This window comes from Streptomyces sp. NBC_01549, assembly GCF_026339955.1.
Classification (GTDB): domain Bacteria; phylum Actinomycetota; class Actinomycetes; order Streptomycetales; family Streptomycetaceae; genus Streptomyces.
The window spans coordinates 454,217-510,385 of record NZ_JAPEPW010000004.1 but is presented as its reverse complement, the minus strand read 5'-3'; the positions used below and the strand labels follow the sequence as shown (position 1 = coordinate 510,385).

The window sequence follows — 56,169 nt, the reverse complement described above, 5'->3', positions numbered from 1 at the left end:
AGCAGTCCGGGTTGTTCACCGGCATTCGCGGCAAGCAGCTCGCCGGCCGCTGCGTCCTCATCCGCACGGGCCCCTTCCCTCTCAACACCGAGTGGCGGTCCCTGATCGCCTCCATGGAGTACACCCTCCGCCTCCACCGGCACGAGCCCAACACCCTGGTGAAGATGGTGAAATACCTGCACCAGCGCACGGGCGGCATGATCGGAAGTCTCTCCCACCTTGTCCGGGCTGCGGCGATCTCCGCGATCCTGGACGGGACCGAACGCATCACCCGGACCACGATCAAGAACATCCGCATCGACCACAGCAGCGAATCCTCCGGCCACAGCCGTCCCTCATCCCTGCCCCACACGGGATGAACGTGTTCCGTCCGGCCCTGATCCGTCCTCTGCCCATCCCGCTGCCGCCGTTTCCCGGCGAGTGCGAGTCGTCCTACTGGTCCCGACTGGCCCTGGCCAACCATGTCCCTCTGGCCCGACTGCGAGCACCGTCACGCTGGCTGGAATCTCACCTGACCAGCGTCGATGTCCTCTGCATCCTCAGCGGCCAGACTCGACAACACCTGGTCCGCACACTCCCTGACCTTCAGACCGACGAGCGCCCTGCAGATCCGCCCGCCATCCCGGATAACCACGTCCTTCGCTGGGCCTGCCGCCGTTGCGTCGTCGCGCGCACAGGCGCGACACTTCCCGCCCAGATCTGGGCACCCATCCACGACAACGTCTGCATCCGCCACAGACTATGGGTCGGTCAGCACGTCCACGCGCCCGAGGAGCAGCTCGATCTGTCCCGCACCCCCGATGTCGTTCGAGCACAGCAGAAGTACTGGCGCCTTCGCCGACATCACGGCACAGCCCTCATCGACCTCTGCGAGGAACTCACCGCAGGGCTCTGGGCCGGGCTCGCCCACCGCCACTACCGGCTCGTCCACCGAGCCGAGACCCTTCACGACCTGGTCCGAGTCAAAGGGCCCGAAGTCGAGCCGGACAGGAAGGCACCCTGGCTGACAGCAGCCGGATTCCCCGAACGCGTCGCGCTGATCCACATGTTCACGTCTCCCCACTGGAGGAAACTGGCGATGAGCGACGACTTCTACGTCTCTCTCAGCAGCATCGTCCAGTTCCATCAGCGCTTCCCCACCGAGAGCCCGATTCGCGGGACCAGCCGCATCTGGCTCACGAAGACTGTGAAGTCGTCAGCCGCGGAGATCGAGTATCGGCTCGGCAACCCCGAAGGCGTCCCCACACTCATCGCCAACTGAGCCAGCTCAGCCGCGACGGAACTATGCACAACGAGCTCAGCGTCCATCCCGACATACAAGATCACGGATGGCAACGGAGACCCGGGACATGACAGACACAGCCACTCGATACCTCTACCTCGCCCGGCACGGTGAAGCGTCAGCAGACGAGACAACCCTGACGGAAAGCGGCCGGCGCCAAGCCGTTCTGCTCGGAGAACGACTCCAGAGCACCCCACTTTCGGCGATATATCACGGGCCGCTGCCTCGGGCGCAGCAGACGGCCCAGCTGATCAGCGCACAACTTGACGCCGTCCCACTGCACCAGTCGGAACTGGCCGGCGACTACATCCCCTACCTGCCTGCGAAGGAGGAGCTTCCGCCGGATTCGGCCGAAGCCATGCTCAACTTCCTCGCTCAGGTTCCCGAAGAAGAGCGCAACCGCGGTCCTGCAATGGCCCGGGAGGCACTCGCAGAATTCACAGGCCCGGTCGACGGCGATCGCCCCCGCCATGAACTGGTTGTCACGCACAACTTCCTCATCGGCTGGCTCATCCGGGCTGCCCTCGACGCGCCCGAGTGGCGCTGGATGGGCCTCAACCACGGCAACGCAGCACTGACGGCCATCCGATACGCACCCGGCAGGCCGTCCTCCGTGCTGTTCCACAACGACATGCGGCACCTGCCCGCAGAACTGCGCTGGACCGGCTTCCCGCCCGAACTCCACATCTGACCAAGAAGGCCGTTTGCCCGGACTTGAGCGAGACGACCTTACGAAATGCGTCTCAGAAGCTGTTGTCTTTCCGGATGTGATCGCCGCGTTTGCGCTGGTCGGGCGTATGAGTGGTGGTTCCGTGGGAGTTGTGGCCTGTCGAGTCATCGCTCCCCGGGAGGTCGCGAATGCCGTCAGTCGTCGGACTGCTGGAACAGCACGAACTCGCCGCTCGCCGTCGAGTCGACGGGCTGCGGGAGGAGGCCGACCGCATCCAGGCCGAACTGGCCGCGGCCGAGCAGGAATGGCAGGAGTGGGCGATCGCCCGCAAGCGGGTCGACACGGTGCTGGCTGCAGACGGCGGCAGCACCGCCGACACGGAGGTCACCGAGGATCCGAGGGATGCAGACGCGCAGTCGGCGCCCCGGGATGCGGCGAAGCCGAAGTCGCAGGTGCCGGTATGGCGAGAGGGGCTGGCCTGGCCGGCACTGTCGGTGGACTACCAGCGCATCCTGCAGTTGGGGGCGGACCGGGTCCGGCTCGGGCAGGGGCCGGTAACCTGCCAGGAGATGGCCGCAGCGTTCGGCATGGACGTGGTGCCGGCACGGGTGGAGGCACTGCGGTCGAAGGCGAAACGTCTGGTCGCGCGTGGCTGGCTGGCTGAACCGGCGCCGGGCCGGTTCACGCCCGCCCGCGGTGTGGCCCAGCCAGACGGCGGCTCATGACCATGGTCATCGACCACAGGATCATCGCCTCGGCACTGGCGGTGCGCCGCTCGTAGTCGCGTGCCAGGCGGCGGCTGCGCATCAGGTGGGCGAAGAGACGCTCGACGATCCATCGTTTGGGCAGGACTACGAACCCCTTGACGTCGTCGCTGCGCTTGACGATCGCCAGCACCAGCGCGAACGCGGCCAGGCAGTGCTCGACGAGGCTGCCGGTATAGCCGCCGTCAGCCCAGACGAGGGCGAGGCGGTGGTGCGCGTTGGCCACCCGGGCGAGCAGGACCTGCGCGGCCGAACGGTCGCCGACATCCGCAGCGGTGACCATCACGCCCAGCAGCAGGCCGAGGGTGTCGACCACGACATGCCGCTTGCGCCCGTTGATCTGTTTGCCGCCGTCGTAGCCGCGGCTGTCTGAGCCCACCACGGCGTCCGCCTTGACCGACTGTGAGTCGATCACACCGGCCGTGGGCTCTGTGTCCTTGCCCAGCATCCCGCGGACCCGCTCACGCAGCCGGTCGTGGAACTCCCTGACCAGGTCATGGTCGCGCCAGCGGCGGAAGAACGCGTACACCCGGTCCCACGGCGGGAAGTCCACCGGCATGGCGCGCCACTTGATTCCGTTGTCAACGAGGTAGCGGATCGCGTCCAATATCGCCCGGTGGCAGTACGCCTCCGGCTGCCCGCCGCGACCGCGCATCCAGCCCGGCACCGGCAGCAGCGGCCGGACCTTGGCCCACTCCCCGTCGGTCATGTCGGTCGGGTAACGGCGCTCGCGCATCCCGTTGTCGGTGGCGTTTCCGAACCGGTGAGCCAGACAGTCACACGCGAGGGTGACCGGGGTGGACTCCGTCTCGGCGGTCGCGTAGAACTGCGACAACAGGGCCTCCTGGATCGCTCGTTGGCATAGACACCCTCTGAGCTACCAAGAGGCCCTGCTCTCATGCCCGGCGCCGACCGCAATCACCCGATCGAGACTCCCGTTCGAAGCGCATCTCTCAAGATCGAAAAGACAACAGCTTCTCACTCAAGTCCGGGCACCGCAGGTCAGGGGCTCGCCTCGCCCGGACTTATCTGAGACCGGACAGGGGGCCTCAGCTCCCGGTCGGACCCGCGGCCGCCTTGCGCAGCGGCGGCACGAACGCCAGGGCCAGCAGCGACAGGAGCAGGTTGAGGACCAGCGTCACGGTGAACGCGTGGGTGTATGCGTGCGGGGACGAGGCGGCGTCGAGCGTGCTGAAGTAGAGCAGGCCCACCAGCGCGATCCCGAGGGACATGCCGAACTGCGTCGGCGATGACCACCAGGCCCAACGGCACGTTGACCAGGAAGATGGGACGCCGGCCCCATCCGAACAGATCCGCCCGGACCAGGACACCGCCGATCAACTGGCCGGTGATGGCGGCCAGTCCGATGGTGACGCCGAAGAGCGCGAGGGCGCGCTCGCGCCGTGCCCCCTCGAAGGTGGTCTGGATGACGGAGAGGATCTGCGGGAAGAACAGGGCGGCGGAGAGGCCCTGGACACATCGGAAGGCGATCAGCGATCCCATGCCGGGTGCGCTGCCGCAGGCGAGCGAGGCGGCGGTGAACAGTCCCAGACCGGCCAGGAACATCCGTTTGTGGCCGACGATGTCGCCGAGCCGGCTGCCGGTCACCAGGAAGAGCCTGTACACCGGGATGTAGCCGCCGACGGTCATCTCCACCCCGCATGCTCGGCGACTTCGCCGCGGAGCGCACCGCCGCGGGGCGAGCCGTCCCCGAGGACCTCAGCCACGTACTCGCCCTGACCGCCAAGGAAGTCTGATGCGCATCTTCGACCCGCGCATCCACATGACCTCGCGCACCACCGACGACTACGAGGCGATGTACACGGCCGGGGTGCGCGCACTGGTCGAGCCCGCCTTCTGGCTCGGCCAGCCGCGCACCTCGCCGCAGAGCTTCCTGGACTACTTCGACGCGCTCCTCGGCTGGGAGCCGTTCCGGGCCGCGCAGAACGGGATCGCACACCACTGCACGATCGCCCTCAACCCGAAGGAGGCGAACGACCCGCGCTGCACCCCGGTCCTGGACGAACTGTCGCGCTATCTGGTCAAGGACGGCGTCGTCGCCGTCGGCGAGATCGGCTACGACTCGATGACGCCCGCCGAGGACACGGCGCTCGCCGCGCAGCTCGAACTCGCCGCGGAGCACGGGCTGCCCGCGCTGGTGCACACCCCGCACCGCGACAAGCTGGTGGGTCTGCGCCGCACCCTCGACGTGGTGGCCGAGTCGAAGCTGCCGGTCGATCAGGTCCTGGTCGACCACCTCAACGAGACCACGGTCAAGGAGGCCAGAGCGGCCGGCGCCTGGCTCGGCTTCTCCGTCTACCCGGACACGAAGACGGACGAGCACCGCATGGTCGCCGTCCTGAAGGAGTACGGGCCCGAGCGGGTCCTGGTCAACTCGGCCGCGGACTGGGGCAGGAGCGATCCGCTCAAGACCCGCAAGGTCGGCGAGGCGATGCTCGCCGCCGGCTTCGACGAGGACGATGTGGACCGGGTGCTGTGGCGCAACCCCGTGGCGTTCTACGGACTCAGCGGCCGGCTCGCCCTGGAGCTCGCGAAGCCCGCGTCGCTGCACGAGGGCAACTCCATACTGCGCGGGGGCGAATGAGCCGTGCGCCTGACCCACCCCGACGGCACGACCGTGCACCTCGCGTACTGCACCAACGTCCATCCGGCCGAGACCCTCGACGGTGTCGTCGCCCAGCTCGCCGAGTACTGCGAACCGGTCCGCCGGCGCCTGGGCACCGACCGTCTGGGCGTCGGACTGTGGCTGGCCCGTGACGCGGTGCGCGCCCTGAACGCCGACCCCGCCGCGCCGCGCCGCCTGCGCACCGAGCTGGACCGGCGCGGCCTCGAGGTCGTCACGCTCAACGGCTTTCCCTACGAGGGTTTCGGCGCCGAAGTGGTCAAGTACCGGGTGCACCGGCCCGACTGGACCGATCCGGAGCGTCTGGAGTACACCAGCGACCTGGCCCGTCTGCTGCCACCGGATATCACCGAGGGCACCGTCTCCACCCTGCCGCTGGCCTGGCGCACCGGCTTCGACGAGGCGGTCGCCGACGCGGCGCACCGGGCTCTGAGCGAACTGGCCCGCCGCCTGGACCACGTGGAGCAGGGACGCTCGATCCGGATCGCCCTGGAGCCGGAGCCCGGTTGCGCGGTGGAGACCACCGCCGACGCGCTCGCCCCGCTCGCCGCCCTGCCCGGCCACCGCATCGGCCTGTGCCTGGACACCTGCCATCTCGCGACCGCCTTCGAGGATCCCGCGCGGGCGCTCGCCGCCCTCGATCGGGCGGGCATCCCCGTACCCAAGGTGCAGTTGTCGGCGGCCCTGCATGCCGGCAACCCGAAAGACCCCGCGGTCCGTTCGGCGCTCGCCGCCTTCGACGAACCGCGCTTCCTGCACCAGACCCGGGCCCGCGCGGGCGGGGTCCTGCACGGCACCGACGATCTCGGTCAGGCGCTGGCGGGCGACGCCTTGCCGGACACCGTGCCCTGGCGCGCCCACTTCCACGTCCCCCTGCACGCCCCGCCCGCCCCGCCGCTGAGCTCCACCCTCGACGTGCTGCGCGAGGAGCTCACCGTGCTGGTCGGCGGGCCGACGGCACGCAGCACCCACTTCGAGGTCGAGACCTACACGTGGCAGGCCCTGCCGCCCTCGGCACGTCCGGCCACCAGCGCCGAGCTCGCCGACGGCATCGCCGTCGAACTCCGGCTCGCCCGCGACCTGTTGACCGACCTCGGACTCAAGGAGCAGCAGTGACCACGGCCCCGCCTCCCCTGCTCGTCCTCGACGTGGTGGGCCTGACCCCCGCGCTCCTGGAACACATGCCGCGCCTGCGGGAGCTCGGCGGCGCCGGCTCGCGCGCCGGGCTCGGTACGGTGCTGCCGGCCGTCACCTGCGCCGCCCAGTCGACGTTCCTGACCGGCACCCTGCCCGCCGAGCACGGCATCGTCGGCAACGGCTGGTACTTCCGCGAACTCGGCGAGGTGCTGCTGTGGCGCCAGCACAACGGGCTCGTCGAGGGCGACCGGCTCTGGGACGCGGCCCGCCGCCTGCACCCCGGCTACGCCGTCGCCAACGTCTGCTGGTGGTACGCGATGGGCGCGGACACCGACTTCACGGTGACCTCCCGCCCGGTCTACTACGCCGACGGCCGCAAGGAGCCCGACTGCTACACGCGGCCGCCCGAGCTGCACGACGAACTCCACGCCGCACTCGGCACGTTCCCGCTGTTCCACTTCTGGGGCCCGGGCGCCGACCTCGTCTCCAGCCAGTGGATCATCGACGCGACCCGGCACCTCAACCGCACCCGGCATCCCGACCTGACGCTGTGCTACGTACCACATCTCGACTACGACCTGCAGCGCTTCGGCCCCAAGGACCCGCGCTCGCTCAGGGCCGCCGCCGACCTCGACGCGGCGCTCGCCCCGCTGCTCGAGGACGCCGAGGCCGAGGGACGCACCGTGGTCGCCTTGTCCGAGTACGGCATCACCGACGTCAGCAGGCCCGTCGACCTCAACCGGGCACTGCGCCGCGCCGGTTACCTCGAGGTGCACACCCAGGACGGCATGGAGTATCTGGACCCCATGGCCTCCCGCGCCTTCGCGGTCGCCGACCACCAGCTCGCGCACGTGTACGTACGGCGGCCCGAGGACGTCGCCGGCGTGCGGGAGGCGCTGGAGGGGGTCGCCGGGGTCGCCGAACTCCTGGGTGAGACGGGCAAGAAGGAGCACGGCCTGGACCACCCGCGCTCCGGTGAGCTGGTGGCGCTCGCCGAGCCGGACTCCTGGTTCACGTACTACTACGGGCTCGACGACGCCCGCGCCCCCGACTTCGCGCAGCTCGTCGAGATCCACCGCAAGCCCGGGTACGACCCCGCCGAGCTGTTCATGGATCCGCTCGACCCGTACGTGAAGGTCAGGGCGGCGGGTGCGGTGGCCCGCAAGAAGCTGGGCATGCGCTACCGGATGGCCGTGGTCCCGCTGGATCCGGCCCCGGTGCGCGGCAGCCACGGCAGGCTGCCCGAGCGGCCCGAGGACGGGCCGGTGCTGCTGTGCTCGCGCCCCGGCGAGGTGAGCGGGACGCTCGCCGCCACGGAGGTCAAGTCGCTGCTGCTGCGGCTCGCCGGGCTGACGTGAGGTTGTCGAGAGCGCTGCGGAGCGTGTCGATGCGCCAGATCCCGTCCGTCTCACGGCGCAGGTGGAAGCGGTAGGCCCCGGAGATGGCCAGCGAGGAGGCGGCGTCCTGGATGCGCAGCTGGATCATGTAGGCGTGCGCCGTGGCCTCGTCGCCGGACAGGTCGATCACGTGGTTGGTGAACATGTGGCGCCGCTGGTCGCCCTGTTGGGGCCAGAGCGCGGCCTCCGCCGCCGCGATGGTCTCCGCGCCCCGGTGCAGCGGAGTCTCGATCTCCCCCATGACCGTGGCACGCCAGGTGGCGTCGGCGGTGAAGCACTCGGCGAGGGCGGCCTGGTCGCGCTCGTCGTAGGCCCAGCCGTACCGGGCGATGCGCTCGGCGATCAGCAGACGGTCCAGGGCCGGACCGCCGTGCTCACCGCCCGGGGAGCGCGGCGGGGTGAGGGCGACCAGTCCCGCGGCGGTGGCCCAGCCGGGGGCGGGGCGGGCGGTGGTGGCGGTCTCGGTGATGGTGTCCATGACTCTCCCAGTCTCTCCGGTCTGTGAGGTCCTGCTGGGCATTTCCTGTCCCGTAAAAGGACCGGTCCGGGCGGTCTGCACCGCCCGGACCACTCGGGACGCCTGCCGAAGCGCCCCGAGAACCCCCGGCTACCTGGCCAGTTGAGCCAGTTCGTCCAGGCGCGTCAGCTTGTGCGGGTTGCGCACCACATAGATCCGCGTGACCCGGCCGTCCTCGACCTCGAGGCTCACCGCGGCCGGCTCGCCGTCGAACTCGATACGGCCCGCGGGAGCGCCGTTGAGCCACACGGTCCTCGTCTCGAGCGCCTCGACCACCCGCTTCGCCCGGGCGAGCACCGGCGCCACCTCGGCGGCACCATGGATCGGCACCAGGGCGGCGGACACGACCCCGCCCCCATCGGCGATCATGACCACGTCGGGGGCCATGACCTCCATCAGGTCCTGCAGCTTCCCGGTGCGCAGCGCGGTCAGGAACCGCTCCACCACGACCTGTTGTTCCGAGCGGCTCACCTGCATCCGCGGCCGGCGGGCCGCCACGTGCTCGCGGGCACGCCGCGCGATCTGCCGCACCGCGGCCGCCGACTTGCCGACGGCCTCGGTGATCTCCCCGTACGGCATGTCGAAGACCTCACGGAGCACGAACACGGCCCGCTCGGTGGGTGCGAGCGTCTCGAGCACGGTCAGCATCGCGATCGAGACGCTCTCCGCGAGTTCGACGTCCTCGGCCACGTCGGGACTGGTCAGCAGCGGCTCCGGGAGCCACTCCCCCACGTAGTCCTCGCGGCTGCGCGATAATGTCCGCAGCCGGTTGAGGGACTGGCGGGTGACGGCCCGCACGAGATACGCCCGTGGCTCGCGCACCTGGGAGCGGTCGACGTCGGCCCAGCGCAGCCAGGTCTCCTGCAGCACGTCCTCGGCGTCGGCCGCGGAGCCGAGCATCTCGTACGCGACGGTGAACAGCAGGTTGCGGTGGACGAGGAACGGATCATCGGTCATGGCGTCATGAGTCACACCGATCATGTTGTCAGGCAGCACCCGACGTCTGAGGGCGCTTGGCCAACGGGATCTGGCACGCCTCGGAGTAACCCTGCGACGTGATCCCGTGCGCGGTGTTGACCCGGGTCGACAGGTTGGCGAAGCCGACGAACACGGTGAGCTCGACCAGGCCCGCCGGGCCGAGCTGCTTGAGCAGGCTCGCCGACAGCTCGTCGGTGACGGTCGGCGGGGTGTTCGTCATGGCCTCGGAGTACTCCATCACCTCGCGCTCCAGCGGGGTGAACGCGTCGGAGTCACGCCAGTTGGGCACCTGGCTGGCCTTCTCCAGGTCGAGGTTCTGGTTCAGTGCGGCGAAGTAGTTGATGTCCAGGCACCAGCTGCAGCCGACCTGGGCCGCCACGGCCATGTGCGCGAACGTCTTGAGGCCCTCGTCGACGGCGTCCCACGCAGCGGCCTTCGCCGAGAACTCCAGGTTGGAGGTGGCGACGGCGGGGTTGTTGAAAACCACCTCGACGGGCTCGGGTACGGAGCCGAGCTGCTTGACCAGAGCCTCCTTCATCTCGGCGGGAAGCTCGGCCTTGGGGATACGCGGTGCCATGGTGTTCTCCTCTTTCAGGGGCCTTGCGGCCTGTTTGGCATGAAGACACCGCCGGGCGCACGAGTGTGACAACCATCCGTGCGCCGACGGACGCCCGCCTGACCGGCGGCGGGCGTGGCGTGCTTCGTGGCTGGTGAACCCGGTCAGGTGGCCGGGAACTTCAGCAGCTCGCCGTCGGTGGTGCTCAGCGTGTTGCTGGTGACGTAGATGTCACCCTTCGCGTTGACGGCCAGGCCCGTGGGCTCCGTCAGCGGGGTGTCGGTCGCGATCGGCCAGCCGGGTTCTCCCGGCCGGGCACTGTGCTGTCGCGCTGGGGTCCGCCCGCGGTCCTACTTCTTGGCCAGGGCGTCGGCGGGTTCGGCCGGCGCCTTGGGGGCCACGGGCTTGCGGGGGTCGGCGTTGATGAAGACCGCCACCAGCAGCGCGGTGCCCAGCATGATGCCCAACGCCCAGGTCGCGGCGACGGAGTAGCCGTGGACGGTGGCGTCGCGCAGGGTGCTGCCGCCGTGGTGGTCGGCCAGGTAGGTGGCGCTGGCCGCGATCGTGTTGAGCAGCGCGGTGCCGATCGAAGCGCCCACCTGCTGGGCGGTGTTGACGGTCGCGGAGGCGACGCCGCCGTCCTGCGGGTCGACTCCGCTGGTGGCCACCGCCACGGTCGGCACGAACAGGGTGCCGATGGCGAGCCCGAGCAGCATCTCGGCCGGCAGGATCACCGCGGCGTAGGAGCTGTCGGGGGTGAGCTGGGTGAGGATGGCGAGCGAGGCGGCCGCCGCGAGCAGTCCGGGCACGATCAGCAGCCGGGGTGGCAGCTTGGGCAGCAGCCGGCTGGAGATCTGGGTCGCGCCGGTCCGCCAGGTTGTCGATCTTGCGGTCGTCAGGGACGACCCGCTCGAACGGAATCAGCCGCATGCGCCGCCAGAACGCGGAGCCGCCGGTGCCGACTTCGGGCCGGTGGTTGCCCAGCAGCCAGAGTTTGTGGGTGGGTTCGAAGCTGAAGAAGTCCTGACGCATACGGCGCGCCTTGATCCGGTCGCCGCCGGTCAGCAGCTTCACGCGGGCCTCGTCGAAACAGTCCCCCGGCTTGACCTCGCTGCACACGATGACGCGTCGGCCGTGCAGTTCGGCCAGGTCGGTCGGATGTCCCTCATAGGGACGGGCCATCAGGAAGCCGGGCGGCGCGGCATCGGCATAGTCTCCCACCAGCTTCATCAGGACATCCAGCAGCACCGACTTGCCGTTTCGGCCGGAGCCGAACAGGAACGGCATGACCTGTGCGCCTACGTCGCCGGTGATGGAGTACCCCAGCAGCAGATGCAGGAAGTCGATCATCTCCTCGCCCTTGGGCCCGTCGCCGAAGGTGTCGGCGAGGAACCGGTCCCAGCGCGGGGTGGGCATCGACCGGGGGGCCGCGGTGGTGGAGCGGGAGTGGAAGTCCTTGGTCGGGTCGGGCGTGCGGATCAGTCCGGTGCGCAGGTCGACGATGCCGGCCGGCGTGCACAGCGCGTACGGATCGGCGTCCAGACGTGCCGCGTGGAGCACCATGCCGGGAGCGGATCTGGCCTGGGCGAGCATCGCGTTCATGCCACTGGTGCTGAGCGCGCGGCGGCGGTGCTGCTGCAGCGCGGCGGGCGTGAACACGCCACGCGGGTCGGTGCTCGCCAGAGACTCCGCCAGGTCTCCGGCAGCCCACATCACGGTGTCGTCCTCGTCGACCTGCCAGCGGGTGCTGTCCCAGCGGAACCAGCCGAGCCCGGGCACGTGCCGGTAGTCGTTGGAGTAGAGCTTGACGAACAGTTTGGCGTTGCCCCGGTCGCTGAGGGTGTCGGGCAACAGCCCGTCGGCGGTGGCCTCCCCCGCGTTGGACGCGCTCTGGTCCTGGCGGGGGCGCGGCACGGACTGGGCGAGGATCTGCGCGGCGACGGCCTGGGCGTCGAAGAGGGTGCCGTCGTGTCCGAAGGTCATATTCGACCTCCCGGGGACAGCGGACGCAGTCGGCCGGCGCCCAGGCCACTGCGGATGATGGCCCCGTAGCGCTGCTCCTGCCCGGGGCGGGCGTGCTCGGCCGCCTCCGTCAGGACCCGTTCCGCCTCGTCCGCCGACAGGTGCCCGGCGGCCACGAGGCCCCCGACGGTGTAGGCGGCGCGGTTCAGCTTCTCGGAGAACGCCGCGCCTTCGGGTACGGCGGCGCAGTCGGCCACTTCGGCGAGCAGCGTGGCCAGGGCCCGGCCGACGGCACCACGACCGCCTCCCGCGGCGATGACGGCCTGCCGGGCGCGGGGCGGCACCGGCCGGGGCGTGGGCACGTGCGCGGGCGGCAGGTGGCCGGTGCGCTCCAGCTCCCGGGCGAGCCAGGCCGGCAGCGGAGCGGGCTCACGTACGCCACCCACGGGCTCGTACGGCCCGGCCTCGGTCAGCGTGCCCGGGGCGACGATGTACCCGCCGCATGCTCGTACGTCGACCTGCCAGGCCAGCGCACGGCTGCCGCTCGACCCGGTGGAACACTGCCACTGCCGCCCATGAGAGGCCCCGGTACCACACGTGAAGGCCCCCGGACGGGGTGCGTACGCGCAGGGTCGTCTCGTCATCGGCGGGACTGGTGGCGCCCCGCAAGGCGGCCAGCAGACCGATCGTGTGGAACCCGTCGGCAAGTCCGGTCAGGTCGACTCCGTCGGCAATCCCGATGCCGGGCAGCAAACGGTTCCGGTCGGGCAGCTGCCTCTCATGGGCGTCGACGTCGATGATCACCAGCCCTGCGGGGCCGCAGGCGACTCCCACACCGAGGCCCGGGTGGGCACCCCACCACTGCTCGATCCTGGTCGAGTCCAGCGTGGCGGCACGGAACCCATGGCACCAGCGGCCCGCGGCGGGGCAGCCGCATGCCACGTAGGTGTGCCCGGATTCCCGGCAGGACGCACAGTTGCCTGCCGGCGTCTTACGGCCCGGGGCAAGGGGATGAACCGGCCAACCCCGACCGGCGCACCATCGGGCGGTCGCCAGTGAACGAGGAATGCCTGACGGCCGGGCTCCCGTCTCGCGTGAGTCGCTGCATAAAAAAGGCAGCTCAGAAGCCATGCGCATCCCCCATCAGCGACCCAAGCGACTGAACGACTGGAACAGACTAGCGAAACGGAGGTGACAGAACGAGGCACCCGAAGGAACTGAGCCAGAACACGTCAGCAGGGATGCGAGCGACTCACGAAGCGGCCCAGCGACCGGGGTTGCTTGCGTCGCTTCTTCAAGCACTCAGCCTAGAAGCAGGTCAGAGGCCCTAAGAGGGGCCAGTCAGCGACTGAAGCGACTCATGGTCCCCATATATGGCTCCCAGGCGCCCACACAGAGCACATCCCACTCCCCATATATCCGTACGCTGAGTCCTTCAGTCGCTGACTGGCCTTGAACACCCACTCCGACCTGTGGTTTTGTCTCGGGACTCACGAGCGACCGACCGCGCGTCCCGTCACTGTCTCCCAGTCGCTGCCGCAGGCCGCGCGATCCGCGAAAGCACCCACGCCCGGATCCACGCCAGCGACTCAAGCGACTCTCCAGCGGAACTTCCCCGGCCGGTCTGAGCGTCACTGGACAGCGACTCAAGCGACTCTCCAGCCATGCTCTGGGGACACTCGGCCGGACGTCCTGACGACCGCGCCTCAGTGACGTGGCCTGACGACCGCGCCTCAGTGACATGGCGAGAAAAGTCCGGCGCCAGGAGTGGGGGTCGGTCTAGGAATGGGAGCCGGTTATGGCTGCCGGCCCTCTTTGCGAGCGGGGGGTCTTCTCGCCCACCTTCCTGACCTCGATAGTGCGCGGATCCACGGCTTCGCCGGGGGCGCCTTCTTGGTAGAGGCCTTCGGGTTGGGCGTCGCGGTCGTGCGGAAGGAGGAAAAAGACGCGACGGCGGTACAGGCCGCTGTCCGGGTCGGCTTCGGCGTGGTCGTCGAGTTCGGCGTAGCCGACCATGCGGCCGTCGCGGGCGTAGCGGGGTTTGTTGCGGCGGCGGGGGGTTTTGTCGAGGGCCTGGCGGACGTAGTCGAGCTTGTCGGGGTCTTCCAGCCACACGACGTGTGCCTCGTGGGTGAGATCGCCCTCGGTCAGTAGCGAGCTCATAGCTGGTTGCCCTCCTTGGTGTGCCAGGTCGGACGACGGTCCGCCTCGTGGTGTGGTGTGCCGCCTGTTGGTGAGTCTGCCCCAGCGACTTCATGGTAGGGCGGGCCGGTGGGGGCGGGTAGGGGCATCCGGGTGCCCTGACGCGCGCGGCTGTGGCGCGGTTCGCTGTGGTGGTGTGGGGGTTGGTTCATGAGGGTGTGTCCAGCAAGGCCAGGCCGGGGTAGTACTTGCGGCCGTTCGATTTGATCATGTCGGCGGGTGAGGCGAGTCCGACTTCCTGCCGCACGCGGGTGGCAAACGCGCGGGTGCCGGCGGGGCGGATGCCTTCGCCGCTGCTGCACCAGGAGGCGTAGGCGGTGTAGAGGAGGCCTTGTTCGACGCGCAGGTCGGGCTGGGCCTCGAGGTCGCGGCTGCAGCATTCGGTGAGGAAGCGGCCGATGTGGTCTTCGGTGTTGGCGTACGCGGTGGTGGCGATGCGTACGCGGTCGGGGCCTTCGAGGTTGTCGCGGGTGGTGAGGTAGCGGCGGGCGCCCTCGATGAGCCACTGCAGGATGCCAGGGCCTTCGTCGCGGACGAGTTCGAAGGCCAGGTTGTCGATCTTGCGGTGGTCGGGGACGGTGCGTTCGAAGGGCAGCAGGCGGATGCGGCGCCAGAACGCGAAGCCGCCGGTGGACACTTCGGGGCGGTGGTTGCCGAGTAGCCACAGGTGGTGGGTGGGGCTGAAGGAGAAGTAATCCTGCCGCATACGGCGGGCTTTGATCTTGTCTCCGCCCGTCAGGAGCCGGACGCGGGCTTCGTCGAACTTGTCGTTGGGCTTGAGTTCGCTGCAGACGATGAGGCGGCGACCGTGGAGTTCGGTGAGTTCGGTGGAGTGCTCGGAGAACGCGCCACGGTCCATGAGGAAGCCCGGCGGAGCCGCATCGGCGTAGTCGCCCAGGATCTGGATCATGGTGTCGAGGAGGACGCTCTTGCCGTTCTTGCCGTGGCCGTGGAGGAAGGGCAGGACCTGTGCGCCGACGTCGCCGGTGATGGAGTAGCCGAGCAGCAGGTGCAGGAAGTCGATCATTTCCTGGCCTTCGGCGTCGTCGCCGAAGGTGTCGTGCAGGAAGCGGTGCCAGCGCGGAGTCCCGGTCTGCTGGGGGGCGACGCTGGTCGCGCGGGAGTGGAAGTCGCGAGTGGGGTCGGGCTTGCGCAGCAGGCCGGTGTTCAGGTCGACGACTCCGGCGGGAGTGCACAGGGCGTAGGGGTCGCCGTCGAGGGTGTCGGGGTCGACGGAGAGGTCTGGGGAGGCCTTGGCCTGGGTGAGGAGCGCCTTCATCCCGGTGGTGGACAGGGTGCGCTTCTTGTGGTGGTGGAGCTCGCGGTCGCTGAAGAGTCCGTTGGGGTCGGTGTCGGGCATGTCCTCGGCCATCTCTCCTGCGGCCCACAGGGCGGCTTTCTCGCCGCCGGTGCGCTTCCAGCGGTAGCCGTCCCAGGAGAACCAGCCCAGGCCTTCGACATGGCGGAACTGATCGCGGTAGAGCCTGACGAACAGCTTGGCGTTGCCGCGGTCGGTGAGCGTGCCGGGCAAGGGGGCCGGCTGCGCCCAGGACGGGGTGGCCGGGGAGGCGTTGGCCTGGGCGGGTAGGGCCGCAGGCGGAGGGGATGCCTGTTCGAGGTCCAGCATCTGCTGAGCGGCGGCGGTGGCGTCGAAGCGCGGGGTTTCGGCGCTGCTCATGAACGTCCTTCGAGGTGGAGCGGGCGGGCGGACCCGGCGGCGAGGGCGTCGTCGACGATGCGTTCGTTACGGGCACTCTGCCAAGGCCGCGCTGCTTCGGCAGCCTGGAGCAGCAGGGTCCGCACGGTGTGTTCGTCGAGATGCCCGGCTGCCGTGAGTCCTCCGGCGGTGTAGGCGGCCTTGTTGAGTTTCTCCGTGAAGGCCGCGCCTTCACGCGTGGCCGCGCACTCGGCGACGTCGAGGAGCAAGGGGTCCAGGACCCGGTGACCGTCGGCAGCGGTTCGGGGACGGCGGGTGCGGGCGACCTTGGGTCTGGGACGGACCGTCGGGCGCTGGATCACGTGGCCGGTCCTCACGAGTTCTTCGCCGAGCCATTCAGGCAAGGGCGCGGGCAGTCTGGTCGGCCCTTCACGCAGATACGTCCCCTGGGTGGTGCGAGTGGTGGGGGCGACGATGTAGCCGCCGTCGGCCCGTACGTCGACCTGCCATGCCAGGGCGACCTTGGAGCTGGATCCGGTCGAGCAGCGGAACCGGGTGGCTGGGTGGGGGTTTCGGTACCAGACGTGCAGACCACCGGACGGGGTACGCACGCGCAGGGTGCTGTCGTCGTCGGCGGGGCTGGGCTGCCGGCGTAGTGCCGCCAGCAGCGCGAGGGTGTCGAAGCCGGACGCCAGCCCCTGCAGGTCGACGGAGTCGTGGATGGCGATGCCGGGCAGAAGGCGGTTGCGGTCGGGGACCGGCGCGGAGTGCGCGTCGATATCGATGACGATCAGGTCGGCTCCCCCGCAGGCGACGCCGACGCCCCAGGACGCGGTACCGGACCACCAGGCGTCGATGCGCGCGGCATTGGTCGTCGCTGCGTGGAAACCATGGCACGGGCGCCCGGCGGGAAGACAGGCACAGTCAGCCGGCTGGTGGTGCTGGTCTTTGCAGGCTGCACAGTTGCCTGCGGGCGTCTTGCGGCCCGGCGCAAGCGGATGGACAGGCCAGCCCTGCTCGGCACACCACCGGGCCACGGCATGCGGTGCTGCAGGCCTCGCAAGGCCTGCTGGCACTCTCCTCGCGCTGGGGCCGAGCACGTGTCTGTCCTTCTTCGAAGTTCTCGTCCCTTCGGTCCCTGTCAGGCCCGGCCAGTGCAGTGACCACGTGCCGGGGTGAGGGACTCAAGGGACTGTAGGGACTGTGTTTCGGAAGAGAGTCTAGGACCCAAGGACGACAGCGTAAGGCAGCTCCCCCGCGTGGCGGCTTATCAGCCTTCCAGTCCCTACGGTCCCTTGAGTCACTCCGCGACACAAGCTATGAGAGCAATACCCGAATTGTGAGTGGCTGGAGGGGCCGTACTGCGCACAACCAGCTGCAGCGCGCCCCTCCAGGCGCCAGGGACTGAAGCCCGAGCGCGGCCGTGAACCACGCCGGACCTACCACCGAACAGAGCCGCCAGGCGGCCTGCCGTCGGCCCGCCACAGGCCGACAGGGACGGAGCCGCCCACCGCAGCCCTTTGGTCCCTCGCTTCAGTCCCTGGGCATTCCCGCAGGTCAGAGGAGCAATGGACTACTCGCAAGGGACTGTAGGGACTGAAATCCCCAATTATCAGCTAGCTCTATACCTGTAGATACCTGTAGAGGGACAGATACGCCCGCGCGTACCCGCACACAGGACTGGCTCATAATTACAAACTTGAGTCCCTTGAGTCCCTGAACTAGGCTGCATACCCGTTTGACCTGCACTTTTTCCAGGGACTGAAGAGCAGGGACTGAAAGGGACTGAAGAGCTAGGGACTGAAGAGGACGCGGCCGTCCTCCACGCCTTCGACAGCCCACACCCGTCGACATGCAGTAGCCGCCGTCGTAGCGCCCCTTGCCGACAGCCAAGCGGACCTCGGGCAGGCCCGTCGCACTACTTCAGGAACGCCAGGAGCAGGGTCACGACGATGACGCCCACGCCGATTGCAGTGCCCAGTTCCGGATTGCGGTATGCGGCGTAGACGGCCAGCGCGCCGAGCGCCAGAGCAAGCGCGGTTCGAGTGTCCATGCCTGTCAGGACGGCCTTGCCGCGGAATTTTTGCGCCGTCAACCTCGCGGCGGATGAAAGAAGTTGGCCGCTTGTGCGTCCTACTACCAACCAACCTCTGCGGGGTCCATCCCCGCCTGAGTCCGGTGGAAGGACGGCCCATGGCAACCAACTCAGGAGGAGCGGGTCCCGCGCGGCCACGAGACCGGCTGTCCCGTGAAAAGGAGGCGAAGCTGAGCGAGGTACTGAAGGAGGTCCATCCGCGGCTTCTGGCGGTGGTGATGCGGATGACGCGTGACTACCACCTGGCCCACGACGTCACCCAGGAAGCGTGTCTCGCGGTGATCCAGGAATTCCGCAGGGGCACCGTGTTCAAGAAGCCGGTCATCGTGTTCGCGACGGTCGTGGCCCGCAACAAGTTCCTCTCGGAACTGGGACGGATGCGAGCCCAGCTGGAACGGCCCTCGGACGAGCTCCCGGAGGGCGGCAGGCCGTGGCCGGACACCACCGCTCCGTGCGACATCACCTCGGGCTTGGAGTACCTCGAACTGCTGGCTGCGGTGAAGGCCGCGATCCGTGACGAGCGGCAGGCGACGGTCTGGGAACTGACCCACGTCTGGGGCCTGAAAGGCATCGAGATCGCAGCGTTGCTGAAGGTCTCGTCCGCGACCGTCTCCAGGGATTTGGAGAAGGCGGAGACCAAAGCCAAGCGCATATCCGAACCGTACGCAGAGCAGTAGCTCGCCTCTCGGGACCACGGTGGTCGCGAGAGGCGAAACCCGTGGTCCCGACTCGGGACCTACCGCTCCCGACACGAAGGGAGCGCCTCCCACAGACGAAGAAACGGGACACGGAAAAGGGGATGCAAATGGAGCACGAGAAGCACTCCTCTCCTCACGAGAGGATGCTGGCCTACTTGCGGGAGGGAGAGCGGCTCGTCGAGGACTCTCCACACGGGGCCCCCGGCTGGGACGTGGTGTATCGCGCACTGTCGGAGGCCGCAGACCAGGCCGAAGCAGGCGTCAGCGGGGACGAATCGGCGACACGGAACGAGACCGGACTGCACACCGGCTCGATCGTCTGGTGACGGGCCGCCGATGAAGCCTTTCGGCACCCTCGTCAGCCCACAGCCGAGCCGACCAGACAGCACCTCGGTCACGGTGTTGTTCATCTCTGCCCGCCTGTCGGGCACGTTCCGCAAGACCGCATGCAGCTGTACGGACGGCACGGGGGCCCGCCCGTAGAGCTGGATCTGCACCGCCTCGGGGGCTGGGCAGGTCATTCACCATCGGTGTGCCCTCTCGCCAAGCACAGATGCCTGGCGAGAGGGCACACCGCATCATCCGGTCCCATGGACGGGAGCCGTCCGCCGGGAACACGCCCTGGTGGAACGACAGGCGACGTGCTCTGCCGCCAGCCGGCCCTGGCGGCAGCCACCTCCTGGGTCATGGCTCCCCCCTCGTGAGACAGGGACGCGGAAGCGCTACGCAGGGCTGTCAGCAAGAGTCTGAGCACGGCCACGAGCACGGCTGCGGCGGTGCCCGCGGCGAAGAGCCAGCCCGTTCTGAGGAGCGATGAGGCCATGGAACGCCGAAGGCCCGAGCAGGCCAACGCCCATGCTCACCCGAGTACAGGAGTCGGAAAGTCGTCGCCAAGCGGGATTCACACAATGTGAATCGGGTCCGGCAGGCACAATCTCAGACATGGCGACGAAACCGCGCAGGGCGCCAAAGCGCACAAGTCCCCTGCTCAGAAGGCCCATCCGGATCGGCACCCTGGACACCGCAGCGATTGTCGGTGAACTGCGGGACCTGCACGAGAAGGCCGAGGATCCCGACATCGGAAGGATGCCCGCAGACGATGAACTGTTCGGCGCACTGCTCTACACCGAGACGCACGCCTCAGCGCTTGGCAGGGCGGACGAAGACGCACGACGTGCAGCCGCCCTCAAGAGAGTCCTGCTCTGGGAGTACGTCCGCGAGCAGGCCGAGATCCATCAGATGAAAGCGATCGAAGCGGCCCGGGCCGCCGGTGTCGAGTGGGCCGACTTGGCGCCCCCTCTCGCCGTCGGCGGACCGAGCGCGGCGTACAACAAGTCCAAACGGCTCAAAGCGCTCACTCTCAACGATGATGAGAGCGAAGGCCAACCGGTGCGCCGCACCCCCGAGGCCGTCGTGAAGGCCGAGCGCCGGATCGCCGAGCGTGCTGCCGCTCAGCGTCGTGCTGAAGAGGCCGCGCGGCGGCGGCACGAGCTCTTGCTCCCCGTTGCGCGCCGCCTTCTCGAACACCGCGATGATTTCGTCCCGGACAGCGAAGTCAACGACTGGCTGGACGAAGTCGCCGCTGTTCTTCCCAACTGCCAGACACCGACCCAGAAGGTCAGTCTCGGGACCTACCTCAACGCCACGGTACGAGCCCTTCAGCGAGTCGAGCGGGAAACGGCGCTCCGTGCGGCGAGGACGGAAGACGCTCAGCTGGCCTATACCGCAGCGGTCGCGGTGTGTTCGGACTGAACCGACTGCGCGGCGGCGCCATCGTTGGCTCCACTCCCCCACCTTGTGGCGAAGGCTGAGCGCGTGCCTCTCGGCAACGAGAGCGCCTCGGCCTGGTCGGTGGTGCTAATGCTCTTGACGAAGAGGGACAGCGCACAGTGCGTGGTCGAGCAGGGCGCTGGCCGCGTTCTCCTGGTCCAGTATGTGCTCCGGGGTGTCGCCGCGTGCCTCGGACATGGAGACCACGGCGCTTCGCCTGCCGTCGTCGGTGATGCCGTTGTGGGTGATGTAGCCGCCGTCCCCGCCTTCGTGGCTCCAGTAGCTTCCTCCGCAGCTCAGGGGGCGCTGGACCAGACCGAGCCCGTATCGCCCGCCGGGCCACAGCTGTTGGACCTCCGCGCTCACGGGGACGGTCTGCTTCATCTCGGCCAGCTGTCGCGTCGGTAGCAGTCGGCCCGCGAGCAACGCGCGGAAGAGGCCGTTCTCGTCCCGTGTGGTCGTGACGAACGACAGGATCTCGTAGTCCACCGATATCTGGTCGGTGACGTCCACCACGGAACCGGGGCCGAAGAGCTGGTAGGCCTTGGCGTGCGGCCGGGGCAGGGTGGGCGAGGTGCCCATCCACCGGGTCTGGTCGAGGCCGAGCGGGCGCAGGACGCGGTCTTCGATTTCCTGGTGGGCGGGGTGCCCGGTGGCCTTCTGGATGATCATGCCGAGCAGGACGTAGCCGGTGTTGGAGTACTCCCAGCCCTCGCCGGGCGAAAAGTCCGGCGCGTGGGCCATGGCGCGGGCAACCAGCTGCTCGGGGCCGTAGACGTCGTACCGCTGCTGGTAGAACTCCTCCGGCGTGGTGTATCCGGGCAGGTCGTCGTGGATGCCGCTGGTGTGCTGGAGCAGTTGGCGAATGGTGATCCGGCTGCCGTCGTTGCCGTTGCCTCGCACCACTCCCGGCAGCCAGTGGTCGACCGTGTCGTCCACGGACAGCGTGCCCTCTGCCTCCAGTTGGAGAACCACGGTGGCGACCAGCGTCTTGGACGTACTGGCCATGCGGAAGTAGCCGTCAGAAGGGACCGGGCGGCCGGTGTTCAGGTCGGCGGTGCCGCTGGTGGCGACCGACTGCCGACCGTCAGGCGCGATCACGCGGGCCTGCACACCGCTGATACCGAGGGCGTGGATCGCCTCGGTGTCCTGGCGCAACTGCTCGACGGGAGAGGGACCGGCGGGCTGGGCGACGGCGGTGGCCACCTCGGCGGCGAGCAGCGTAGCGACACCCAGTGCCACGGCGAGGTGCCTTCGCAGAGTCGAAGTCATGGCCGAACGCTAGATTCGCCCCCCAACGGGGCGCGATCCGGCGTCCCCCCGGATCGGGAGGGGGGATATCCCCCAGCGCGGGTTGTCATGACTCTGGATGGTCGCCGAGCGCGACGGCCAGGGTGACGATTGGAGGCCGTCCCACTCAGGTCGGTGAGACTCATCCAGGCTCAGAGAGACGGGACAGACACAGCCATCGTGCTCCACAAGGACTGAGACTCCCCCAGGTCGGCGGAGACACCGCACCACCGCTTGTGGACTGCTGGGGAAAGGGCCGAGTACCGGCCGAGCCCTATTACGGCGTAATAGGTCGACGTCAGCATGGGACAGCCGCGACAACGACGTCCTCGTGTCCTCGTCGGCCTGGACCAGCTGCGCGATCACAGGAACACGGTTCCCGCCGGCGAACGCCAGCAGCATCATCGCCCGGCGATAGCGACCCGAGCTGGTACTGCCCCGGCGCACGAGCTGCTGCAGCTTCTGCCCTTCTCGCCGCACTCCCCCATACTCGGATCGTCCGAGTCGGTGCGCGGCCGCAGCGGCAACCTGGCAGAAGCACATCCGTAGTGCGTCGGACGATCCTCGCGCCCGGCACTCCGGAGGACGCCTCGGACCCGACAGCTCATTTCTCCTCTGCGTCCGCTGCGTCGAACGTCAAGGGCGCCAGTTATTACGGCGTAATAGTTCGCGGGGCGCACGAGGGCGACACACGCCGGCGCGCTGTCTTCCGGCTGACCGGTACCGGGAGCCGCGCGGCCAGGCGCTCGCCGGCCCGGCCGGCCAAGGCCACTCAACTCTGCTGGCCCTGGTCGTGGCGCTGCCGGACCCGTTCGCGGCGACGCCCCGGGTGCTCGGGGTCGACGAGTTCGCCCTGCGCAAGGAGCACAACAGCTACGGCACCGTACTGGTCGACTGCGAGACCCGTGCCCCGGTCGACCTACTGCCCGAGCGGGAGGCAGTCACCTTCGCCGCCTGGCTCACCGTGCACCCGGCGTGGAGCTCATTTGCCGTGACCGCGGCGGCCGTCGCGTCGGCGCGGGTACCGGCCGAGCCCTATTACGGCGTAATAGCTCGACGTCAGTCTTGGACAGCCGCACCAACGATGCCTTCGCCGGAACACACCCTGCGCGGAGCGGCTGCTCTATTACGCCGTAATAGTTGCGCCCAGTGGCGGCTGCTCGTTCCGCTGCGGGAACGCCCCGTGTTCACTCCCATCGAAGTCAGTCGCCGCCACCTTCAGTCCGGGCGGACTCCAGTACGACCGAGCGGTCCGCCCTTCGCGACATCGCCACCACGGACATGTACGAGAGCATCGTCGCCGCCGTACGGGCAGGCGAGTGGGGTGCCTACGGGGGCGGCCCTCTCCCCCGCCTGTCGCCGGATTGCCGTGCTGGCGGCGACGGACATCGACCAGAGATACAGCCGGCCCGGCGTTCCCCCCGGACACGATCTGCGCCGACTGGGCTGGAGGAAACGGCGACGGGGCTTCGGCGAGGGCGTACGCCCAGACCGGGCGGCGGATGTTCCGTCTTGGTACAGGCGGCGAACGATCAGGGACTGGCCTTCGGCTGGACGAAGCCACGAGCGTCGGTTGCTGAGGGTGCCTCGGGGGGTGGTGGTGGGGGAGTACTGGCCGGGAATCGCGGCAAGCGGGGCGGGGTCGAACGAGGGCGGAGCACTGCCGAGGCCGGAGGGAGACCCGCCTGCGCCCGGGGGATCCGTCCATGTGCCGGGGATCTCCACGCGAGCCTGGCCAGTGCCAGTGCCAGTGCGGCTTCGCCGTACCCAGTGACACGGAACAAAAGGGTCAGTTGGGGCCACCAGCCCACTACCAGACGCCTCGTCGGCTATTACGGCGTAATAGCCGAGCGGGCTTCCGCGGGCAGTTCATCCATAACAAGTCTGCCTAACTAACGTGTCGATGACGCGAACGATCAAGAACGTTAGTAAGGTGTCCACCATGACCTCGCCAGCCACCTCCAGCGACCGCGAGAAGGTCGTCTCCAAACTGCCGGGATGGCTCCGGCAGGACCTCAAAATCAGAGCCGCCCAGCGCGGCATCGAAATCCAGGCCGCCGTCGAACAGGGCATCAGCGACTGGTGCAACTTGGCATCAGCACCGGCCGGCGTCGACACTGCGGGCGCCGATTCCTTCTCCACCTTCCTCCCCGAAGGCCAGTGGGAGGAATTTCGCAGCGTCGTCGCCGACCGTCGCCTCTCCCTCATTCAAGGCCTCGCCCAGTCCGTGAAGCTGTGGCTCGACTCCAACCCGGCCCCGGACATCGAACGCCCCGCGATCACACGCCGCATCATCGTCTGCAACCAGAAGGGCGGCGTCGGCAAGACCGCCATCACCGCAGGCACCGGCGAAGCCCTGGCCGAAGACCCCGGCACCCTGCACCGCGTCCGCATCGCCAAACAACTCGCCGCCGCCGCAGGCGAGAACGCCGACGGCCCTCTCGACGTCGAAGACCTTCCCGGCCTCGGACTGCGCGTCCTGCTCGTCGACTTCGACCCGCAGTGCCACCTCACCAACCAGCTGGGTGCCGCGCCGCTGCCGATGAACGGCGACAGCCTCACCAACCACATGGCCGGCGACCCCAAGGGCGATCTGCGCGACCTCATCGTCTCCATCGACGACGAGAACTTCGGCGATCGCCTTCACCTCCTGCCCGCCTGCAACGACGCGTTCCTTCTCGACGTACGCCTGTCCGCGGTACGCGCCCGGGAAGCCGCCCTCGAGCGGGCACTTGCCCCGCTCGAAGCCGACTACGACGTCATCCTCGTCGACTGCCCGCCCAGCCTCGGGCTCAGCATGGACGCCGCCGCCTACTACGGCCGCCGCCGCGCCGACGAAAAGCCCGGCCAGTCCGGCGCCCTGATCGTGGTGCAGGCCGAGGACAGCTCAGCCGACGCCTATGAACTCCTCACCAACCAGATCGACGACCTGCGTGGCGACCTGCAGATCGACATCGACTACCTCGGCATCGTCGTCAACCTCTACGACGGCCGCCGCGGCTACATCGCCACCTCCTCTCTCCAGGGATGGGTCGACATAAAGGATCCGCGGGTCGTCGGACTCATCGGAGACCTCAAGGAACAGAAGGAGGCCGTCCGCATGAAGCAGCCCCTGCTGTCCTACGCCCCCAAATCACAGCAGGCGATCGGCATGCGCGCGCTGGCCAGGGAGATCTCATGAGCAAGGCCGACCAACTCGGCGCCGGACGCTTCGGCGGCGCCCAGGCCCGAGGCGTCAGCGCCCGCCGACAGGCCGTTGCCGCCGCCACCGGCGTGCCCACCGAAGGCATCGCCGCGCCGACTGAACTCCCGGTCCACCGCATCAGCCTCAACCCGGACAACCCCCGCTCCAGCCTCGGAGACCTCACCGACCTCGCAGGCAGCCTCAAGACACACGGGCAGAAAGTGGCCATCACGGTCATGAACCGTGACGCCTACACCAAGGTCAACCCGGTCGACGAAGATGACCTCGAGCCGGACACCACCCACGTCGTCATCGACGGCAGTAGCCGGCTCGCGGCCGCTCGAGAAGCCGGCCTTGCCACCATCAAGGTGATGGTCAGCGACGACCAGGGCACCACAGTCGACGAACTCCTCGAGTCAGCACTGGTCGCCAACATCCACCGCCAGGACCTCGAGGAACTGGACGAGGCCCGAGCCCTGGAACGTCTGCTGGCCATCCACGGCACCCAGACCGCCCTGGCCAAGCGCCTGCACCGTTCCCAGGGCTGGGTGTCGCAGCGGCTCGCCCTGCTCACCCTCACCCCCGAACTCCAAGCACGCATCGGCCAGGAACCCATCGACCTGCTGCGCGCAGTGGGTAAAAAGCCTGCTGAACAACAACAGTCGGCCCTGGAAGAGCTCAAGGAGCGGCGAGCCGGCGAGGGCGCCGAGAGGGCAGATCAGAAGCGGAAGAAGGCGGAGCCGCAGGAGCAGGCGGCCGACACCGACACTCGGCCCTCTGCGACCGCCGCCCCCTATTACGACGTAATAGGGGAGCCGGAGACGCAGGAGGACAGCCCGGATCCGGAGGTGTCTTCGTCGGGGGAGCAGACCGGGAAGTCCACGGAGACTGTGCCCGAACCGCGCACCAACGACAGCCCGGCGGTCGCGGAGCAGCCGGATACCGGAAGCCGTAAGCCGCCCCGACTGCCTTATGAGGACGGGGTCTTCCTCGCCCACCACCTGATCCGCAAGATGAGCCCCACCGAGTTCGAGAAGATGCTGGCGCTGTTGAACGGGTACCACGACCAGTTGGCCGCATCCAATGGCGCTGACGCGGCTCTCTGACCATGAAGGACCGTCGGGTCCCCTGCCACATGGTGGCAGGGGACCCCCTCCTTCTTCAGGCGCAGCTGGCGGTCTCGATCACCCACCGCATCTATTACGGCGTAATAGCGGTCCACGTTGGAGAGCGGTGCGAACCAGCGACATGCCCGTGCTGTCCCGCCTCACTCGATTTCGCTCGTTCGCCGCAGCTCGGAATCAACCCGCGTACTGGTGGGCCGAGTAGGTCAGGTAGCCCGCGTCACCGCCCTGGTAATACGTGCCCTCGTCGACGGGGGCGATCGGAAGTCCGCCCCGCAGCCGCTCGACCAGGTCGGGGTTGGCGAGGAAGGCGCGGCCGAAGCTGATGAGATCGGCGCCGAGACCGAGCCAGTGGTCGGCGTCGTCCCGGCTGGTCTGCTTCGGTCCCATCGGAAGGACGGGGTTCATGATGAGGGCGCCCGGCCACGCTCGTCGCAGGGCGACGAGCACCTCTTCGTCGGCGGTGGCCTCGAGGTGCACATAGGCCAGCCCGAGGGGGGCCAGTTCGGCCAGCAGCGCGGTGTAGAGCTCGCGGACGTCGGTCTCCTGAACTCCCCAGAAGGTCCCGCCCGGTGAGAAGCGGATGCCGGTCCTGTCCCCGCCGACGGCCTCGACGGTGGCGGCGACGGCCTCGACGGCGAACCTGATCCGGTTGACGATCGGGCCTCCGTAGCGGTCCGTGCGCAGGTTGGCGTTGGACGAGAGGAACTGCGAGATCAGGTAGCCGTTGGCGCCGTGGAGTTCCACGCCGTCGAAGCCCGCGTCGACGGCACGGCGTGCGGCATCGCCGTACGACCGCGCATGCTCGGGCACTTCGGCGGTGTCCAGCGCGCGCGGCGTCGGAGCGGGCTGGAGTCCGGTCGGGGTGAACACGTCGCCGACGGCGGGGACGGCTGAGGGCCCGACCGGCTGCAGGCCGGTGGTGTCGGAATGTGAGACCCGGCCGCCGTGCATGAGCTGGGCGAAGATCCGGCCGCCGTTGGCGTGGACGGCGGCGGTCACGAGGCGCCATGCCTCGACCTGCTCGTCGGTGTGCAGTCCCGGTGTACCGGGGTTGGACTGCCCGATCGCGCTCGGCTGCACCCCCTCGCTCACTATCAGCCCGGCTGTGGCCCGCTGGGCATAGTAGGTCGCCATCGACGACGTCGCCAGGCCACCGGCGGCGGCCCGCACCCGGGTCATCGGGGCCATGACCATCCGGTTGGGCAGCGTGAGGCCGCCGAGCCGGTAGCTGGTGAAGAGGGTCGTCATGTCAGGACTCCTTCGCGCTCCGCCGTGCCCGCACCTCGGGCACGGCGGCTACGCTAAAACCTCACACTGACGTCAGAGGCAAGGGTCTGTGACGCAGAACTCAGCAGGGGAGGCTCTGTGAGGATCGGGGAGCTCGCGTCACGCGCCGGAGTCAGTGTCCGGTCCGTGCGCTACTACGAGGAGCAGGGGCTGCTCACCAGTACCCGTAGCCCGAGCGGGCAGCGGCACTACACGGAGGGCGAGGTCGAACGGGTGGCATTCATCCAGCGGTTGTACGCCGCCGGCCTGTCCAGCCGCACGATCACCGAGCTGCTGCCCTGCGTCGACGCGCCCAGCGAGGAAAACTCCGACTCCGCGCTGGAGCGGATGGCACTGGAGCGCGAGCGGCTCTCCACGCACATCGCTGACCTCGTGCGGACCAGGGACACGCTCGACGGGCTGATGGCCACGGCCCGGGCGCACCGCGAACAGCTGGGGAAAGCTGCGGTCGGCTGACTGGGGGAGGGGCTCGTAGGTCGGCACTGGCTCCTTTGGGAAGCACGCAGCCACAGAGGTTGCCGGGCGCGAGCGGGCCCGACCTCCAGGTCAGGTCGAGCCGCACCCGTATGCGGTTACGAGCGGCCGAGCCGCCGCGTTCCGATCGCTGCGGCGACCTCCTCGGACAGGCTCTCGTACGGCAGGCCGACGCCTGCCGCCCGGGCCAGCGAGCGGCCCTGTACCCGCCTCCGAAGTCGCCGCAACGCCGTCGCCGAACGCGGCAGTACCCCGGAGGCAAGCCGAACCCGCCGTGGCAGCCCGCGCGCTACCGCAAGCGTCGGCAGGGATGAGCCGAACGACGCGGTGCGCACCGCACCGATGAACGCCTCATCGCACATCGCCCTCGACGACGAGGCGTTCCACCTTGGCTGTGGACACCGGTTGTCCGCAGCGACGACGGACGGAAGATCCCGTCCGAGGGGGAGGGGCGCGAGGGCGCGAGGTAGCCGATCGCGGCGTACCGGGTACCTGAACGCATCCTGACTGCCGCGCGGTACGACTCGCCTCACCGGTCCCGCACCAGCAGCATGGCGCCATGCACACCTGCGCTCACCCACTTCGCATAGCGGCATTCCGTCCCGCCCCCGCCCCCGCGACGGAAGAAGACCGCCTTGCATACCCCGATCACCACCACCCGGCCCACTGACCGCGCGACCGCCTGGCTGCGGCGCCGGCTGGGGCGCGCGGTCGTCTTGTCATACGCCGGCGCCCTGCTCCTGCCCGGGCCCGGACTATGGCTGTGCCAGGCGCACACCCTGCCGCTCGGTACGCTGTTCCGCCTGCCGCTGTCCAGCGCCCCGTTCCTGCTCTCGCTGGTGCTGTTCTCGGCCGGGCTCCAGGTCCCCGTCCGTGCGCTGGGCCGGGTGCTGCGGCGCCCGAGTGCCCTGCTGGCGGGGCTCGTGCTGCACCTGGCGATCCCGCTGCTGGTCATCCCGTTCGTGAAAACGGCCGCGAACCGGGTCGTACGGGCACGGCCTCGGCACCGGGCAGGCACCGTGAGTTCTTGAGATGCGTATTCCACACGCCCGTTGACGCACAACCAGCTCGATGCCGGCGTTTCGTTCATAGGTTCTTCGGAAGCGTCGGCAAAGATCAGAGGTGGGGATCCTGTTGAACACTCTCGACAAGCAATACGGTCCGGCGGGCTTCGAAGAGTTCTTCCGCCACTACGAGCCGATGGTGCGCCGGCATCTGATCTGGCAGGAGGCCGAACCCGGCATCCTGGACGACGCCGCCCAACTGACCATGGTCAGCGCCTTCCGGTACTGGGACCGCGTCGGCCAGATGGACCCCCGACGGGCCGGCTGTTCAAGGTGGCCCGCCAACGACTGCAGGACGCCCGCGAGTCGCACAGGCGCAACGGCATCCTCATCGGCGCGCCGACGCACTACACGACGATCAGGGGCGCTTCACCCGCCACGGTCCGCGCTGGTCGGATAAACGGTGATGAGCAGCTGCTGCGCGGCCGGGTCCACGGCCACGACGACCCCGGCCCAGGCCCCGTGCCGCACCAGACCTACGCGGCGCCCATGGGCGGGCCGTTGGACGGACTGCTGCTGGACGTCACCGGCCGGCGTCCGGACGAAGTTGTTCCTCGAAGGCGCGGGCATCCAGGATTCCGACAGCATCCTGGACGACGACCAGTGGATCGAGTGGCGCGGCGGCCACGCGCACCAGTGGAACACATCGAATTTGACCTGTAGTTGTCGCCGTACAACCCGCGAGCCCCGGGCCGGCTGGTCCGGGGCTCGCTCGCGCATCCGTGAGCAAAGGAGTGAAGCGAGCTCTTGTCCGCTCCTCACGTCAGGTGCGGGTACCGAGGAATGAGAACGGCTGCGGCAACTGCGTAGTGACGGCCTGAAACGCAGATGGCGTGGTTGAGATGAGTGGGTGGTGCCGGTGGCCTCCGTTCCTGAGTCCGTATGTGACCCGCCGTGGTGGTTGGCTTTCGTGGGTCGCTGTCCAGGATGAGGTTGTGTAGGGTTGTATGGGGTACTTCATGCAATTATAGGATATTTACGGACTCAAGGCCGTGATGCGAGGTTGTGCCCAGGAACTGGGCAAGGGGGCAGTACTTGTGGGCTCTTTAATAAGAAGCGCCAGCGAAACTAGGCCTCTGACCTGCGCTTTTAGACTGCAGTCAGTGCTCTGGGGGGCACATTTCCGACCTCGGAATGTCAACCTGGCGCGCACATTCGGGCTTGGAAATCAACTACTGCTTGATTTCTGAGTCCCCTGGTGGTGGAGAGGAACGCCGCAGGTCAGGGCGTTGTGCAGGGAGGGGCCGAGGGGGGGGCAAGGGGGGTGTCGGAACGCTTCAGGTACATGAAATGTGCTGCCATTGCGGCACTAGAAATCAAGTGTTGCTTGAGTTCTAGTGCCTTGGCGCCCTGAATATCCATGCCCAGTTGATTTTTGGAGCGCGCCCGGCACGGGTGATGTGCGCAGAGGGCTCGTCGGCACGCCGACGCAGCAAAAGACAAGCTCTAGTTGATTTTTGGGCTAGTCTCTGGATCGCCTGAGTAATGAAGGAGGTCCTGTGACATCTGATCCACCAGCACCCCGGAGCCCACGACCACGAGTTGTCCCCAGCGGAGCATCTGAGGACCTCGGCTTCGACGACCTGTTGCAGGTTCTGGGCGAGCAGCTTGGCCAAAGCAGCCCGAGCACCGACCCACGTGATCGTCGTAGGCTCAAGAACGTCACCTTCGAGTACGAGCCTGCCCACCGGGCCGTGCACGACATGGCGGGCGATGCCGGCTACAGCCTGGCGAGCAACTGGTTCACGCAGCTGCTGGCACAGCTGGCCGTCGCCAATTCCATCACCAAGTCCCAGCTCTGCGTGTTCCTGTACGTCGCCGGCGGCCAGGAGCGGGGCACTGGAGTCGCCCAGTACACCCAGCAGGAGATCACCGACGGCCTCAACAGGCTCGCCGAGAAAAAAGACGGCAAGCGCATCACCCGCTCCACGGTGAACCGCGCCGTCCGGGCCCTGGTCGGCTACAAGTGGGTCGAGCAACTCGGCAACGGCGTCATCCAGCTGAACGTGAAACTCTGGTTCCATGGGAACAGCACCGCCCAGCACGCCGTTCTCGAACAGATCGCCGCCCAGCACGACCGCGACCCGGAGGCCTTCCCCAACGCCATCGGACCCGACCTGCACCAGGAGGAGCTGGACCTCGGTTTCACCCAGCAGACGAACTACAACAGAGGAAAACGCACCGGGTGATACACATCCACCAACCAACCCGCTGCACACGACGAGAAAGGGATACCGATGGCTGAGGTGCTGTCTCCGGTCGTCTCCGAGCGCATCTGGGCGCTCCCGATCTCCGGATCCTCGGTGAAGTTCCTCAACTACCTTCTCTACCGATCAAACTTCGGCGGCCACCTGCCCATAAAGCAGAAGGACATGGCCAGGGAATACCGCGTCACCCCCCAGGCCATCAGCAACCTCATCGCCCCGCTGTGCGACCTCAACATCGTGCTGCGCCCGAAGAACGAGGACGGCGGCAAGGGCAACTCCTACCGGCTGCACCCCCTCGCAGCCAAGTACGAGAGTCCCGAGGCCATGGAGACCTCATTCCGGCAGGCCATCGTGAACATCAAGGCCGGCGAGCTGCCCAACCTCAAGCTGCCCGCCTACGCCTCAGTGCCTCCCGCGGAAGGACGCCCCAACCTTCAGGTGGCCTGACAGTACAAATACAGGGGCCCCGCCGATGCATCGGCGGGGCCCCTGTGCCTGAGTAAGAGGTACTGCTTGCACTATACCCAGGCTCGGCCACGATCATCATCTCGAAGTGCTCCTTCCAGGTCACGCATAGACGTGCGTCGCGCTCCGGCCCGGGTGCTCGGTGGCGGCCGACCAGGGATGACAATCGTGCGGACTACTGGGCACCTAGGGGCGCCTGTGGGAAATCGGCGGCGCGGGAGCTTGCCGCTTCGCTCGCGCGGGGCCGCCCGGCCGAGCACGCGGAGCGGGAAGCGAGGGAGACCCTCGGACTCCACGAGCTCGTCGTCTCGATGTCTCGACTGGCCCGCCCGCTGCGTGGCGTGAGCTATCGAGACTCAGACACTCACCGGGGCCTGGATCTGCTCCTCGACGGCCTACGCGTCCCCGCTGCGGTCGAGGCCGGTGTACGAGCAGCTCACTGTGACCGCTGAAACGGGCTCAGCACAGCGGCTTCTGGCCAATTGGAGCGCCATACCCAGAGAGAGGCCCTGAGCGGAGAATCGTTCCTGACGAAGAAAATGATGGACTGTCAGATACAGATTCATGGACGGTGTGGGCTGTCGCCGCCCCATGATGTGCTGCCGCGTGAATCAGCGGCCGAGTGCGACCCCGCGACTGCTGCCGGACACTTCGAACCAGTTGCTGTCTCCGGACGCCGGTGCGAGGCAGAAGCAGTCTGTGGCAGCACAGATCGCGTCGCCCAACGCGGCGACAGCTTCGCAGAGTTCGGCGGGCAGGGGAGTGGTGCCGCCCGTTTCCCGGTGCTCGCTTCCCCACAACGGGCGCTGGGAAAGCTGCGTGACATCGGGGCCGTGGCGGGGCTCTGATCCGTGGAGGAAAGGACCGCGAGAGCAGTTCTGCCGGGGGGAAGGTCGGTATCGACAGGGAGCATGGCGGTCGCCCTCACTACGGGGGAAGTCGCGAGGGCGACCACCTGTCCCACCGCTGAGGCCAGCCAAATATCCTCGACGGCGGGAGTCTTCACTCGGTACACGAGTGCGAGGGGCGGCGAGGTTCACGGTTGAGAGGCACACCACCAGCCGATCGGCTCCCGGTGACGGCCCACATGACGTGTGAGGTCCTCTCCGCACTGTCGCGTGGACGAAACTTTCGCGCGGTCGCGCCGTCTCAGTATCGGGCCCCTGCATGCCGGGTGGTCCCACCGGGCTTGCCGGTCCGGAGGCTCCGGTCTTGAAGGACCGGCACTTCCGGATCGCCCTTCCCGGGGGCGAGTCCGTTCGGCAGGTGATGCTCTTCGGGCCGCCGACGGAGCCGTCCACGGCCGAAACCTCCGTGGACGGCCCGGCGGACAGGACCATGGACGGACCCGGGCACCCGGCGCACCGCCCCCGCCGTGGAAGCCCCAGGCCGCACCGGACCGGTGGCGCCACGGCACCGTTGCCGGAAAGCCCACGCTCACGGCACCGGACGGTACCGTCCACGACCTGATCCTGCCGCGCGGCGACGGCAACGGCTTCTGGGCGGCGCGCATCCAGTGGCGGAGCGAGGCCGGAATCCAGGAAAGCGGTCAGCCGGCCCTCAGAGACCCGGTCCGCAAGCTGGTCGAGGGGTTCCCGCTCCCGCCGTCGGCCAGCCTGGACCGCGGCGCACCTTCACACATGAGAGCTGAGCATGGCTGGTTCGGGCTCCTGGGTTGGCGCACGCTGGTGGTGGGGAGTGGCTGGACGTGGGACCGGGCCGAGGGCGTCCTGCGCCGGGTCGCCGTTGCCGCACTCCTCTGATACCGGCTCGTCTCGCCGGAGCATGTGCGGTTCGCGCAACGCGGCGACGTCGGGTGCGGTTGGTGAGCTGGGCGGGGCGGGAGCGAACGGGCCGGGTCGGCGCTCGGGCCTGAGGCTGTGGTCAGGCGAGGGTCGGCGAGGCCTGTGGCCCGCGCTGCTTCAGGCGCTCGGCGACGGTCTGCAGTAGTTCGTCGGAGAAGTTCTTGTCGGCTACGGCCCGGGACATGAGCAGGGCGCCGACGAGTGCGCTGAGGGTGAGCATGGCCTCGGCGCGGGCGTCGTCGGAGTCGTCGAGGCCTTCGATGAGCTCCAGGTAGGCGCGGACCTGTTTCTCGTACGCGTCCTTGAAGTCCGAATCGTTGCGTCCTGCGGAGGCGCCGAGGGAGACGACCGCGCAGCCGGTGGCCGGCGCGTCCCGGTGCCGTTTGGTGAGGTAGGCGTCGATGAGACCGGCGCGCGCGTCCTGCTCGTTCTTGTTCGCGGCGCGTTCCATCTTTGCTGTGCCCTCGGCCAGTGCGACGGCTGCGGCCTGTGCGATCAGGTCGTCGCGTGAGGCGAAGTGCTTGTAGAAGCCGCCGTGGGTGAGTCCGGCCTCGTTCATCAGCTCCGCGATGCCGAGACGGGTGACGCCTTCGGTGCGGACCTTGCGTGAAGCGAGCTGCAGGACGCGTGCGCGGGTCGCCGCCTTCTCTGCCTGCGAGTGGCCCATGTCCGTGCCTGCCTTCCGCGGGGCGGCGTAGTGGGGGCGCCGCGCAACTGGATGACCTTCATCATACATCCACGTCCGATATGGGGCGGAAAGCTGCTTGGGCTTGACTTTCAGGATGATGGAAGCAATCTGACATGTGGATGATGACAGTCATATAGATTGGAGTGGAAACCGTGCCCCGCCCATGACCCCTGCCGCACATCCGTCCTGCTGGTCGACCCCTTCAACGACTTCCTGTCCGAGGGCGGCAAGATCTGGCCCCGGCACGCAACTGCCCGGTGCGAGCTTCCTGAGCCTGCGGGTGCACGGTCTCCGATACACGGGGCGACACCGTCCAGCGCGCGGTCGGACTGCGCTGATCCGAAGCCGCCCCGCTCACTCACCGTGCCCCTCCACCAGGGACGCGGAAAACGGCCACGGCCGGGCGCCGCCAGGCGCGGAAGGTGAAGAAGCCGCCACTTGCCGGGCCCGCCGCAGTGCCGGCCATCGATCGTGCGGATGCGGTGTGCCGTCGGGACTCCTACGGTGGAACCAGATTGGCGGGTCACCGCATGCCGTGGTAACAGCGCAGGGGGGTGGGGGGAGTGCGCCCGCCGCGTCGTGTGCCGTGACCTGTGGAACAGGCGATGGGGGGCGCCGGAGACCGAGGTGTCATGACAATGCGGGCAAAGCCCGGCGCGACACGGGCCGTTCCCCAGGCGGAGTTCACCCTGCGGGTCAACAACACGAAGTACCCCCTACGCGTGGACGCACGTGTCACCCTGCTCGACGCGCTGCGCGACCGGCTGGGTCTGACCGGCACGAAGAAGGGCTGCGACCAGGGCACCTGCGGTGCCTGTACGGTCCACGTCGAGGGCAAGCGCGTGCTGTCGTGCCTCATGCTCGCCGCGCAATGCGACGGCCGGGACGTGACGACCATCGAAGGCGTCGGCACCGACGAGCAGCTGCACACGGTGCAGGAGGCGTTCCTGCGGCATGACGGCTTCCAGTGCGGTTACTGCACGCCGGGGCAGATCATGTCCGCGCTCGGCCTGCTGTCCGAGGGCAGGACCGGTACGCCCGAGGAGATCCGCGAGTACATGAGCGGGAACATCTGCCGCTGCGGCGCCTACGAGAACATCGTGGCCGCGATCCGGGAAGCGGCTGGTGATCACGATGAGACCCTTTGAGTACGTGCAGGCCCGTGAGGTGTCCGCGGCCCTGGCCGAGGCGGAGGCGCACGACGAGGCCGACTTCCTCGCCGGAGGCACCACCGAGCTGGACCTGATGAAGGACGGCGTACTGCGGCCCAGCCACCTCATCGACATCACCCGGCTGCCGCTGCGCGGCATGGAGGAGCGCCAGGGCACGCTGGTCGTCGGGGCGCTGGTCACGATGGAGGAGCTGGCGGCCGAGCCCGTGGTGGTACGCCGCCTGCCCTTCGTGAGGGAGGCTCTGCTGCGCAGTGCCTCGGTCCAGCTGCGCAACATGGCCACGATCGGCGGCAACCTGCTGCAGCGCACCCGCTGCCGGTACTTCCGCGATCCGACGGTCCCGGCGTGCAACAAACGCGAGCGGGGCACGGGGTGCGCCGCCATCACCGGCTCGCACCGAACGCACGCGGTGCTGGGAACCAGCACGCACTGCATCGCCACGCACGCCTCCGATGTCGCGGTCGCGTTGATCGCGATGGACGCGGTCGTGCACATCGCGGGCGCGCACGGCCGCCGCGAGATCCCGTTGAGCGGCTTCTACCGGATCCCGGGCGACACCCCGGACGTGGAGAACGAGCTGCGCCGGGGAGAACTCATCACCGCCGTGGAGATACCGCTGCTGCCGGAGGGCGCCCGGTCGGACTACCTGAAGGTCCGCGACCGGACGAGCTACGAGTTCGCCCTGGCCTCCGCCGCGGTGGCCGTGGTGCTCGGAGACGACGACGTCATCCGGTGGGCCCGGGTGGGTCTGGGCGGCGTGGCGACGGTGCCCTGGCGCGCCCTGGAGGCGGAAGCGGTACTGACCGGCAGCCGCGCGAGCGGCGAGGTGTTCGCCGGCGCCGCCAGAGCGGCCCTGGCCGGGGCCGTACCCCTTCCGCAGAACGCCTTCAAGGTGGAACTGGCCCAGCGCACGCTCGTACGCACACTGCGCACCGTCACGGGAGTCACCTCATGACGACGATCTCACGCCCCCGGCTGCTCGGGCCCGGCGTCAACCGTGTCGACGGTCCGCTCAAGGTGGCCGGCAAAGCCTCGTACCCCAGCGACTTCGCCTATCCCGGCATGGCCCACGCGGTCCTCGTGCGCAGCACGGTGGGCTCCGGGCGGATCACCGAGATCGACACGACGCAGGCCGAAGCTGCCCCCGGAGTCGTGTGCGTTCTCACCCACCTCAACGCCGGACACCTCGAACGGGGACCCATGACGTCCCTGGGCGTGTCTCCGCCCGCCCCCCTCCAGGACGACGTGATCCTGCACTATGGCCAGCACGTCGGGGTGGTGGTGGCGGACACCTTCGAGGAGGCCACCGAGGCGGCCGGCCTCGTCCGTGTCGACTACGCGGCGCAACCGGCCCTGCTCGAACTGGATGACCCCCGCGCCGAACTGCGGACGAACCCCTGGAAGCGGGACGCCGCGTGGGGGGACACGGCAGGGGCGCTGGCCGCCGCCGAAGTACAGCTGGACGAGACCTACCTCACGGTGGACAACACCAACAACCCGATGGGCCCCCTCACCACTGTCGCCCGCTGGGAGGGCGACACCCTGCTGATCAACAACTCGACCCAGTGGGCCTCCCTGGAGAGCACCTCGCTGGCGGAGACCTTCGGCATCCCCGAGGAGTCCGTCCACGTCATGGCGCCCTACGTCGGGGGAGGATTCGGAGCCGGACTGCGGGTCTGGCCGCATGTCATCCTGGCCGCGCTGGCCGCCCGGGTGACCGGGCGCCCGGTCAACTCGCCCTGACCCGGCCGCAGATGTTCACCGCCTGCGGCCACCGGCCCAAGGGCCGGCAGCGGATACGGCTCGGCGCGACACGCGACGGCCGCCTCGTGGCCATCGATCACGAGGCACTCACCGCCGCCGCCATGGACGACGACAACTTCGAGCCCACCGCGACCGTGTCCGCCACGTCCTACGCCTGCCCGAACGTCGCCACCCACGACACGCAGGCCCGCCTCAACATTCCCGTCCCGAACTCCATGCGCGGTCCGGGAGCGTCGACGGGCAACTACGCGCTGGAATGCGCGATGGACGAGCTCGCGTACAAGCTCGGCATGGACCCGCTGGAACTGCGCCTGCGCAACGACGCCGACCCGCACCCCCCGTCGGGCATGCCGTGGTCCAGCCGCGCACACCGGGAATGCCTCGAACGCGGCGCCGAGCTCTTCGGCTGGTCCCGGCGCGATCCCGAGCCGCGCTCGATGCGCGAGGACGGGATGCTCGTCGGGTACGGGCTGGCGGCGGTCGGCTACCCGTGGTTCCGCGCCCGCTGCCTGGCACGGGTCACGATCCGCCGCGACGGCACCGCGTACGTGTGCAGCGCGGGAACGGAGATCGGTAACGGCGCGTACACCGTCTTCGTCCAGCTGTCGGCCGAACTGCTGGGCCTGGACCCCGGACAGGTCACCGTGGGGCTCGGCGAGTCCACCATGCCCCTGGCCCCCCAGACGGGCGGATCCGGACTCACGAGCGCGATCGGCAGCGCGATCTACGAAGCCTGCCGGAAAATCATCGGCGACGTCCTGGACCTGGTGGCCGACGGCGACACCGACTCCCCGCTGCACGGCTGCACGATCGACGACGTCGAGGCCGTCGGCGGAGGCATCCGGCGGCGCGACGACCCGGCCCGGTTCGAGTCGTACCGGGACATCCTCGCCCGGCATCACAGGCCCGAGCTGACGGCCGAGGGCGAGAGCGTTCCCGCCACGTCGCAGGAGCTGGGCATGGCACCGGCCGGAGCGTTCGGCGCGAAGTACGTCGAGGTGCGCGTGGACCCGGACTTGGGCCGTATCCGCGTCGCCCGAGCCGTCTCCGTCATCGACGGCGGACGCATCCTCAACGAGAAGACCGCGCGCAGCCAGATCATCGGCGGGACCGTCGGCGGGATCGGCATGGCCCTCTTCGAGGAGACGGCCAGCGACGCCGGAACCGGACGCATCGCCAACGCCACCCTCGGCGACTACATCGTGCCGGTCAACGCCGACATCCCCGATATGCAGATCGAGTTCGTCGGCTCCTGGGACCGCGCCAACCCGATCGGCACCAAGGGCATCGGAGAGATAGGCCTGGTCGGTCTGGCACCCGCCATCGCCAACGGGATCTTCCACGCGACCGGCCGCCGTATCCGCTCACTGCCCATCACCATGGACCAACTGCTGTGAAGCGGTGGAAGGAAGCGGCGGATCCATGACCCCCGACGAACTGCGTGCCGCCCTCATCGGAACCTGGCGCCTGGTCTCCTACGAGGCCACCTCCGTGGACGACGGGGAGGTGGTGCGACCCTACGGTGAACACCCGCTCGGCCTCATCATGTACACCGCCGACGGGTACATGTCCGCCCAGATCACGACCCCGGACCGGCCGCTGTTCGGGGAGCAGCGGCAGGAGTACGGGACCAGGGTGGCACGGCTGGACGGAAAGACGCTGCAACTGGCACCGCCGGCACCGCTGAGCGTCCAAGGCAAACCCCGCACGGGCGTCCTGACCTGGGAACGCGCGGAGCCGCACGTACCCGTCGCGGAGACGCCGAAGGTCCCGCCCATGCCTGGTTCAGCATAATCGCCGACGCCCAGGACCCGGCAGCCGGGGTATATACGTATCTGTGCATCCGCCGAATACGTGCTTCGTGCACGACGGCTCTCGCGCGGAGCATGTGAACCCTGCCGACGTCTTCAACGTGGACATAAAGGAAACATGTCCAGATCAAGGGCCCGTCCGGGCACAGGTGTGAACCTTTTGGTGCCCTGGCCGCGTCGTGCTGAGCCTGCGCGACGGCAAGGTGATCCGGCACGAGGCGGTGCGTGACGATGTCACGGTGCTCGGTCAGCGGCCAGGCCTGCTCCAACGCGTTCGCCCTGCGACGGTAGCGACAGTCTGCACGGGTTGGCGAGGTCGCCCATCCGCATTCGGTTGTGCGTCACCTCGGAGAGGTGCGCCAGGACCATGTACTCCGGAAAGGGGATGTTAAACGAGCGGTTGTGAGTAGGAGCCGTGATTCACGGCGCGGACGCGACAGGCGATCCACCGTCCCGTAATCTGTGCAAACTAAAGCGCACGTATCACGCACGATAATGTATTTCTAAATACGTTGTCCGTGGCCTTCCGCACCCGATGCGCCCCGCCTGGTTCGGCGGGCGGGACACACCTTGCGTACACGCGGAGGCCGACCATGTCCGGTCAGTCGGCATCCTCGGTCGTGCTGGAGGCGTCTGGCTGCGCGAGGGTGTACATCACCGATCGCTGCTGCTTGTGACGCTGGACGCGGCCCTTGGCGACCAGCGACTCGATGGTGTTCCGCACGACCTGGGGCGTCGGATTCCGGTCCGGGTGCTTTGCCAGCAGCTCGTCCCACAGCTCCTTCGCAAGGCGGGGCTCCGTGTGCCCCCCGAGCAGGCTCAGCAGGATGTCTCCGAGCAGAGGCTGGCGCGACTTACCCTTCGCGCCGGACTGCGTCGGGCGCGTGCGCCGGGTCGTGGGCGAGGAAGACCGCCGTGATGTTCTTCCGGACGGGATGGAAGTGTCTTCACGTACCTGCGTTCCAGTCCCGAGCACGTTTCCGCTCCGCGCCTGGTCAGGCCGCGGCGACGGGTCCGGCAAACACTCGTACCGCTCGGCGAGGGTCAGAATGTCAACCAGGAGGGCTTCCTCCTGCTTCAACATCGTGATTTGCTCCGCCAGTTCCTGTTGTCGACGGCGATTCTCCTCAAGATCCGACGCGGCTTGCTCGCTATACCGCGATCGGAGTGTGGCGGCTGATTGGCTGGTCACAACCGTTCACTCCCTCTCATCAATGACGCGTCGCATGGTACCCAGGCCTGTGCAAGAGACATGCAGCCCTCTACTGGACAGTAGCCTGATCATATGGTGATGGTGATCGGCGAGGTGCTCCCACGTGGTCGGCAGTCATGTCCAGTGTCGGACTTCCTGCCCAGGGCAGGAAGTGTGCGGACGCCAGGAGCGGACACGGTTCGGTTGTGAGCGCCCTTTTCGGGCGCAGGAGAGCGACAGCTGTGAGACGCCTGTGGCAGGTGGTGGGCGTCAGGCCGTGAGGGAAGACCGTGGCGGTACCTCGTGTCGACCAGAGAGTCACATGTCGCCTGGGTGAGTTTCGAACGTTCTGTGTGAGCTGTAATCGCCCTGGGGTGTGCGCCCCTTCCGGCGCGCATGGTGACGCCAGTCCGGCGTCACAAGTGCGGCAGGTTTCGGTCACCTGCCTCTGTTTACAGTGCGCGGACGGGGGCGGCTTCCGGCCTCCGTTCGTAGTGACGGAGAACCAGGACGGCTCAGAAGACGATGGTTACGCCCCCCACGGAGACATCTTTCGCAGTCGGCTTCGTGTTCGTCGCCGACGCAGCCTCGATCGTCAGTCGAGGCCTTCGATGATGCGGAAGTCGCGCTCGACGCCGTCAGCAAGTGCGGCCAGCGCCTCCTGGTAGGCCGCACTCGCATGTGCGGCGACCGCCTGTTCGAAGCTGTCGAACTCGATCAGGACGGTGCGCTCGGCGATTCCGGCGTCGTGTGCGACGACCCGGCTGCCGCGGGCGAGCAGCCGCCCGCCCGCGGCCTCGACGGCTGGACCAGCCAGCTTGTTGTAGGCAGCCAGCTTCTCGGGGTCCGCAATGGTGCGGTAGGCGCTGACCCAATAGCCCTTGACCACGGTACCTCCTGTGTTCGGAATTGATGCTCAGAAGCATGCTCAGATCCATGGCCGGCGCGCTGTGGGTCAGCGAGCCGACGGAGACGGCGTCGAAGTCGGACGGCTTCGATCCTCAGCTTCCGGTTCGACTCGACCGGCCCAGGCCCGGCACACCGACTGGGGCTGTGATCGGATTGGTCTCGGGTGAGCGTCGGCGGGCGAGGGCGAGGCTGGCCATCGTCGTGATCGCCATCGCGGCGACGCCGACCAGCGCTGCGGTCGTGTAGGCGTCGTCGTTCGGGAAGAGGTGGCCCGTGGCGGTGCCGGCGGCCAGGACCAGACCGCCGATGGCGCTGCCCAGGGAGTACCCGACGCTGCGGACGACGTAGTTGAAGCTCATGGCGCTCGACGTCTCGCTCTTGGGGGTGACGGCCAGGATGACGCCGGGCATGGCGGCCGAGAAGCTGCCGACGCCGAAGCCCAGCACGCCCATGGCCGCGAGCAGTTCGGCCAGGTTGGACCGGGCGGTGGCGAACAGGACGAACCCGCCGCCGACGATGGCGGCGCTGCCGGCCAGGAGCAGGGGGCCGTCGATCCGTTCGCGGACCCGCGGCGTGAGCTTGCCGGCGACGAACCCCAGCACGGAGAACGGGATGAGGACCAGTCCCGCCACGAAGGTGGTCAGTCCGAAGCCGTAGCCGGCGCTGTGCGGCGTCTGCGCGTAGCGGGTGATGAGCGTGAGCAGGAGGTACATGCCGCTCCCGCCGACGAACATGGCGATGTTCGCCCCGGCGACCGCCGGGTGCCGTACCGCCCGGACGTCGACCAGGGGCGTCTTGGTTCGCAGTTCGGAAACGGTCCAGACGCAGAGCAGGAGTACGGCGGCGACGGCAAGGGGCACCGCCACGGCGAGGTGTCGGCTCCACAGGCTCCTCTCGCCGGCCAGGAACAGGACGAGGAGCAGTCCACCCGCCAGGACGAGCGCACCGGCCACGTTCACGTGAGCGGAGCGGCCTTCGGGAGCTGCGGGCATGGAGCGCCACGCGGTCACGAAGGCGATGGCGGTGACGAGCAGGCCGAGGCCGTAGGCGGCCCGCAGTCCGCCGAACTCGGCGAGCAGCGCGGCCAGCGGGTAGCCGACGCCGGCTCCGATGATGGAGACCACTGAGATCAGGGCGATCGTGGCCGCGCTGCGCTCCTCGGGAAGATGGTCGCGGGCCACGCCCATCATCAGCGCCGTGAGACCGAGTCCGACGCCTTGGGCCGCTCTGCCCACGAGCAGCCAGGCGAACGGCAGCGGCAGCACGGTGAGCGCGCTGCCGACGACGACGATCGCCAGCGTGGCGAGAATCGTGGCCCGCCGGTGCGGACCGGCTCCGAGCCGGCCGAGGACGGGTGTGGCGACGGCGCCGCTGACCAGGGCGATGGTCAGCGTCCACTGCGCGCTGTCGAGGGAGACGTGGAACGTGGTCGCCACGCTGGTGATGAGCGGCGTCCCGAGGCTGGCGACCGCCGCCACGACCAGGGCGATGAACATCAGGGCGGGGACCAGCAGACGTGCCTCGGAACGTATCAGGGCAGTGCTCATGGGCTGGTCATGAGCCTGGGCCGCGGTCACCGGTCCGAATCCTCTCGGGCGTGGCTTTCGAGCTCCGCCAGATGCAGCAGCGCCGGAAGGGCTGCTGCCAAGGCCTCGACCTCGTCACCGGTGAGTTCGTCGATCAACCGCGCGTACGCGTCGACGCCCGCCTGGCGTCGCGTCCGGACGTACGACGCGCCGGCCTCGGTCAGGCACACCAGCGTGACCCGCTTGTCGGACGGATCGCCCTTCCGCTCGACCAGCCCGGATTCCTCCATCACCCGGACCAGGACGGTCATCGCGGGCTGGGTGACGCCCTCGGCCACCGCCAGATCGGTGATCCGTCGCGGGCCGGTCTTGTCCAGGGTGGCCAAGGTGGCGGCGGACGTCAGGCTCATGTCGCGGGGAAGGCGTCTCACGGCCCTGGTGGCCAGACCGTAGAGGGCTGACCCGATGGCATCGGAAGCGCCGTGCGCGGCGTCTCGGCGACTCATGCCTGAAGCATAGCAGCTTTATATGAATCCTTTATGCATCTCCCGATCAGGGTTCGGCGATACTTGACTTACAACGCGTCGCGTAAAGATGAACGGCGTCGGTTTGATCGCCCTGTTGATCCCTTCGGAGGCGCCGTTGGTGACGCCGGTCGTGATCGCGGCGAGGATCTGCGGCCACCACGTGCTGACGTGCGGCAGCGAGTCGCGCACCGCGGCTTTGAACACGGTGCACATGTCGATCGCGACCACCTGGACCCCGGCCCGCCACTGGCGAGTCTGGGCGCCGATCCACGCCGACACACTCGCCGCGGTGCGGCCCTCGACCTGCCCCAGCAGCCCGGCACCGCCGACCAGGTCAACCAGCCCGACATGCCACCGGTCGGCGACGACTTCCCAGATCTCACCGCCATCGGGCGCCTCGACCAGGCGGAACTTCGCCTTCCCGCGTCGGGTCTCGTCGATCCCCAGGTGCGTCACCGGCGGCGTGTCCTTCGGCAGCGCAGCCTCGGCCGCAGCCGTGAACGCGGTGTTCGCCACCGGCCACGACACCTCGAAGTCGCGCGCGGCCTGCACCACCGTCCGTCCGCGGTCGGCGACCGCTTCCCCGACCGAGGTACGCAGCCGCGACGTCAACCGCGACCGCGGTGGGATCGACGGCAGCGCCTCGGTGAACGTCTTGCGCCGGCACTGCTCGTTGACGCACCGCCATCGGCGCTTGGTCCAGGTCGGACCGGTTCGCCGCCCGGCCACGGGCAGGTCCCGCGGACGAGTGCGTACCCAGGAGTGCGGCCGCCCGGACCGCACCCCACAGTCGGGACAGCATCGGGCCTGCTCATCGCAGGTGACCAGGGCCAGCATCGGAATGTCGTCGGCGCCGACCTCGACGCCGACCACCTCCACCCCGACCAAGCCGAACAGCCGCGTCGTATCGTTGGACAAGCCCGTGGCCCTTCACGTGATCCTTCAAGCGTCGCAACTCGAAGAATCACAGAGCGTCACGGGCGTTCTGCACCCGTCAAGACCCTGACAGCGGACCGTGCCCACCGGGCACGGTTAAGTTCGAAGACCCATGATCATGGATCAGATTCTCTGTCAACACCATTGCGTTTACGTCCGTGCGCGGTTCGCGAGCCCGTGTTCGAAGAACGTGACGGTGCTGTGGACGGTGTAGTTCTGGCTGGTCGTGGGGTGTTGCCCGGCGTTCGGTCCGTACTTGCTGGTGGGGTTCTTGCGGGTGCGGGCCTTGACGCGGTGTCGGCGCCGGGCGGGGTGCAGGGCGTCGAGGACGGCCCGGCCGATGGTGCCGATGAGCTCGGCAGGTCCTGCCGGGGGCAGGATCCCGGTCGCGGTGACGACCGTGTCGACGGCGGTGGTCTGCAGGACGGTGAAACTGATCCGATCCATGTCCACCTCCGGACGGGAGTAGACGGTGTCGGCGGCAGCACGGATCAGGGCCTGGTAGGTGGTCAGCAGGGCGTAGACCTCCTGGTCGAGCCCTTGCAGGCTGCGGGAGCGCAGAACGCGGCCGTCGAGCATCGTCGCCTTGATCGAGAAATACGTCGTCTCCGACTGCCACCGCTCATGGTAAAGATCAACAAGCTCGGCGGCCGGGAAGGCGACCGGATCGAGCAGGCTGGTCAGCAGTCGCCACTGCTCCGTGCGGATCGTGCCGTCGGCCAGAGTGACCGTGATGGAGGCCTCGATGACACGGACGGTCAGCAGGGCGGGCAGTACGCCGTAGCCGATCCGGGCCAGGTAGGAGCCGTCGCCCAGGTGCGTCAAAGGCGTGGGGATCCGGCGGGCGGAGGAGCGCACCAGGAGCTGTGCGCCGTCGGCGGCCACCTCGTTCAGGAACTCAGCCGCGTCGAAGGCGGCATCGGCCAGCAGGAGCATCGTGCTGTCCAGGGCACCCAAGAGGCGTGTGGTGTAGGCGAGTTCGCCCTCGGACTCGGGGCCGAAGGCGGCGGCCAGAATCGCGCGGGTGCCGCACTCGACCAGAACCAGCAACCGCAGCAGCGGGTAGCCGAACTCCACGCTCTCGCCCGAGCGCTTGGCATAGCGCCAGGTGAGCGCCTCCTCGTCGGGCACGTGCAGCAAGGTGCCGTCCACGGCCACGGTCCGCAGCCCGCGGTAGAACGAACCGGCCTGCCCGAGGCGGGCGACAGGCCCGGCCAGGATCTCGAACAGCCGCCGCAGTGGCGCTACCCCTATCCGTCGCCGGGCCCGGGAGAGCGAGGAGGCCGCCGGGCGCACCAGGTCCAGCCCCGCCAGCCCGGCGACCAGCTTGCCCCACACACCCCGGTAGGAGCAGTCCTCGAACAGGGCCAACGCGAGGACGAAGTAGACCACCACCCGAGACGGCAGCAGCCGCAGCCGCCGCTCGACCGCCCCGGTCTCCTCGATGACCGCGTCCACCAGCACGAAGTCCACGATCTGGGTCAACTCACCCAAGTGACCGGGCGCGTACACACCCCCGGCTACCTCGACTGTGCGCGTGATGACAGACTTCTCCTGCAACGGGACTCCCGATGATCTTCATGCTCGACACAAGTTGATCTATCAGGACGTCCCGTTGCGTCGTTCACCAGGGCTTGACCTGCGACTCAAGACTCAAACGCAACGGTGTTGGATTCTCTGTGTATCGAACATGAAGGAGGCGGACATGCCCAGGAGCAACGGATAACGGTATATTAATTGCTGGATCAAGTAAAGTTACATTTTAATTCCCCCGTCAATGAAGTGGGTGCAGGGGCCGAGATCTGTGTCTCGTGATTCACCGCAGGCGCTCGGCGACGGTCTCCAGCAGTTCGTCGGAGAAGTTCTGGTCGGTGACGGCCCGGGACATGAGCAGGGCGCCGACGAGTGCGCTGAGGGTGAGCATGGCCTCGGCGCGGGTGTCCTCGGAGTCGTCGTCCAGGCCCGCGATGAGCTCCAGGTATGTTCGGACCTGCTTCTCGTAGGCCTCTTTGAAGTCCTGGCCGCCGCGTCCCGTGGAGGCGCCGAGCGAGACGAGCGCGCAGCCGGTGTCGGGCATGTCGCGATGCCGCTTTGCGAGGTAGGCGTCGATCAGGCCGGCACGGGGGTCCTGCTCGTTCTTCCGTGCGGATCTCTGCATCTTGATGGTGCCCTCGGCCAGTGCGACGGCTGCGGCCTGGGCGATCAGGTCGTCGCGTGAGGCGAAGTGCTTGTAGAAGCCGCCGTGGGTGAGTCCGGCCTCGTTCATCAGCTCCGCGATGCCGAGACGGGTGACGCCTTCGGTGCGGACCTTGCGTGAAGCGAGCTGCAGGACGCGTGCGCGGGTCGCCGCCTTCTCCGCCTGCGAGTGGCCCATCCGTGCCTGCCTTCCGTGGGGCGGTCTCGTGGGATGCCGCACTACTGGATGATGCCCATCATACACCTGTGCCCTGTACGGGAGCTTTACGGCCCTTGGGTTCGACTTTCAGGATGATGGACGGGATCTAGTTCCGCGACGCCACCGCCGCCTTCCTCCCCGAGGTGATGCACGCCGCCCACGAACTCGACGGCCCCACCTACGCCCGCACCACCACCGAACTCACCACCGCATTCGAGCGAACGCGCGCATGACGCTCGCGGGCGGCCGCTTCGTCGTTCTTGATGTGGGGCTTCCGTCGGCCGTGTGTGAGCACGCGGGCGGGTGCGGGTCGGCCGTCTTCGACAACCTCCCTGCCGAGAGGGTCTGTTCCCCGCATCCGAAGTCCGATTCCGGACCGGACTTCGGATGCGGCCTTGACGGTTGGTCCAGGAGCCCGATCTCTTCTTCATTGCCTTCTCGGGGTACCAACTCGTGGCGGAATCCGTCAGGTTGGGGCGGGCGTGGGACTCATGCCGTGTTCTTGGCAGCATGGCAGTGTGGACATTTTCTTGACTAGTCAATCTCTTGGGTCGTTTCGGAGCACCGGGAGACTCGTCGGCCCCGGCGTGAACGGCCTGTCGGCCAGGGTGTCTTGCCCGTCCGGTGCAGGCTTGGCAACCGAAGAGCGCGTCCGACACCGCCCGGCCGACGCGTCTGTCATACGTCACCGCAACGTAGGAGCGTTCTTATCTTGACCGACGTCCGACGCCGAACCGTCTTGTCCACCGTGCTGACCGGACTCACCTCCGTGGGACTCTCCGCGGGTGTCGCCGAGGCCGCGGACGGACACACGGCTTCCCGCCCCCACGACCCCGCCCACAACGACGTGCTCTTCGTGGGGGCGCATCCCGACGACGAGATGCTCAGTTTCGCGACGCTGGGACAGTGGCGCGAACGCCACGGGTGGAGCACGGGCGTGCTCACCGTGACCCGAGGTGAAGGAGGCGGAAACGCGGTGGGCCCGGAGGAAGGCCCCGCTCTCGGCTTGATCCGGGAGACCGAGGAGCGCGCCGCCACCGCCCTCGCCGGCATCCGCAACATCTTCTACCTCGACAAGCCGGACTTCTGGTACACGCTGTCGGCGCCGTTGACCGCCGGTATCTGGAACGAGCCGGACACCCTCGAACGTGTCGTCCGGCTGATCCGGGAGACGACCCCGCACACCGTGATCGCGATGGATCCCCGGCCGTTCAACCAGCACGGCGGGCACCAGCTGGCGGCACGGATGGCCATCGAGGCCTTCCGGGCGGCGGGCGATCCGCACGCCTTCCCCCACCAGATCATCCGCGAAGGGCTCACGGCCTGGCAGCCCCGGCGGCTGCTGGCCCAGAACTACCGCTTCGACGGCCTTCTCGGACCGTCGGCGGCCGAGCAGCGCCGCACGGACCCCGACACCGGTCTTCCGGTCCTCGGGGTGTGGTCCGGCGTGTCGTCCCGCGCGCACGGTACGACCTGGGCGCAGGTCAAATGGGACGCCGCCCGTCACTACGCCACCCAGGGATGGGCCGCGCTCCCTTCCGTGGCGCCGACCGATCCCGACGCGCTCGGATCGGAGTGGTTCAGCGTGCTGGCCGAGGACGGACGGACGCTGGAGGCGCCGGTGCACGAGCAGTCCGGACTGCTCCCGCTGTACGCGGAGTTCCGTGACTGGGCACACCGGGTCGGCATGCCGTGGCTGGCGAACAACGCCCAGCCGCTCCACCCCGACCGACCGTCGACGACGATTCCGGAGGTGCACGCGGCGCCGGTGCTCAATGGCCTGGAAGGCGAAGGGGAGTACCCGGGCCCCGAACTGCCGCTGCGCCACTGGCAGGGTGATGAAACCTCGGCCGCCGACTGCTCGGCGACGGTGAAGCTGTCCCGCCACGGCGACGACCTGTACGCCCTGGTGCGCGTCCTGGACGAGCGCAAGGGAGCCGCGCTCGCCCAGGACGACCTCAAGAGGCACTGGCGTACCGACTCCGTCGAGATCGCCCTGGACCCGCGAGGGGCCGCGAACGACACCTCCGTGACGTTCAAGACGGGCATTCTCCCGTTCACGGCCGCGGACGGCGGCCCGGCGGCCGAGCGCGACGCGGACAACCGGCAGGGGCCGGCGGAGAAGACGGCGCCGGGCATGCGCTGCGTCAGCACGGTGACCGATCCCTACCAGAGCTACAGCGTCGAGGTGAAGATCCCGCTCAGCGAGCTCCCGGCCGCGGCAGACCCCGAACGGTTCGCGATGAACGTCCTCGTGTACGACGCCGACACCGACGACCGGACCGGACAGACCCGGCTGGCCTGGTCGCCGTACGGCAGCGCCCAGGCCGACCCCTACGTCTGGGGCCGGGCTCGGCTCGAGGGCTACCAGCCGCCCGCGGGCCGGCCCACCACGCCGGCCCGACCGGACATCCCCACCGAGGCGGCCCGCAGTGAGGACTCCCCGGCCACCCTGCGCCAGGCCCGCCGTACGGGTGTCCCGATCGCGGGCGGAGCGCGCACGCCGAGGGCGAGAGGCTGATCGTGGTGACCGCTCGGACGCCTCGGAGCGGCCCGAGCGGTCACCGGCCCGCCCCATAGGAGCCCCGCGTGGACGGGCCCTCGAACACGACGGACAGCCGTTTCACGTCCGTCGGCATGACCGCGATCGACCGGTTCCTGAGGCCGGTCACCTGCCAGGGCTTTCCCGACGCCCTCCTGCCCGATGACCTGGCCGAGGCCGACCCCGAGGGGCTGTGGCGTCTGATCGACGGGCAACCGACCAGCCCGGAGCGGACGCCCGCGACGCGCCCCCACGCAGCCAAGTCCTGGTCATGGAGGACCCGTTGGCGGAAAGGGTTCCTATGCCGCCTCCGCCGGCGGGATCACGGCGGCGGCGCGGGCCCGGCCGACCATTCGTCCGCGCTCCGACGCGGGGAAGCGGTCGACCATGGCCCGCAGTTCGCGGGCGCCGACGTCCGCCCCGAAGGGTTCGGTGCCTGGTTCGAGGCGTACGCCTTCGGCCAGCGGGCCGACGATGACGGGATCGAAGCCGAGGGCGTTCACGAGGTGGGCGGCCGTGGCCCGGTCGGACGGGTTGTTCCCGGCGACGGCGATCGCCTTGCGGTCGGGCGCGCCGGCGGGCCGGGCCTCGTCCTCGAGGTCGTGGTAGCCCATGTGATTGAAGGCCTTGACCACACGGGACCTCGGCAGGAACGCCTGGACGATCTCGCTGGTGGAGGTGCGCGGATCGGTGAGGTCGTCGCGTACCCCGTCGACCTCCCACCAGTAGTTCATGGCGTCGACGACCAGTTTGCCGTGCAGCTCCTCGACCGGGATCCCGCGGTACTTGCCCAGGGGAAGCGCCAGGATCACCATGTCGGCCGAAGCCGCCGCCTCAGCGGCGGTGACCGGGATCGCGCCGGGTGCGAGGACCTCTACGGTGAGTGAGATGTCCTCGGGAGCCCCCGACCCGGCGATCAGCACGCGAAGGCCTGCCGACAGGGCCAGCCGCGCCAGGACGGTGCCCACTTTTCCGGCACCCAGGATGCCTATGGTGCGGATGTCGTGTGCGTCCATTGCGTTTCCTTTCACGATGTCAGTCGGCCAGGATGTCCCGGACCATGGGGATCACCTTCGTGCCGTAAAGCTCGACCGCGCGCAGGCGGGCGCTGACCGGCTGCTGGCCCGCGGTGTACAGGAGGTCGAACCTGCCGACGCCGAGGCCGCTCACCGCGTCGGCGATCCTGCGTGCCACCGTCTCCGGCGAGCCGATGTACAAGGAGCCGTGCTCGATCTCGGCTTCGAACTCCTCCCGACGTACCGGTGCCCAGCCTCGCAGCGCGCCGATGCGGTCGCGCATGAGCCGGTAGCCGGGCCAGAACACCTCCCGGGCCTCTTCGTCGGTGTCGGCGACGAATCCGGGAGAGTGCATGCCCACCGGATGCGCCGTGGTGCCGAACTGCTGCGCCGCGCGCCGGTAGAGGTCCGTGTAGGGCACGAAGCGTTCGAAGGAGCCGCCGATGACGGCGAGCATGAGCGGAAGGCCGTAGCGGGCGGTGCGGATGACCGACTGCGGTGAGCCGCCGACTCCGACCCAGGTGGTCAGCCGCCCCGATTCGGTGGTCGGGAAGACCTCGGTGTTCTCCAGCGGGGCCCGCATGGTGCCCGACCAGGTGACGGGCTTCTCCTCCAGCAGCCTCGCGAACAGCTCGATCTTCTCCTCGAACAACGTGTCGTAGTCGCTCAGGTCGTATCCGAACAGCGGGAAGGACTCGGTGAACGAGCCACGTCCGAGGATGACCTCGGCCCTCCCCCCGGAGAGGGCGTCGACGGTCGCGAAGCGCTGGAACACCCGCACGGGGTCGTCGGAGCTGAGCACGGTCACACCGGAGGACAGACGGATGCGCTCGGTGCGTGTAGCGATGCCGGCGAGCACGGTCTCCGGGGACGACACCGAGTACTCGGGACGGTGGTGCTCGCCCAGTGCGATGACGTCGACGCCGATGCCGTCCGCGAGGACGGCTTCGGCGACGACCTGCCGTATCGCCCTCGCGTGGGAGACCGGGGCGCCCGAGTCGTCCTGGGGAACGTCCCCGAACGTGTCCAGGCCGAAAACGATGTCATCCATGGGTGGACTCCTTGGTGAGCAGTTCCCTGACCCGCGGGGCGACTTCACGGCCCAGCAGCTCGATCGTGCGGGCCCGGGCCCGGCGAGGCAGGTGCATGATGTCGTACTTGAGGTCGAAGCGGCTCAGGTGCAGGTCGCGGGCCATCTGGGCGATCTTCTGGGCGACGGTTTCCGGGGAGCCGACGAACAGCGCGCCGCGGTCGATCTCCGCCTTGTACCGTTCGCGGGTCGGCTTGTAGAAGCCCCGCTCCTCGGCGGCCTGGGCCACGACCGGCTGCCAGTACTCCCACCAGGTCTCGGCCGCTTCCTCGTCGGTGTCGGCGATGAGGCCCAGCGAGTGCTGGCCGATCGGCTGCGGCTCGTGCCCGGCCTGTTGCAGTGCCTCGCGGAAGAGGGTGACGAGACCCGCGAAGCGCTGTGGGCGTCCGCCGATGATGGCCATCATCATGGGCAGTCCGTATCGGGCGGCACGGATCACGGAGTGCGGGCTGCCGCCCACGCCGATCCAGGTGGGGATCCCGCCGTCGCGCATCCGGGGGCGCGGCCGCTGTTCGACGAGCGGTGCCCGGAACGCGCCGGACCACGTCACCGTCTCCTCCCGCTGCAGGCGCATGAAGAGGTCGAGCTTCTCCTCGAACAGTTCCTCGTAGTCGGCGAGGTCGTAGCCGAACAGAGGGAAGGATTCCGTGGCCGATGCCCGGCCGAGGACGAGCTGGGCCCGGCCGTTCGACACGGCGTCCAGGGTGGAGAAGTCGTGGTAGAGCCGCACGGGGTCATTGGTGCTCAGGACGGTCACCGACGTTCCGAGACGGATGTGTTCGGTGGCGGTGGCGATGGCCGAGAGCAGCACGGGAGCGGCACTGTCGACGTGGCCCGGCCGGTAGTGCTCGCCGATGCTGAAGACGTCCAGTCCGCAGGACTCGGCGAGGGCGGCCTCCTCGACGAGGAGGCGGACGGTCTCGGCGTCGCCGAGCGTGCGGCCGTCGTCCGTGGCGACCTCCCCGAACGAGTTGAGGCCTATTTCGAAGGTCATGGTCTCCTCCACCGGTGATCCCGCAGGATGCCGGTCACCCCGAGGTTATTGATTGACGTAACAAGTATCTTTATGCATGCTTGATGTGTCAATCAGTGAGGTTCCGGTGGGCTGCTCTGTGACCCACCCGCTGTCCGGCGCGTCAACCATAGTTCACATACTTAATGCATCAACTAAGTGAGGTGACCCAGTCGTGGCCCACGCCACGCAGATGCCGCATGCCGCCGTCCTGGCGTCCGGCAGGCCGTCAGACAGCCGTCCACGCGCCACCCGGCAGACATGGCAGACGATCGTCCGTACTGCCCTGCGGCATACGGCGACGGGTGCGGCGGCGCCTCGCGATGCTTCACGCGGCCCTGCTCGGCGTCTCTTCCGGTGCCGACCCTTATCACGACCTCGCCTGGACGGACACGACACAGGTGATGTCATCCGTCTACACCCTGGCCCCCCGGCCCCTGACGGCACTGATCCTGCTCTGGCTGGCGCAGCAGCGGCCGGCGGTCTACACGCACGCCGCCCTCGCGCTGCTGCTGTCCAGCGCGGCCGGGCTGCTGTACACCTGGTCGGTACCGCTGGAACACCTGCCGGCGCACGAGAGTTCGCTCTTTCGCGAGTACCTGGCGATGCCCGGTGCGCTCACGGGCTGGTACCTGTTGATGGCCTCGGCCGCGGTCACCGCCATCTCGTCGGTCCGCACACGTATTGCCGTCATGGTGACCGCGGCATGCGGTGTGACGACGTCGGTGCTGACATCTCCTCACCCCGCCTCCGCCGGTGTACTGGGCGCGGTCGTACCGCTCTTGACCTGGTTCGCCGTAGGAGTCTTCGCGCGCAAGGACCCGGTACGCCGGCGCGCAGTGGATGCCTGGGAGCCGGAGGGACAGCTCGTGACGCTGCGGCCGCGTGCCCAAGACCCCGGCGCCGGCCAGGCCGCACCGTCCGGCCGAACGGCAGGGACGCCGGTCCGCCCCGCCCACGTCCTCACCCCCGATTCCGCGCCGTTGGGGCGGGCGGGCTGACGGCCATGCACCTCAACGGTGTGATCGAGGCGGCCGGCTGGTGGTCGTACGCCGTGGTGTTCGTCCTGACGGCCAGTGAGACCAGCGCCTTCATCGGGCTGCTGGTGCCCGGCGAGACGGCCATCCTCCTCGCCGCCGCGGTCGCCGGCCGGGGCGAACTGAACGCCTTCCTCCTTACGGCCGTCGTGGTGGCCGGAGCCGTCACCGGTGACAGCCTCAGGCGCGGGCCGGGGTACCGGTCAGGTCCTCGACCGTGCCGGTGATCTCCGGGGGCACGCCGACGGTCTGAGCGAAGGAGCCCAGCATCCGTTCGAGCATCGGGGGCGGAACGTGCGGGAACAGTTCCGTACCCGCCTCGCGCGGGTCCACCTCGACGAACGTCAGCTCCCTGCCGACGGCCGCACCGATCGCCGCGACCTGCTCGGCGTTGGTGGCCGCCTCGGGGCCGGTCAGATGGTGCACTGCTGCCTCATGCCCGTCGTCGAGCAGCGCCCGCTCGGCGACGGCCGCGATGTGGCCCTCGTGGATGGGTGCGAAGCGGGCGCCCGCGAACACGCCCCGGACGGTGTTCCCCGTACGGATCTGCGGCGCCCACTGGAGGGCGTTGGCGGCGAACGCGTTGGGCCGCAGGAAGGTCCAGGCGAGACCGCTGTCGCGGATCTGCCGTTCGGCGGCGGCGTGCAGGAAGTGGATGGGGTGGGTGTCGTCGACGCCCTTGTGGATGATGCCGCTGGAGAGCAGGACGACGTGGCGCACTCCCTGGGCGCGGGCCGCCTCCAGCAGGGGGACGGAGCTCGCCTGGGCGTAGAGGAAGAGGCTCGTCACCCCGGCGAACTGGGCCGCGGGGTCCTCCGGCCGGAACCGAACCACCTCGGCCTCCTCCGGGAGTGAGGCCCGCTCGGGGTCCCGGGTCAGGGCCCGTACCGGCCGGCCCGCGGCGAGGAGACGGTCGACGAGGGCTCGGCCGACGTTGCCGGTCGCGCCGGTCACTACGATCACGTTTGCTGCCTCCGAGGGCTTGGTCGATCGCTTCTGGCGACCCGAGCCTAAAGGTCATGTGTGAGGTGTCAGCTGGTCAGAGCAGGTGTTCAGCGCTTCCCGGCACTCGGCCGGCGGGAGGCCCGAAAAGGATCATGAACCGGTTGTCCCGTCGAATCCGTGTTGACAGTGACAAGCCCCCGCTGCCACACCCCCGGCGGCGGGATGGGGCCGGCTGCCCTTCGGTGCGCCTTTAGGACAGCCGGCCCTATGTTCCTGAGGTCACACACGTGTGTGTGACATGTCACTGCGCTCTGCTGTCCCGGTAGGTCTCCAGGAGCCTCAGCCAGACCTCGCTGATGGTGGGGAAGGCGGGGACCGCGTGCCAGAGCCGATCCAGGGGCACCTCGCCGGCGACGGCGATCGTGGCCGAGTGGAGGAGTTCTCCGACTCCGGGTCCGGCGAAGGTGACGCCGGCCACGGTGCCGCGGTCGGCGTCGACCAGCATCCGGGCCCGACCGCGGTAGTCCTTGGCGTACTGCTGTGCGCCCGCCAGCCGGCCGATCTCGTAGTCGACCACCTCGACCCGGCGTCCGGTTCGCTGCGCCTCGTGCGTGGTGAGGCCGACGGAGGCCACTTCGGGGGTGGTGAAGACGACCTGCGGCACGGCGGCGTGGTCGGCCGTCGCGGCGTGCGCGCCCCAGCGGGCGTCGTCGAGCGAGGTTCCTGTGGCGCGGGCGGCGATGGCCGCGCCGGCGATCCGGGCCTGGTACTTGCCCTGGTGGGTCATCAGGGCCCGCTGGTTGACATCGCCGACGGCGTAGAGCCAGCCGTCGGCCACGGCGGTCACCCGGCACGTGTCGTCCACCGTGAGCCAGCCGCCCGGGGTGAGACCGACGCTCTCCAGGCCGACGTCCGTGGTGCGCGGCGCGCGGCCGGTGGCGAACAGGATCTCGTCCGCGGCCAGTTCCTCGCCGTCGGCCAGGGTGATCCGTACTTCGTCGTCCGCGCCGCCCACGCGCTTCACGGCGGTGACCTCGGTGCCCAGCCGGATGTCGACGCCTGCCTCGCGCAGCCCGTCGGCGACCAGTTCACCGGCGAACGGTTCCATCCTCGTCAGCAGGCCGGCGCCGCGGACCAGCAAAGTCACCTGGGAGCCGAGTGCCTGCCAGGCGGTGGCCAGTTCGACCGCGACCACGCCCGCGCCCACCACGGCGAGACGGCCCGGTACGCGGTCGGCGCCGGTGGCCTCGCGGTTGGTCCACGGCCGTACGGTGTCGAGGCCGGGTATGTCGGGCAGGGCCGTGCCGGTACCCGTGCACACTGCGACGGCGTGCCGTGCGCTCAGCCGGACGGTGTTTCCGTCCGGGGTCCGCACCGACACCTGCCGTGGGCCGGTGAGCCGGCCGTGACCGCGTACGAGGTCGACGGAGACCGAGTCGAGCCAGTCGACCTGATCCTCGTCCTTCCAGTAGGCGGCCATCCGGTCGCGGTGCGCGAGGACCGCGTCCACGTCCAGTGGTCCTCGCACGGCGGCGGCCAGTCCCGGGACGCGGCGCGCGTCGGCGCGGGCCACCACCGGCCGCAGCAGCGCCTTGCTCGGTTCGCAGGCCCAGAACGAGCATTCGCCGCCGAGCAGTTCGCGTTCCACGATCACGGTACTGAGCCCGGCGGCACGGGCCCGGTCGGCCACGTTCTCGCCGACCGGGCCCGCGCCTATGACGACCACGTCGTAGGCGCGGACGGACTCGTTCATCATTGCTCCTGTCGTTCAAAAGGGGCTCCGGACCTCCGCGCGAAGGCGTCGGCCGGAGCCCGCGTGTCCTCAGCCGTGTCTGGTCGACGGACGCGCTGTCACCGGCCGGGGAGCCGGGTCGTGATCTCCTGCAGCACCCACCCGTTGCCGTCCGGGTCGCTGAACGCGGCGAACGAGCTGTAGCTGGCGCGCTCCGGGTGCGGGCCGCTGACGCGTCCCTCTTCCGTGCCGCGGTGGAACACGCCGCCCGCGTCGTGGAAGATCTCGCTCATCTCGATGCCCCGGTCGACGAGTTCGGCGTGAGCCGCCTCGATGTCCGAGACGGCGAGGTGCAGGCCCTGTACCGACCCTGGTGCGGCCGTGGTGACGCCGGTGCCGAAGAGGATCGAGCACTGCGATCCGGGGGGCGTCAGATGCACCACGCGGTAGCTGTCGTCGGCGACGTAGTCGACGTCGAGACGGAAGCCCGCCTTCTCGTGGAAACCTTGGCGTTCACCGGCTACGCGCGGCGCACCGAGGCCGTCGCCGCCCTGCGCGCCGTCCCGGAGACGGACCAGCTCAGCTCGCCCGATCGCGCCGCGGTGCGTGGCCGGCTGGGACGGGTGCTCTTCGGCCTCGGCGA

The 56,169-nt window shown here is 68.8% G+C and carries 50 protein-coding genes and 6 pseudogenes (1 of these 56 running past the window's edge); 26 read left to right on the top strand and 30 right to left on the bottom strand.

The genetic code is table 11. The features are described 5' to 3' along the window. The 4 genes from OG819_RS53030 to OG819_RS53015 form a co-directional block, all read left to right on the top strand. Positions 1-359: the 3' portion of an ATP-binding protein gene (locus tag OG819_RS53030; protein WP_266649863.1), read on the top strand. Its footprint begins 697 nt before the window's first position; the window shows 359 of its 1,056 coding nt (coding positions 698-1,056); the start codon falls outside the window, past its left edge; it ends in the stop codon at positions 357-359. Next, complete coding sequence (locus tag OG819_RS53025) at positions 356-1,261, top strand: hypothetical protein (RefSeq protein ID WP_266657067.1); 906 nt, start codon at positions 356-358, stop codon at positions 1,259-1,261. Before OG819_RS53030 ends, OG819_RS53025 begins: the two co-directional genes overlap by 4 nt. Positions 1,262-1,349: 88 nt before the next feature. Then, positions 1,350-1,973: a histidine phosphatase family protein gene (locus tag OG819_RS53020; RefSeq protein ID WP_266649859.1), complete on the top strand. Its 624-nt coding sequence runs from the start codon at positions 1,350-1,352 to the stop codon at positions 1,971-1,973. Positions 1,974-2,140: 167 nt separating this feature from the next. Continuing rightward, positions 2,141-2,677, top strand: a complete 537-nt coding sequence (locus OG819_RS53015; protein WP_266656980.1) for a hypothetical protein — start codon at positions 2,141-2,143, stop codon at positions 2,675-2,677. Here OG819_RS53015 and OG819_RS53010 read toward each other — a convergent pair. Both OG819_RS53010 and OG819_RS58945 read right to left on the bottom strand, forming a co-directional pair. Next, on the bottom strand, positions 2,634-3,551 hold the full coding sequence (locus tag OG819_RS53010; RefSeq protein ID WP_266656978.1) for an IS5 family transposase: 918 nt from the start codon (positions 3,549-3,551) through the stop codon (positions 2,634-2,636). The two genes, OG819_RS53015 and OG819_RS53010, sit on opposite strands and share 44 nt — an antisense overlap. A gap of 167 nt (positions 3,552-3,718) precedes the next feature. Then, positions 3,719-4,282, bottom strand: a complete 564-nt coding sequence (locus OG819_RS58945; RefSeq protein WP_323139486.1) for an MFS transporter — start codon at positions 4,280-4,282, stop codon at positions 3,719-3,721. A gap of 92 nt (positions 4,283-4,374) precedes the next feature. Here OG819_RS58945 and OG819_RS52995 point away from each other — a divergent pair. From OG819_RS52995 to OG819_RS52980, 4 genes and pseudogenes are all read left to right on the top strand, one after another. Next, positions 4,375-4,473: pseudogene (locus OG819_RS52995) on the top strand (sugar phosphate isomerase); the annotation flags it as partial. Continuing rightward, positions 4,473-5,321, top strand: a complete 849-nt coding sequence (locus OG819_RS52990; RefSeq protein WP_266657065.1) for a TatD family hydrolase — start codon at positions 4,473-4,475, stop codon at positions 5,319-5,321. The pseudogene OG819_RS52995 and the gene OG819_RS52990, both read left to right, overlap by 1 nt. Before the next feature lie 3 nt (positions 5,322-5,324). Next, complete coding sequence (gene eboE / locus OG819_RS52985; protein ID WP_266657063.1) at positions 5,325-6,476, top strand: metabolite traffic protein EboE; 1,152 nt, start codon at positions 5,325-5,327, stop codon at positions 6,474-6,476. Then, a complete protein-coding gene (locus OG819_RS52980; protein WP_266657062.1) occupies positions 6,473-7,855 on the top strand; it encodes a nucleotide pyrophosphatase/phosphodiesterase family protein in 1,383 nt (460 codons plus the stop codon). Before eboE ends, OG819_RS52980 begins: the two co-directional genes overlap by 4 nt. Here the strand turns inward: OG819_RS52980 and OG819_RS52975 are convergent. From OG819_RS52975 to OG819_RS52930, 10 genes and pseudogenes are all read right to left on the bottom strand, one after another. After that, positions 7,818-8,372, bottom strand: coding sequence for a nuclear transport factor 2 family protein (locus OG819_RS52975; protein ID WP_266657060.1), 555 nt, complete (start codon positions 8,370-8,372; stop codon positions 7,818-7,820). The genes OG819_RS52980 and OG819_RS52975 overlap by 38 nt on opposite strands. Before the next feature lie 129 nt (positions 8,373-8,501). Next, a complete protein-coding gene (locus OG819_RS52970) occupies positions 8,502-9,368 on the bottom strand; it encodes an RNA polymerase sigma-70 factor (RefSeq protein WP_266636057.1) in 867 nt (288 codons plus the stop codon). A gap of 28 nt (positions 9,369-9,396) precedes the next feature. Continuing rightward, on the bottom strand, positions 9,397-9,966 hold the full coding sequence (locus OG819_RS52965) for a carboxymuconolactone decarboxylase family protein (protein ID WP_266592783.1): 570 nt from the start codon (positions 9,964-9,966) through the stop codon (positions 9,397-9,399). Positions 9,967-10,295: 329 nt separating this feature from the next. Next, positions 10,296-10,754, bottom strand: coding sequence for a hypothetical protein (locus tag OG819_RS52960; RefSeq protein ID WP_266657482.1), 459 nt, complete (start codon positions 10,752-10,754; stop codon positions 10,296-10,298). A gap of 58 nt (positions 10,755-10,812) precedes the next feature. Then, positions 10,813-11,928, bottom strand: a pseudogene (locus OG819_RS52955) (phage/plasmid primase, P4 family); the annotation flags it as partial. Further along, positions 11,925-13,038 (bottom strand): annotated as a pseudogene (locus OG819_RS52950) (bifunctional DNA primase/polymerase). The pseudogenes OG819_RS52955 and OG819_RS52950, both read right to left, overlap by 4 nt. Before the next feature lie 648 nt (positions 13,039-13,686). Then, positions 13,687-14,070: a DUF6009 family protein gene (locus tag OG819_RS52945; RefSeq protein WP_266434275.1), complete on the bottom strand. Its 384-nt coding sequence runs from the start codon at positions 14,068-14,070 to the stop codon at positions 13,687-13,689. A gap of 187 nt (positions 14,071-14,257) precedes the next feature. Then, positions 14,258-15,787: a phage/plasmid primase, P4 family gene (locus OG819_RS52940; protein WP_266657058.1), complete on the bottom strand. Its 1,530-nt coding sequence runs from the start codon at positions 15,785-15,787 to the stop codon at positions 14,258-14,260. Continuing rightward, entirely contained in the window at positions 15,784-16,803 is a 1,020-nt protein-coding gene (locus OG819_RS52935) for a bifunctional DNA primase/polymerase (RefSeq protein WP_266657056.1), read from the bottom strand. Before OG819_RS52935 ends, OG819_RS52940 begins: the two co-directional genes overlap by 4 nt. A gap of 881 nt (positions 16,804-17,684) precedes the next feature. Continuing rightward, on the bottom strand, positions 17,685-17,819 hold the full coding sequence (locus OG819_RS52930) for a hypothetical protein (RefSeq protein WP_256258606.1): 135 nt from the start codon (positions 17,817-17,819) through the stop codon (positions 17,685-17,687). A 140-nt stretch (positions 17,820-17,959) separates the two neighbouring features. Here OG819_RS52930 and OG819_RS52925 point away from each other — a divergent pair, with 140 nt between their 5' ends. The 3 genes from OG819_RS52925 to OG819_RS52915 all read left to right on the top strand — a co-directional run bounded on the left by OG819_RS52925 (position 17,960) and on the right by OG819_RS52915 (position 20,311). Further along, the gene (locus OG819_RS52925; RefSeq protein ID WP_266657054.1) at positions 17,960-18,538 is read left to right on the top strand and encodes a sigma-70 family RNA polymerase sigma factor; all 579 of its coding nucleotides are present in this window, start codon (positions 17,960-17,962) and stop codon (positions 18,536-18,538) included. Between the two features lie 128 nt (positions 18,539-18,666). After that, positions 18,667-18,885, top strand: a complete 219-nt coding sequence (locus OG819_RS52920; protein WP_266434288.1) for a hypothetical protein — start codon at positions 18,667-18,669, stop codon at positions 18,883-18,885. Positions 18,886-19,414: 529 nt separating this feature from the next. Next, positions 19,415-20,311, top strand: coding sequence for a hypothetical protein (locus OG819_RS52915; RefSeq protein ID WP_266657052.1), 897 nt, complete (start codon positions 19,415-19,417; stop codon positions 20,309-20,311). A gap of 105 nt (positions 20,312-20,416) precedes the next feature. Here OG819_RS52915 and OG819_RS52910 read toward each other — a convergent pair whose 3' ends face one another. Both OG819_RS52910 and OG819_RS52905 read right to left on the bottom strand, forming a co-directional pair. Continuing rightward, positions 20,417-21,601: a serine hydrolase domain-containing protein gene (locus OG819_RS52910; protein WP_266657050.1), complete on the bottom strand. Its 1,185-nt coding sequence runs from the start codon at positions 21,599-21,601 to the stop codon at positions 20,417-20,419. A gap of 348 nt (positions 21,602-21,949) precedes the next feature. After that, positions 21,950-22,099, bottom strand: a pseudogene (locus tag OG819_RS52905) (IS630 family transposase); the annotation flags it as partial. Positions 22,100-23,561: 1,462 nt separating this feature from the next. On the opposite strand from OG819_RS52905, the gene OG819_RS52900 reads away from it, so the two are divergent. Continuing rightward, positions 23,562-24,800, top strand: a complete 1,239-nt coding sequence (locus tag OG819_RS52900) for a ParA family protein (protein WP_266636067.1) — start codon at positions 23,562-23,564, stop codon at positions 24,798-24,800. Next, the gene (locus tag OG819_RS52895) at positions 24,797-25,909 is read left to right on the top strand and encodes a ParB/RepB/Spo0J family partition protein (protein WP_266657048.1); all 1,113 of its coding nucleotides are present in this window, start codon (positions 24,797-24,799) and stop codon (positions 25,907-25,909) included. The genes OG819_RS52900 and OG819_RS52895 overlap by 4 nt, the downstream gene beginning before the upstream one ends. A 195-nt stretch (positions 25,910-26,104) precedes the next feature. On the opposite strand, the gene OG819_RS52890 is transcribed toward OG819_RS52895, so the two are convergent. Continuing rightward, the gene (locus OG819_RS52890; RefSeq protein WP_266657046.1) at positions 26,105-27,178 is read right to left on the bottom strand and encodes an alkene reductase; all 1,074 of its coding nucleotides are present in this window, start codon (positions 27,176-27,178) and stop codon (positions 26,105-26,107) included. Between the two features lie 117 nt (positions 27,179-27,295). Between OG819_RS52890 and OG819_RS52885 the strand changes: the two genes are divergently transcribed. Together OG819_RS52885 and OG819_RS52880 are read left to right on the top strand one after the other, a co-directional pair. Next, entirely contained in the window at positions 27,296-27,673 is a 378-nt protein-coding gene (locus OG819_RS52885; RefSeq protein ID WP_266636070.1) for a MerR family transcriptional regulator, read from the top strand. Positions 27,674-28,326: 653 nt separating this feature from the next. Then, the gene (locus tag OG819_RS52880; protein ID WP_266657044.1) at positions 28,327-28,722 is read left to right on the top strand and encodes a hypothetical protein; all 396 of its coding nucleotides are present in this window, start codon (positions 28,327-28,329) and stop codon (positions 28,720-28,722) included. A 402-nt stretch (positions 28,723-29,124) separates the two neighbouring features. On the opposite strand, the gene OG819_RS52875 is transcribed toward OG819_RS52880, so the two are convergent. Further along, positions 29,125-29,325, bottom strand: a complete 201-nt coding sequence (locus OG819_RS52875) for a hypothetical protein (protein WP_266657480.1) — start codon at positions 29,323-29,325, stop codon at positions 29,125-29,127. 1,016 nt (positions 29,326-30,341) lie between these two features. Between OG819_RS52875 and OG819_RS52870 the strand changes: the two genes are divergently transcribed. The 3 genes from OG819_RS52870 to OG819_RS52860 all read left to right on the top strand — a co-directional run bounded on the left by OG819_RS52870 (position 30,342) and on the right by OG819_RS52860 (position 33,190). Continuing rightward, on the top strand, positions 30,342-30,944 hold the full coding sequence (locus tag OG819_RS52870) for a hypothetical protein (protein WP_266657042.1): 603 nt from the start codon (positions 30,342-30,344) through the stop codon (positions 30,942-30,944). 48 nt (positions 30,945-30,992) lie between these two features. Beyond that, positions 30,993-31,409, top strand: a complete 417-nt coding sequence (locus OG819_RS52865; protein WP_266434308.1) for a hypothetical protein — start codon at positions 30,993-30,995, stop codon at positions 31,407-31,409. Positions 31,410-33,067: 1,658 nt separating this feature from the next. Then, entirely contained in the window at positions 33,068-33,190 is a 123-nt protein-coding gene (locus OG819_RS52860; RefSeq protein WP_266657040.1) for a hypothetical protein, read from the top strand. Positions 33,191-33,311: 121 nt separating this feature from the next. Here OG819_RS52860 and OG819_RS52855 read toward each other — a convergent pair whose 3' ends face one another. Beyond that, a complete protein-coding gene (locus OG819_RS52855; protein ID WP_266657038.1) occupies positions 33,312-33,899 on the bottom strand; it encodes a TetR/AcrR family transcriptional regulator in 588 nt (195 codons plus the stop codon). A gap of 653 nt (positions 33,900-34,552) precedes the next feature. On the opposite strand from OG819_RS52855, the gene OG819_RS52850 reads away from it, so the two are divergent. The 5 genes and pseudogenes from OG819_RS52850 (at position 34,553) to OG819_RS52830 (ending at position 38,650) form a co-directional block, all read left to right on the top strand. Next, a complete protein-coding gene (locus OG819_RS52850) occupies positions 34,553-35,068 on the top strand; it encodes a (2Fe-2S)-binding protein (protein WP_266636075.1) in 516 nt (171 codons plus the stop codon). After that, the gene (locus OG819_RS52845) at positions 35,055-36,047 is read left to right on the top strand and encodes a xanthine dehydrogenase family protein subunit M (protein ID WP_266636076.1); all 993 of its coding nucleotides are present in this window, start codon (positions 35,055-35,057) and stop codon (positions 36,045-36,047) included. The genes OG819_RS52850 and OG819_RS52845 overlap by 14 nt, the downstream gene beginning before the upstream one ends. Next, positions 36,044-37,116, top strand: a pseudogene (locus OG819_RS52840) (xanthine dehydrogenase family protein molybdopterin-binding subunit); the annotation flags it as partial. The gene OG819_RS52845 and the pseudogene OG819_RS52840, both read left to right, overlap by 4 nt. A 3-nt stretch (positions 37,117-37,119) precedes the next feature. Continuing rightward, on the top strand, positions 37,120-38,253 hold the full coding sequence (locus OG819_RS52835) for a molybdopterin cofactor-binding domain-containing protein (RefSeq protein WP_353963276.1): 1,134 nt from the start codon (positions 37,120-37,122) through the stop codon (positions 38,251-38,253). Between the two features lie 25 nt (positions 38,254-38,278). Next, the gene (locus tag OG819_RS52830; protein ID WP_266657033.1) at positions 38,279-38,650 is read left to right on the top strand and encodes a lipocalin-like domain-containing protein; all 372 of its coding nucleotides are present in this window, start codon (positions 38,279-38,281) and stop codon (positions 38,648-38,650) included. 618 nt (positions 38,651-39,268) lie between these two features. Here the strand turns inward: OG819_RS52830 and OG819_RS52825 are convergent. The 7 genes from OG819_RS52825 to OG819_RS52795 all read right to left on the bottom strand — a co-directional run bounded on the left by OG819_RS52825 (position 39,269) and on the right by OG819_RS52795 (position 46,131). Continuing rightward, positions 39,269-39,859 carry a hypothetical protein gene (locus OG819_RS52825; RefSeq protein ID WP_266657031.1) on the bottom strand — a complete coding sequence of 197 codons (591 nt, stop codon included), beginning with the start codon at positions 39,857-39,859 and terminating at the stop codon, positions 39,269-39,271. 595 nt (positions 39,860-40,454) lie between these two features. Next, on the bottom strand, positions 40,455-40,748 hold the full coding sequence (locus tag OG819_RS52820; protein WP_248966384.1) for a DUF1330 domain-containing protein: 294 nt from the start codon (positions 40,746-40,748) through the stop codon (positions 40,455-40,457). 112 nt (positions 40,749-40,860) lie between these two features. After that, the gene (locus OG819_RS52815; RefSeq protein ID WP_266657026.1) at positions 40,861-42,315 is read right to left on the bottom strand and encodes an MFS transporter; all 1,455 of its coding nucleotides are present in this window, start codon (positions 42,313-42,315) and stop codon (positions 40,861-40,863) included. Between the two features lie 26 nt (positions 42,316-42,341). After that, entirely contained in the window at positions 42,342-42,800 is a 459-nt protein-coding gene (locus OG819_RS52810) for a MarR family transcriptional regulator (RefSeq protein WP_266657024.1), read from the bottom strand. 18 nt (positions 42,801-42,818) lie between these two features. Next, complete coding sequence (locus OG819_RS52805; protein WP_266657022.1) at positions 42,819-43,694, bottom strand: transposase; 876 nt, start codon at positions 43,692-43,694, stop codon at positions 42,819-42,821. Positions 43,695-43,907: 213 nt separating this feature from the next. Continuing rightward, on the bottom strand, positions 43,908-45,317 hold the full coding sequence (locus tag OG819_RS52800; RefSeq protein WP_266657020.1) for an IS4 family transposase: 1,410 nt from the start codon (positions 45,315-45,317) through the stop codon (positions 43,908-43,910). Positions 45,318-45,573: 256 nt separating this feature from the next. After that, positions 45,574-46,131 (bottom strand): TetR/AcrR family transcriptional regulator, encoded by a 558-nt coding sequence (locus OG819_RS52795; RefSeq protein WP_266636082.1) that lies wholly within the window; start codon positions 46,129-46,131, stop codon positions 45,574-45,576. Between the two features lie 733 nt (positions 46,132-46,864). Between OG819_RS52795 and OG819_RS52790 the strand changes: the two genes are divergently transcribed. Then, the gene (locus OG819_RS52790) at positions 46,865-48,673 is read left to right on the top strand and encodes a sugar-binding protein (RefSeq protein ID WP_266657018.1); all 1,809 of its coding nucleotides are present in this window, start codon (positions 46,865-46,867) and stop codon (positions 48,671-48,673) included. Between the two features lie 320 nt (positions 48,674-48,993). On the opposite strand, the gene OG819_RS52785 is transcribed toward OG819_RS52790, so the two are convergent. Genes OG819_RS52785 through OG819_RS52775 form a run of 3 tightly spaced genes read right to left on the bottom strand, consistent with a single transcriptional unit; the run spans position 48,994 to position 51,794 of the window. Then, complete coding sequence (locus OG819_RS52785) at positions 48,994-49,710, bottom strand: NADPH-dependent F420 reductase (RefSeq protein ID WP_266636084.1); 717 nt, start codon at positions 49,708-49,710, stop codon at positions 48,994-48,996. 19 nt (positions 49,711-49,729) lie between these two features. Continuing rightward, positions 49,730-50,761 (bottom strand): LLM class flavin-dependent oxidoreductase, encoded by a 1,032-nt coding sequence (locus tag OG819_RS52780; RefSeq protein WP_266636085.1) that lies wholly within the window; start codon positions 50,759-50,761, stop codon positions 49,730-49,732. Continuing rightward, entirely contained in the window at positions 50,754-51,794 is a 1,041-nt protein-coding gene (locus OG819_RS52775; protein WP_266636086.1) for an LLM class flavin-dependent oxidoreductase, read from the bottom strand. Before OG819_RS52775 ends, OG819_RS52780 begins: the two co-directional genes overlap by 8 nt. A 341-nt stretch (positions 51,795-52,135) precedes the next feature. Between OG819_RS52775 and OG819_RS52770 the strand changes: the two genes are divergently transcribed. Continuing rightward, the gene (locus OG819_RS52770; RefSeq protein ID WP_266657016.1) at positions 52,136-52,813 is read left to right on the top strand and encodes a hypothetical protein; all 678 of its coding nucleotides are present in this window, start codon (positions 52,136-52,138) and stop codon (positions 52,811-52,813) included. Between the two features lie 5 nt (positions 52,814-52,818). Beyond that, entirely contained in the window at positions 52,819-53,076 is a 258-nt protein-coding gene (locus OG819_RS52765) for a DedA family protein (protein WP_266636088.1), read from the top strand. On the opposite strand, the gene OG819_RS52760 is transcribed toward OG819_RS52765, so the two are convergent. The 3 genes and pseudogenes from OG819_RS52760 to OG819_RS52750 form a co-directional block, all read right to left on the bottom strand. Then, complete coding sequence (locus OG819_RS52760) at positions 53,030-53,812, bottom strand: NAD(P)H-binding protein (protein WP_266657014.1); 783 nt, start codon at positions 53,810-53,812, stop codon at positions 53,030-53,032. The two genes, OG819_RS52765 and OG819_RS52760, sit on opposite strands and share 47 nt — an antisense overlap. A 283-nt stretch (positions 53,813-54,095) precedes the next feature. Then, on the bottom strand, positions 54,096-55,547 hold the full coding sequence (locus OG819_RS52755) for an NAD(P)/FAD-dependent oxidoreductase (RefSeq protein ID WP_266657012.1): 1,452 nt from the start codon (positions 55,545-55,547) through the stop codon (positions 54,096-54,098). Positions 55,548-55,645: 98 nt separating this feature from the next. Next, positions 55,646-56,035 (bottom strand): annotated as a pseudogene (locus OG819_RS52750) (VOC family protein); the annotation flags it as partial. Positions 56,036-56,169: the final 134 nt, after the last annotated feature.

What these genes read in the sequence shown, in the direction of transcription:
- OG819_RS53025 (WP_266657067.1), top strand. Translation starts at nt 356, where the DNA reads ATGAACGTGTTCCGTCCGGCCCTGATCCGTCCTCTGCCCATCCCGCTG.
- OG819_RS53020 (WP_266649859.1), top strand. Translation starts at nt 1,350, where the DNA reads ATGACAGACACAGCCACTCGATACCTCTACCTCGCCCGGCACGGTGAA.
- OG819_RS53015 (WP_266656980.1), top strand. Translation starts at nt 2,141, where the DNA reads ATGCCGTCAGTCGTCGGACTGCTGGAACAGCACGAACTCGCCGCTCGC.
- OG819_RS58945 (WP_323139486.1), bottom strand. Translation starts at nt 4,282, where the DNA reads ATGTTCCTGGCCGGTCTGGGACTGTTCACCGCCGCCTCGCTCGCCTGC.
- OG819_RS52990 (WP_266657065.1), top strand. Translation starts at nt 4,473, where the DNA reads ATGCGCATCTTCGACCCGCGCATCCACATGACCTCGCGCACCACCGAC.
- OG819_RS52975 (WP_266657060.1), bottom strand. Translation starts at nt 8,372, where the DNA reads ATGGACACCATCACCGAGACCGCCACCACCGCCCGCCCCGCCCCCGGC.
- OG819_RS52970 (WP_266636057.1), bottom strand. Translation starts at nt 9,368, where the DNA reads ATGACCGATGATCCGTTCCTCGTCCACCGCAACCTGCTGTTCACCGTC.
- OG819_RS52965 (WP_266592783.1), bottom strand. Translation starts at nt 9,966, where the DNA reads ATGGCACCGCGTATCCCCAAGGCCGAGCTTCCCGCCGAGATGAAGGAG.
- OG819_RS52945 (WP_266434275.1), bottom strand. Translation starts at nt 14,070, where the DNA reads ATGAGCTCGCTACTGACCGAGGGCGATCTCACCCACGAGGCACACGTC.
- OG819_RS52940 (WP_266657058.1), bottom strand. Translation starts at nt 15,787, where the DNA reads ATGAGCAGCGCCGAAACCCCGCGCTTCGACGCCACCGCCGCCGCTCAG.
- OG819_RS52930 (WP_256258606.1), bottom strand. Translation starts at nt 17,819, where the DNA reads ATGGACACTCGAACCGCGCTTGCTCTGGCGCTCGGCGCGCTGGCCGTC.
- OG819_RS52925 (WP_266657054.1), top strand. Translation starts at nt 17,960, where the DNA reads ATGGCAACCAACTCAGGAGGAGCGGGTCCCGCGCGGCCACGAGACCGG.
- OG819_RS52920 (WP_266434288.1), top strand. Translation starts at nt 18,667, where the DNA reads ATGGAGCACGAGAAGCACTCCTCTCCTCACGAGAGGATGCTGGCCTAC.
- OG819_RS52915 (WP_266657052.1), top strand. Translation starts at nt 19,415, where the DNA reads ATGCTCACCCGAGTACAGGAGTCGGAAAGTCGTCGCCAAGCGGGATTC.
- OG819_RS52910 (WP_266657050.1), bottom strand. Translation starts at nt 21,601, where the DNA reads ATGACTTCGACTCTGCGAAGGCACCTCGCCGTGGCACTGGGTGTCGCT.
- OG819_RS52900 (WP_266636067.1), top strand. Translation starts at nt 23,562, where the DNA reads ATGACCTCGCCAGCCACCTCCAGCGACCGCGAGAAGGTCGTCTCCAAA.
- OG819_RS52895 (WP_266657048.1), top strand. Translation starts at nt 24,797, where the DNA reads ATGAGCAAGGCCGACCAACTCGGCGCCGGACGCTTCGGCGGCGCCCAG.
- OG819_RS52890 (WP_266657046.1), bottom strand. Translation starts at nt 27,178, where the DNA reads ATGACGACCCTCTTCACCAGCTACCGGCTCGGCGGCCTCACGCTGCCC.
- OG819_RS52875 (WP_266657480.1), bottom strand. Translation starts at nt 29,325, where the DNA reads ATGCCCGCGCCTTCGAGGAACAACTTCGTCCGGACGCCGGCCGGTGAC.
- OG819_RS52865 (WP_266434308.1), top strand. Translation starts at nt 30,993, where the DNA reads ATGGCTGAGGTGCTGTCTCCGGTCGTCTCCGAGCGCATCTGGGCGCTC.
- OG819_RS52860 (WP_266657040.1), top strand. Translation starts at nt 33,068, where the DNA reads ATGAGAGCTGAGCATGGCTGGTTCGGGCTCCTGGGTTGGCGCACGCTG.
- OG819_RS52855 (WP_266657038.1), bottom strand. Translation starts at nt 33,899, where the DNA reads ATGGGCCACTCGCAGGCAGAGAAGGCGGCGACCCGCGCACGCGTCCTG.
- OG819_RS52850 (WP_266636075.1), top strand. Translation starts at nt 34,553, where the DNA reads ATGACAATGCGGGCAAAGCCCGGCGCGACACGGGCCGTTCCCCAGGCG.
- OG819_RS52845 (WP_266636076.1), top strand. Translation starts at nt 35,055, where the DNA reads ATGAGACCCTTTGAGTACGTGCAGGCCCGTGAGGTGTCCGCGGCCCTG.
- OG819_RS52835 (WP_353963276.1), top strand. Translation starts at nt 37,120, where the DNA reads ATGGACGAGCTCGCGTACAAGCTCGGCATGGACCCGCTGGAACTGCGC.
- OG819_RS52830 (WP_266657033.1), top strand. Translation starts at nt 38,279, where the DNA reads ATGACCCCCGACGAACTGCGTGCCGCCCTCATCGGAACCTGGCGCCTG.
- OG819_RS52815 (WP_266657026.1), bottom strand. Translation starts at nt 42,315, where the DNA reads ATGAGCACTGCCCTGATACGTTCCGAGGCACGTCTGCTGGTCCCCGCC.
- OG819_RS52810 (WP_266657024.1), bottom strand. Translation starts at nt 42,800, where the DNA reads ATGAGTCGCCGAGACGCCGCGCACGGCGCTTCCGATGCCATCGGGTCA.
- OG819_RS52795 (WP_266636082.1), bottom strand. Translation starts at nt 46,131, where the DNA reads ATGGGCCACTCGCAGGCGGAGAAGGCGGCGACCCGCGCACGCGTCCTG.
- OG819_RS52785 (WP_266636084.1), bottom strand. Translation starts at nt 49,710, where the DNA reads ATGGACGCACACGACATCCGCACCATAGGCATCCTGGGTGCCGGAAAA.
- OG819_RS52780 (WP_266636085.1), bottom strand. Translation starts at nt 50,761, where the DNA reads ATGGATGACATCGTTTTCGGCCTGGACACGTTCGGGGACGTTCCCCAG.
- OG819_RS52775 (WP_266636086.1), bottom strand. Translation starts at nt 51,794, where the DNA reads ATGACCTTCGAAATAGGCCTCAACTCGTTCGGGGAGGTCGCCACGGAC.
- OG819_RS52770 (WP_266657016.1), top strand. Translation starts at nt 52,136, where the DNA reads ATGCTTCACGCGGCCCTGCTCGGCGTCTCTTCCGGTGCCGACCCTTAT.
- OG819_RS52765 (WP_266636088.1), top strand. Translation starts at nt 52,819, where the DNA reads ATGCACCTCAACGGTGTGATCGAGGCGGCCGGCTGGTGGTCGTACGCC.
- OG819_RS52755 (WP_266657012.1), bottom strand. Translation starts at nt 55,547, where the DNA reads ATGAACGAGTCCGTCCGCGCCTACGACGTGGTCGTCATAGGCGCGGGC.